The 57,671-nt window shown below is 38.7% G+C and carries 61 protein-coding genes (1 of these 61 running past the window's edge); 42 read left to right on the top strand and 19 right to left on the bottom strand.

The genetic code is table 11. The annotated features are described in order from the left end of the window. The 3 genes from H6F47_RS00295 to acnB all read right to left on the bottom strand — a co-directional run. A protein-coding gene (locus H6F47_RS00295; protein ID WP_190346695.1) for an MAE_28990/MAE_18760 family HEPN-like nuclease crosses the window boundary here: on the bottom strand, window positions 1-381 show its 5' portion. The gene continues 351 nt to the left of window position 1, outside the view; 381 of the gene's 732 nt are visible here — the first part of the coding sequence; its start codon is at window positions 379-381; its stop codon lies off the left edge, out of view. Continuing rightward, window positions 378-1,475, bottom strand: coding sequence for a DUF262 domain-containing protein (locus H6F47_RS00290; protein ID WP_190647229.1), 1,098 nt, complete (start codon window positions 1,473-1,475; stop codon window positions 378-380). Before H6F47_RS00290 ends, H6F47_RS00295 begins: the two co-directional genes overlap by 4 nt. 177 nt (window positions 1,476-1,652) lie before the next feature. After that, window positions 1,653-4,217, bottom strand: coding sequence for a bifunctional aconitate hydratase 2/2-methylisocitrate dehydratase (acnB, locus tag H6F47_RS00285; RefSeq protein ID WP_190647227.1), 2,565 nt, complete (start codon window positions 4,215-4,217; stop codon window positions 1,653-1,655). Between the two features lie 232 nt (window positions 4,218-4,449). Here acnB and H6F47_RS00280 point away from each other — a divergent pair, with 232 nt between their 5' ends. From H6F47_RS00280 to H6F47_RS00270, 3 genes are all read left to right on the top strand, one after another. Then, window positions 4,450-5,760: an ATP-binding protein gene (locus H6F47_RS00280; protein WP_190647225.1), complete on the top strand. Its 1,311-nt coding sequence runs from the start codon at window positions 4,450-4,452 to the stop codon at window positions 5,758-5,760. A 2-nt stretch (window positions 5,761-5,762) separates the two neighbouring features. Further along, window positions 5,763-6,479, top strand: coding sequence for an RloB family protein (locus tag H6F47_RS00275; RefSeq protein WP_190647223.1), 717 nt, complete (start codon window positions 5,763-5,765; stop codon window positions 6,477-6,479). 117 nt (window positions 6,480-6,596) lie between these two features. Further along, entirely contained in the window at window positions 6,597-6,830 is a 234-nt protein-coding gene (locus tag H6F47_RS00270) for a hypothetical protein (protein WP_190647221.1), read from the top strand. A gap of 178 nt (window positions 6,831-7,008) precedes the next feature. Here the strand turns inward: H6F47_RS00270 and H6F47_RS00265 are convergent, their stop codons facing one another. Together H6F47_RS00265 and H6F47_RS00260 are read right to left on the bottom strand one after the other, a co-directional pair. Then, window positions 7,009-7,386 carry a hypothetical protein gene (locus H6F47_RS00265; protein WP_137666297.1) on the bottom strand — a complete coding sequence of 126 codons (378 nt, stop codon included), beginning with the start codon at window positions 7,384-7,386 and terminating at the stop codon, window positions 7,009-7,011. A 528-nt stretch (window positions 7,387-7,914) separates the two neighbouring features. Then, the gene (locus H6F47_RS00260) at window positions 7,915-8,988 is read right to left on the bottom strand and encodes an FAD-dependent oxidoreductase (RefSeq protein ID WP_190647219.1); all 1,074 of its coding nucleotides are present in this window, start codon (window positions 8,986-8,988) and stop codon (window positions 7,915-7,917) included. A gap of 87 nt (window positions 8,989-9,075) precedes the next feature. On the opposite strand from H6F47_RS00260, the gene H6F47_RS00255 reads away from it, so the two are divergent. From H6F47_RS00255 to H6F47_RS00200, 13 genes are all read left to right on the top strand, one after another. Then, window positions 9,076-9,918, top strand: coding sequence for a YaaW family protein (locus tag H6F47_RS00255; protein ID WP_137666295.1), 843 nt, complete (start codon window positions 9,076-9,078; stop codon window positions 9,916-9,918). After that, a complete protein-coding gene (locus H6F47_RS00250) occupies window positions 9,900-11,231 on the top strand; it encodes an O-antigen ligase family protein (protein WP_190647217.1) in 1,332 nt (443 codons plus the stop codon). Before H6F47_RS00255 ends, H6F47_RS00250 begins: the two co-directional genes overlap by 19 nt. A gap of 300 nt (window positions 11,232-11,531) precedes the next feature. Continuing rightward, entirely contained in the window at window positions 11,532-14,363 is a 2,832-nt protein-coding gene (locus tag H6F47_RS00245; protein ID WP_190647215.1) for a hypothetical protein, read from the top strand. Window positions 14,364-14,368: 5 nt separating this feature from the next. After that, window positions 14,369-16,315, top strand: a complete 1,947-nt coding sequence (locus tag H6F47_RS00240) for an RHS repeat protein (RefSeq protein WP_190647213.1) — start codon at window positions 14,369-14,371, stop codon at window positions 16,313-16,315. A 4-nt stretch (window positions 16,316-16,319) separates the two neighbouring features. After that, window positions 16,320-17,153, top strand: coding sequence for an RHS repeat-associated core domain-containing protein (locus H6F47_RS00235; protein ID WP_347239047.1), 834 nt, complete (start codon window positions 16,320-16,322; stop codon window positions 17,151-17,153). 169 nt (window positions 17,154-17,322) lie between these two features. Next, a complete protein-coding gene (locus H6F47_RS00230) occupies window positions 17,323-17,643 on the top strand; it encodes a DUF6572 domain-containing protein (protein WP_190647211.1) in 321 nt (106 codons plus the stop codon). A gap of 207 nt (window positions 17,644-17,850) precedes the next feature. Continuing rightward, a complete protein-coding gene (locus tag H6F47_RS00225; RefSeq protein ID WP_028091145.1) occupies window positions 17,851-18,054 on the top strand; it encodes a type II toxin-antitoxin system HicB family antitoxin in 204 nt (67 codons plus the stop codon). Beyond that, window positions 18,051-18,257, top strand: a complete 207-nt coding sequence (locus H6F47_RS00220; protein WP_039201887.1) for a type II toxin-antitoxin system HicA family toxin — start codon at window positions 18,051-18,053, stop codon at window positions 18,255-18,257. The genes H6F47_RS00225 and H6F47_RS00220 overlap by 4 nt, the downstream gene beginning before the upstream one ends. A gap of 48 nt (window positions 18,258-18,305) precedes the next feature. Further along, entirely contained in the window at window positions 18,306-18,527 is a 222-nt protein-coding gene (locus H6F47_RS00215) for a hypothetical protein (protein WP_190647208.1), read from the top strand. 76 nt (window positions 18,528-18,603) lie between these two features. Next, complete coding sequence (locus H6F47_RS00210) at window positions 18,604-18,831, top strand: DUF2281 domain-containing protein (protein WP_137666290.1); 228 nt, start codon at window positions 18,604-18,606, stop codon at window positions 18,829-18,831. Continuing rightward, complete coding sequence (locus H6F47_RS00205; protein ID WP_096571722.1) at window positions 18,828-19,223, top strand: type II toxin-antitoxin system VapC family toxin; 396 nt, start codon at window positions 18,828-18,830, stop codon at window positions 19,221-19,223. The genes H6F47_RS00210 and H6F47_RS00205 overlap by 4 nt, the downstream gene beginning before the upstream one ends. A 2-nt stretch (window positions 19,224-19,225) precedes the next feature. Then, complete coding sequence (locus tag H6F47_RS28325) at window positions 19,226-19,354, top strand: hypothetical protein (protein ID WP_277877116.1); 129 nt, start codon at window positions 19,226-19,228, stop codon at window positions 19,352-19,354. Beyond that, complete coding sequence (locus H6F47_RS00200; RefSeq protein ID WP_190647206.1) at window positions 19,318-19,476, top strand: hypothetical protein; 159 nt, start codon at window positions 19,318-19,320, stop codon at window positions 19,474-19,476. Before H6F47_RS28325 ends, H6F47_RS00200 begins: the two co-directional genes overlap by 37 nt. Here H6F47_RS00200 and H6F47_RS00195 read toward each other — a convergent pair. Beyond that, entirely contained in the window at window positions 19,473-19,748 is a 276-nt protein-coding gene (locus H6F47_RS00195) for a hypothetical protein (RefSeq protein ID WP_137666287.1), read from the bottom strand. The genes H6F47_RS00200 and H6F47_RS00195 overlap by 4 nt on opposite strands. A 56-nt stretch (window positions 19,749-19,804) precedes the next feature. Here H6F47_RS00195 and H6F47_RS00190 point away from each other — a divergent pair, with 56 nt between their 5' ends. The 7 genes from H6F47_RS00190 to H6F47_RS00160 all read left to right on the top strand — a co-directional run bounded on the left by H6F47_RS00190 (window position 19,805) and on the right by H6F47_RS00160 (window position 22,459). Further along, window positions 19,805-19,954 (top strand): hypothetical protein, encoded by a 150-nt coding sequence (locus H6F47_RS00190; protein ID WP_190647204.1) that lies wholly within the window; start codon window positions 19,805-19,807, stop codon window positions 19,952-19,954. Window positions 19,955-20,412: 458 nt separating this feature from the next. Continuing rightward, complete coding sequence (locus H6F47_RS00185) at window positions 20,413-20,631, top strand: hypothetical protein (RefSeq protein ID WP_096571719.1); 219 nt, start codon at window positions 20,413-20,415, stop codon at window positions 20,629-20,631. A gap of 4 nt (window positions 20,632-20,635) precedes the next feature. Then, on the top strand, window positions 20,636-21,034 hold the full coding sequence (locus H6F47_RS00180; protein ID WP_137906231.1) for a PIN domain-containing protein: 399 nt from the start codon (window positions 20,636-20,638) through the stop codon (window positions 21,032-21,034). A gap of 185 nt (window positions 21,035-21,219) precedes the next feature. Beyond that, the gene (locus H6F47_RS00175; RefSeq protein ID WP_096571717.1) at window positions 21,220-21,693 is read left to right on the top strand and encodes a type II toxin-antitoxin system VapC family toxin; all 474 of its coding nucleotides are present in this window, start codon (window positions 21,220-21,222) and stop codon (window positions 21,691-21,693) included. Beyond that, window positions 21,693-21,848, top strand: coding sequence for a hypothetical protein (locus H6F47_RS00170; RefSeq protein ID WP_190647202.1), 156 nt, complete (start codon window positions 21,693-21,695; stop codon window positions 21,846-21,848). Before H6F47_RS00175 ends, H6F47_RS00170 begins: the two co-directional genes overlap by 1 nt. Window positions 21,849-22,056: 208 nt before the next feature. After that, entirely contained in the window at window positions 22,057-22,263 is a 207-nt protein-coding gene (locus H6F47_RS00165) for a prevent-host-death protein (RefSeq protein WP_096571716.1), read from the top strand. Continuing rightward, a complete protein-coding gene (locus tag H6F47_RS00160; protein WP_096571715.1) occupies window positions 22,244-22,459 on the top strand; it encodes a Txe/YoeB family addiction module toxin in 216 nt (71 codons plus the stop codon). Before H6F47_RS00165 ends, H6F47_RS00160 begins: the two co-directional genes overlap by 20 nt. Window positions 22,460-22,591: 132 nt before the next feature. Here H6F47_RS00160 and aroB read toward each other — a convergent pair whose 3' ends face one another. Beyond that, window positions 22,592-23,689 carry a 3-dehydroquinate synthase gene (aroB, locus tag H6F47_RS00155; protein ID WP_190647201.1) on the bottom strand — a complete coding sequence of 366 codons (1,098 nt, stop codon included), beginning with the start codon at window positions 23,687-23,689 and terminating at the stop codon, window positions 22,592-22,594. A 175-nt stretch (window positions 23,690-23,864) separates the two neighbouring features. Between aroB and petL the strand changes: the two genes are divergently transcribed. Beyond that, complete coding sequence (petL, locus tag H6F47_RS00150; RefSeq protein WP_096571713.1) at window positions 23,865-23,957, top strand: cytochrome b6-f complex subunit PetL; 93 nt, start codon at window positions 23,865-23,867, stop codon at window positions 23,955-23,957. 90 nt (window positions 23,958-24,047) lie between these two features. Here petL and bioB read toward each other — a convergent pair whose 3' ends face one another. Further along, window positions 24,048-25,058 carry a biotin synthase BioB gene (gene bioB, locus H6F47_RS00145; protein WP_190647198.1) on the bottom strand — a complete coding sequence of 337 codons (1,011 nt, stop codon included), beginning with the start codon at window positions 25,056-25,058 and terminating at the stop codon, window positions 24,048-24,050. Window positions 25,059-25,134: 76 nt separating this feature from the next. Here bioB and H6F47_RS00140 point away from each other — a divergent pair, with 76 nt between their 5' ends. Together H6F47_RS00140 and H6F47_RS00135 are read left to right on the top strand one after the other, a co-directional pair. Next, window positions 25,135-25,704: a GNAT family N-acetyltransferase gene (locus tag H6F47_RS00140; RefSeq protein WP_190647196.1), complete on the top strand. Its 570-nt coding sequence runs from the start codon at window positions 25,135-25,137 to the stop codon at window positions 25,702-25,704. A 175-nt stretch (window positions 25,705-25,879) separates the two neighbouring features. Then, window positions 25,880-27,328 carry a YdiU family protein gene (locus H6F47_RS00135; RefSeq protein ID WP_190647194.1) on the top strand — a complete coding sequence of 483 codons (1,449 nt, stop codon included), beginning with the start codon at window positions 25,880-25,882 and terminating at the stop codon, window positions 27,326-27,328. Window positions 27,329-27,372: 44 nt separating this feature from the next. Here the strand turns inward: H6F47_RS00135 and H6F47_RS00130 are convergent, their stop codons facing one another. The 3 genes from H6F47_RS00130 to H6F47_RS00120 all read right to left on the bottom strand — a co-directional run bounded on the left by H6F47_RS00130 (window position 27,373) and on the right by H6F47_RS00120 (window position 29,083). Beyond that, window positions 27,373-28,428, bottom strand: a complete 1,056-nt coding sequence (locus H6F47_RS00130) for a glycerate kinase (protein ID WP_190346716.1) — start codon at window positions 28,426-28,428, stop codon at window positions 27,373-27,375. A 185-nt stretch (window positions 28,429-28,613) separates the two neighbouring features. Beyond that, window positions 28,614-28,946 carry a DUF565 domain-containing protein gene (locus tag H6F47_RS00125; protein WP_096571708.1) on the bottom strand — a complete coding sequence of 111 codons (333 nt, stop codon included), beginning with the start codon at window positions 28,944-28,946 and terminating at the stop codon, window positions 28,614-28,616. Then, window positions 28,850-29,083: a hypothetical protein gene (locus H6F47_RS00120; protein ID WP_347239051.1), complete on the bottom strand. Its 234-nt coding sequence runs from the start codon at window positions 29,081-29,083 to the stop codon at window positions 28,850-28,852. The genes H6F47_RS00125 and H6F47_RS00120 overlap by 97 nt, the downstream gene beginning before the upstream one ends. Window positions 29,084-29,139: 56 nt before the next feature. Between H6F47_RS00120 and H6F47_RS00115 the strand changes: the two genes are divergently transcribed. After that, window positions 29,140-29,754 carry a hypothetical protein gene (locus H6F47_RS00115; protein ID WP_096571706.1) on the top strand — a complete coding sequence of 205 codons (615 nt, stop codon included), beginning with the start codon at window positions 29,140-29,142 and terminating at the stop codon, window positions 29,752-29,754. 232 nt (window positions 29,755-29,986) lie between these two features. Then, window positions 29,987-31,804: a glycosyltransferase family 39 protein gene (locus tag H6F47_RS00110; protein ID WP_190647190.1), complete on the top strand. Its 1,818-nt coding sequence runs from the start codon at window positions 29,987-29,989 to the stop codon at window positions 31,802-31,804. Window positions 31,805-31,859: 55 nt separating this feature from the next. Here the strand turns inward: H6F47_RS00110 and H6F47_RS00105 are convergent, their stop codons facing one another. Then, the gene (locus H6F47_RS00105; RefSeq protein WP_190647284.1) at window positions 31,860-35,144 is read right to left on the bottom strand and encodes an ATP-binding protein; all 3,285 of its coding nucleotides are present in this window, start codon (window positions 35,142-35,144) and stop codon (window positions 31,860-31,862) included. Between the two features lie 644 nt (window positions 35,145-35,788). Between H6F47_RS00105 and H6F47_RS00100 the strand changes: the two genes are divergently transcribed. The 7 genes from H6F47_RS00100 to H6F47_RS00070 all read left to right on the top strand — a co-directional run bounded on the left by H6F47_RS00100 (window position 35,789) and on the right by H6F47_RS00070 (window position 43,347). After that, window positions 35,789-36,385: a KaiA family protein gene (locus H6F47_RS00100; protein ID WP_096571704.1), complete on the top strand. Its 597-nt coding sequence runs from the start codon at window positions 35,789-35,791 to the stop codon at window positions 36,383-36,385. A 173-nt stretch (window positions 36,386-36,558) separates the two neighbouring features. Then, window positions 36,559-36,873, top strand: coding sequence for a circadian clock protein KaiB (kaiB, locus tag H6F47_RS00095; RefSeq protein ID WP_137666274.1), 315 nt, complete (start codon window positions 36,559-36,561; stop codon window positions 36,871-36,873). Between the two features lie 137 nt (window positions 36,874-37,010). Continuing rightward, a complete protein-coding gene (kaiC, locus tag H6F47_RS00090; RefSeq protein WP_187038728.1) occupies window positions 37,011-38,555 on the top strand; it encodes a circadian clock protein KaiC in 1,545 nt (514 codons plus the stop codon). 127 nt (window positions 38,556-38,682) lie between these two features. Continuing rightward, the gene (locus tag H6F47_RS00085) at window positions 38,683-40,593 is read left to right on the top strand and encodes a TolC family protein (protein ID WP_190647188.1); all 1,911 of its coding nucleotides are present in this window, start codon (window positions 38,683-38,685) and stop codon (window positions 40,591-40,593) included. Window positions 40,594-41,476: 883 nt separating this feature from the next. After that, window positions 41,477-41,854 (top strand): hypothetical protein, encoded by a 378-nt coding sequence (locus H6F47_RS00080; protein WP_137666272.1) that lies wholly within the window; start codon window positions 41,477-41,479, stop codon window positions 41,852-41,854. A 95-nt stretch (window positions 41,855-41,949) separates the two neighbouring features. Then, window positions 41,950-42,450, top strand: coding sequence for a hypothetical protein (locus H6F47_RS00075; protein WP_096571699.1), 501 nt, complete (start codon window positions 41,950-41,952; stop codon window positions 42,448-42,450). A gap of 117 nt (window positions 42,451-42,567) precedes the next feature. After that, window positions 42,568-43,347 (top strand): photosystem II S4 domain protein, encoded by a 780-nt coding sequence (locus H6F47_RS00070; protein WP_190346719.1) that lies wholly within the window; start codon window positions 42,568-42,570, stop codon window positions 43,345-43,347. A gap of 128 nt (window positions 43,348-43,475) precedes the next feature. Here the strand turns inward: H6F47_RS00070 and H6F47_RS00065 are convergent, their stop codons facing one another. Then, a complete protein-coding gene (locus H6F47_RS00065; RefSeq protein WP_190647186.1) occupies window positions 43,476-44,255 on the bottom strand; it encodes an SDR family oxidoreductase in 780 nt (259 codons plus the stop codon). Window positions 44,256-44,416: 161 nt separating this feature from the next. Here H6F47_RS00065 and H6F47_RS28320 point away from each other — a divergent pair, with 161 nt between their 5' ends. Beyond that, window positions 44,417-44,539 (top strand): hypothetical protein, encoded by a 123-nt coding sequence (locus tag H6F47_RS28320; RefSeq protein WP_277876963.1) that lies wholly within the window; start codon window positions 44,417-44,419, stop codon window positions 44,537-44,539. 166 nt (window positions 44,540-44,705) lie between these two features. After that, on the top strand, window positions 44,706-47,204 hold the full coding sequence (gene ptsP, locus H6F47_RS00060; protein ID WP_190647184.1) for a phosphoenolpyruvate--protein phosphotransferase: 2,499 nt from the start codon (window positions 44,706-44,708) through the stop codon (window positions 47,202-47,204). A 131-nt stretch (window positions 47,205-47,335) separates the two neighbouring features. Here ptsP and H6F47_RS00055 read toward each other — a convergent pair whose 3' ends face one another. Continuing rightward, on the bottom strand, window positions 47,336-47,962 hold the full coding sequence (locus H6F47_RS00055) for a CPP1-like family protein (RefSeq protein WP_190346721.1): 627 nt from the start codon (window positions 47,960-47,962) through the stop codon (window positions 47,336-47,338). A gap of 562 nt (window positions 47,963-48,524) precedes the next feature. On the opposite strand from H6F47_RS00055, the gene H6F47_RS00050 reads away from it, so the two are divergent. Continuing rightward, complete coding sequence (locus H6F47_RS00050) at window positions 48,525-49,232, top strand: response regulator transcription factor (protein ID WP_137668342.1); 708 nt, start codon at window positions 48,525-48,527, stop codon at window positions 49,230-49,232. A gap of 145 nt (window positions 49,233-49,377) precedes the next feature. Here the strand turns inward: H6F47_RS00050 and H6F47_RS00045 are convergent, their stop codons facing one another. Together H6F47_RS00045 and hisIE are read right to left on the bottom strand one after the other, a co-directional pair. Then, entirely contained in the window at window positions 49,378-49,587 is a 210-nt protein-coding gene (locus tag H6F47_RS00045; RefSeq protein WP_096571693.1) for a DUF2811 domain-containing protein, read from the bottom strand. A gap of 691 nt (window positions 49,588-50,278) precedes the next feature. Further along, window positions 50,279-50,929 carry a bifunctional phosphoribosyl-AMP cyclohydrolase/phosphoribosyl-ATP diphosphatase HisIE gene (gene hisIE / locus H6F47_RS00040; RefSeq protein WP_096571692.1) on the bottom strand — a complete coding sequence of 217 codons (651 nt, stop codon included), beginning with the start codon at window positions 50,927-50,929 and terminating at the stop codon, window positions 50,279-50,281. Between the two features lie 204 nt (window positions 50,930-51,133). On the opposite strand from hisIE, the gene hemL reads away from it, so the two are divergent. Together hemL and H6F47_RS00030 are read left to right on the top strand one after the other, a co-directional pair. Then, window positions 51,134-52,432, top strand: coding sequence for a glutamate-1-semialdehyde 2,1-aminomutase (gene hemL, locus H6F47_RS00035; protein WP_096571691.1), 1,299 nt, complete (start codon window positions 51,134-51,136; stop codon window positions 52,430-52,432). Window positions 52,433-53,210: 778 nt separating this feature from the next. Continuing rightward, window positions 53,211-54,131 carry a M23 family metallopeptidase gene (locus tag H6F47_RS00030; protein ID WP_137668343.1) on the top strand — a complete coding sequence of 307 codons (921 nt, stop codon included), beginning with the start codon at window positions 53,211-53,213 and terminating at the stop codon, window positions 54,129-54,131. Between the two features lie 359 nt (window positions 54,132-54,490). Here the strand turns inward: H6F47_RS00030 and H6F47_RS00025 are convergent, their stop codons facing one another. Then, complete coding sequence (locus H6F47_RS00025; protein ID WP_137668344.1) at window positions 54,491-55,285, bottom strand: L,D-transpeptidase family protein; 795 nt, start codon at window positions 55,283-55,285, stop codon at window positions 54,491-54,493. Window positions 55,286-55,834: 549 nt separating this feature from the next. On the opposite strand from H6F47_RS00025, the gene H6F47_RS00020 reads away from it, so the two are divergent. Continuing rightward, window positions 55,835-56,491 carry a sigma-70 family RNA polymerase sigma factor gene (locus H6F47_RS00020; protein WP_096571688.1) on the top strand — a complete coding sequence of 219 codons (657 nt, stop codon included), beginning with the start codon at window positions 55,835-55,837 and terminating at the stop codon, window positions 56,489-56,491. Window positions 56,492-56,652: 161 nt separating this feature from the next. After that, window positions 56,653-57,288, top strand: a complete 636-nt coding sequence (locus H6F47_RS00015) for a transcriptional regulator (protein WP_137668345.1) — start codon at window positions 56,653-56,655, stop codon at window positions 57,286-57,288. 60 nt (window positions 57,289-57,348) lie between these two features. Here H6F47_RS00015 and H6F47_RS00010 read toward each other — a convergent pair whose 3' ends face one another. Together H6F47_RS00010 and H6F47_RS00005 are read right to left on the bottom strand one after the other, a co-directional pair. Further along, window positions 57,349-57,504, bottom strand: coding sequence for a hypothetical protein (locus tag H6F47_RS00010; protein ID WP_162501914.1), 156 nt, complete (start codon window positions 57,502-57,504; stop codon window positions 57,349-57,351). Further along, window positions 57,498-57,656 carry a zinc ribbon domain-containing protein gene (locus tag H6F47_RS00005; protein ID WP_347239050.1) on the bottom strand — a complete coding sequence of 53 codons (159 nt, stop codon included), beginning with the start codon at window positions 57,654-57,656 and terminating at the stop codon, window positions 57,498-57,500. The genes H6F47_RS00010 and H6F47_RS00005 overlap by 7 nt, the downstream gene beginning before the upstream one ends. Window positions 57,657-57,671: the final 15 nt, after the last annotated feature.

The following is a 57,671-nucleotide window of genomic DNA, read 5'->3' as shown; positions in this document are numbered from 1 at the left end:
TGATACAATATCAACCGAAATATTTCTAAGATTTATCAAAAGAGAATCTGTTGATTGAATATCTTTATCCCTGACATGATTAATAACAATCTTTTTAATTTCTTCTCTCACGTCATCGAAAGAAACTCTTTGAGTTTTTAATTCATCAAAAATTGTTTCAATTGCATTACGCATTGTAGCTTCTACTAGGTTGTAGAGTAACAAATATCCTGTCGCTTTAAGAGTCTTTTCTAAATCATCATCTATTGGTTTTGTTTTGATATTGTTAGAATTACCCATACTTAATTGAATTGAACCTTGATCTAGGTTTTTTAAGAAGTAAAAATATTTACTAACTTCTTTGGCGCGTTCATCAAAATTTTGAAATAATGTACTTTTCATGAATTACCTAAAAGCTGATCACGAACATATTCAATACGACGAATGACTTTATTTTGAGAACTACTAGCATCAGATTTAGTTAATTTTTTAAAATCATCAGAATCTAAAAAAGCAGTAGATTTTGGCACTAAATTGGGATTTTCTCTTAACGCCAAAGCAATACCTACTGTAATAGATTCAAACTTAATTCTAGTTGTAGGTTCATAGCAGTCCTTAGTTTTTCGATAAATATGTAAAGAATTGGAGCAATATTTTTCTATAAATTCTAACATCACATAAAATTCATTTCTCATATCATTTATTTTTTGTAAATCAGATTTATTTTCCTGCTTTAAATATTCATCCAAAAATTCATGAACTTTGTTATCAAACTTGCCATAATTTTGATAATTATTTAAAAAGGCAAAAAAACGTAATACATATTCTTGTGGATCTCTTTTGTTAATTTCAGTGTCAGTAAAGGAACATAAATCTCTAAACAGTTGATTTTTTGAAAGTTCTTCAATTAAATCAAGACACTTTCCTGGTTGACCTCCTCTACGTTTCTCCATTGCGTTTAATTCAAGACTTCCAGTATTAATTCTCTCGAAAAGATCCCTTCTAATCTCTTCATCTGCTTCTTCTGTTAATTGAATCATTCTAATAGTAGTTCTGTTAAAACGTCGTTGGCGTGGTAGTGGTAAATCTTGAAAAGTAAACCCATTCAGATGTTGTAATTTTTTAAGATTCTGTAATTGTAGTTGGTTTTTAATAAACTTAGATAAAGTACGAATACGTTGCGTACCATCTATAATTTCTAAACGGGCTAAATCCTCTGATCCTGATATATCCGCAACAAAAATATAAGGTATTGGTAAGCCTAACATTAGAGATTCTATAAATTTTGATTGTTTATCTTCATCCCAAGACATTTCTCTTTGATAATCTGGAATAAAAATTTCATTTTCACCTTCCTCTTCTCCATCTAAATATTTTTGAACAATTATCTCAATGGGGTATTCTAAAGTGTTGTAGTCAACACGCTTTGTTTTTTCACGGATTTCTTGTTCCGCATTTTCTTTGCGTTGATCTGTAATTTCTATTTGAGTTACCATATTTGACAATTTATTTTTGTTAATGTTTACAATTAGAGTTTTTTGATTGAGTGAATTAATTACATTTTACCACTGAAATAGGTGAATTTAGCTAGAGTAAAAAATCTTAATAATTGATGATTGAATATCAACGTCTTAAAATCAAGGTGAGTCCATCAAGACCCACCCTAACCTAAATTACACCAAAGCCGCCTGTTCCTCCTTACTAATTACCCTACCCTCATCCTCAAAACCAACAATTTGATCAAAATTCAAATAACGATACAAATTATCCGCAAAAGGATGGATTTTCTCACCCACAATATCCAAATATTCCTGCACATTAGGAATACGCCCCAACAACGCACAAACTGCCGCTAATTCTGCCGATCCTAAATACACTTGTGCGCCATTTCCCATGCGATTATTGAAGTTACGAGTAGAGGTAGAAAACACAGTAGTATTATCTTCCACTCTCGCCTGATTTCCCATACACAAACTGCATCCAGGAATCTCAGTTCTCGCTTTTGCACCTACGAAAACATCATACACACCTTCTACCTTTAATTGGTGTTCATCCATTCTTGTAGGAGGTGCGATCCATAACCTTGCTTTTACCTCTCCTGCACCTTCTAAAACCTTGGCAGTTGCCCGATAATGACCGATATTTGTCATACAAGAACCAACAAAAACTTCTTGTACTGGATCATTAGCAACTTCCGATAATAACTTAACATTATCAGGGTCATTGGGAGCAGCAACAATTGGTTCTTTGATTTCATTCAAATCAATTTCAATTATTTCTGCATATTCCGCATCTCCATCGGCTGATAATAACACAGGGTTGGCTAACCATGCTTCCATTTTTGCTACTCTTCTCATGATGGTTCGCGCATCAGAATAACCCCGTGCTACCATATTTTTTAACAGGGCAATATTTGACCGCAAATATTCGGCAATGGTTTCTTCACTCAATTTAATTGTACATCCAGCACAAGAACGTTCTGCAGAAGCATCTGTTAATTCAAATGCTTGTTCTACTTTTAAATTGGGTAAACCTTCAATTTCCATGATCCGTCCAGAAAAAACATTTTTCTTGTTCTTTTTCTCGACGGTTAATAATCCTTTTTGGATGGCAACATAAGGAATAGCGTTAACAATATCTCTCAAAGTTATTCCTGGTTGCAATTCTCCTTTGAATCTTACCAAAACTGATTCTGGCATATCTAAAGGCATTACACCCAATGCACCTGCAAACGCAACTAACCCAGAACCCGCAGGAAAGGATATACCCAAAGGAAAGCGCGTGTGAGAATCTCCTCCTGTTCCCACTGTATCCGGTAATAACATCCGGTTTAACCAGGAGTGAATGATACCATCACCAGGACGCAAAGCTACACCACCACGAGAGGAGATGAAGTCTGGTAATTCTTGATGGGTTTTAATATCCACTGGTTTGGGATATGCTGCGGTATGGCAGAAACTCTGCATTACTAAGTCTGCACTGAAACCTAAACAAGCAAGTTCTTTTAACTCGTCTCTTGTCATCGGTCCTGTAGTGTCCTGAGAACCGACTGTAGTCATAATTGGTTCGCAAGATGTCCCCGGACGTACACCGGGTAAACCACAAGCCTTCCCGACCATTTTTTGCGCCAATGAGAAGCCTTTTCCGGTGTCTGCTGGTTGTTGGGGACGAATAAATAATTTGCTGGGTTCTAAACCTAATGCTTGACGGGTTTTGTCGGTGAGGGTACGTCCAATTAATAGGGGAATGCGTCCACCAGCGCGAACTTCGTCTAAAATGGTGTCAGGTTTGAGGGTGAAGGTGGCAATCACTTCTCCTGCTTTGGTAATTTGTCCTTTGTAGGGGTAAATTGTGATTACGTCACCGGTTTCCATTTTGGTAACATCGCATTGTATGGGTAATGCACCTGCATCTTCGGCTGTGTTAAAAAAGATAGGTGCGATCGCCCCACCTAAAATATAACCTCCTGCCCGTTTGTTGGGAACAAAGGGAATATCATTACCTAAATGCCATAATACAGAATTGATTGCAGACTTACGAGATGAACCGGTACCGACTACATCACCGACGTAAGCAACAGGATGTCCTTTTTTCTTCAAGTCTGCAATGGTTTCTAAACTTCCCGGTTGACGGGTTTCTAACATTGCTAAAGCGTGAAGGGGAATATCAGGACGGGTGGTAGCGTGGGTTGCGGGTGATAAGTCATCGGTGTTAGTTTCTCCAGGAACTTTGAAAACCGTAACGGTGATAGCTTCGGGGAGTGTGGGACGAGAAGTAAACCATTCTGCTGCTGCCCAAGAGTCTACCACTTTTTTGGCGTATTTGTTGGTTTTTGCTAGTTCTAATACATCATGAAACGCATCATAAACCAATAAAATTTTACTTAATGCTGTGGCGGCGCTTTCTGCTACAGAGGAACTGAGTAAATCAATTAATGATTGTACGTTATAACCGCCTACCATTGTACCTAGTAATTCTACTGCTTCTAGGGGAGAAACTAGGGGACTGGTAATTTCTCCTTTTGCAATAGCTGTGAGAAAACCTGCTTTAACGTAAGCTGCTTGATCTACTCCGGGGGGTATGCGATCGCGTAATAAATGTAGTAATAACTCTTCTTGTCCTTGGGGGGGATTTTTGAGTAATTCACATAATTCTGATGCTTGTTTTGCATCTAATGGTAAGGGGGGAATACCTAATTGGGCGCGTTCTTGGGTATGTTGTTGATATTCTGCTAACATGATTTAGCTTTTCTCCTGCAATGTCTTGTTTTCTTTATTTTATTGTAAAGGAATTGTTACAGGAGTTACGAATGGACGAAATTTGTTATCTAAAGATAAAAAAATAAAAAATAAATTATAATTTCATAATAATATTGGTATATGGAGTTGTTACTCTGTCCAAAATATGTTTTAATTACAACTGGTTACTAAAGTAGACAAACTAATATAAGCAAAGGAGGAAATTCAATTCATGCTCATAGAATTTCAAGTAGGCAATTTTCTATCTTTTAAAGAAATAGTTACTTTTAGTATGGTTGCTTCTGAAATAAATAGTCAAGAGGAAGAATTAAATGATAATCATGTATTTTCAGTCAATGAAGAAGTAAAATTACTGAAAACAACAGCTATTTATGGTGCAAATGCTAGTGGAAAAAGTAATTTAGCTAAAGCATTTGGATTTATGAGAAACTTTGTGATTAATTCTTCTAAAGAAATGCAATTCACAGATAATATTCCGGTTGAACCTTTCAGACTTAGTACAGAAACAGAAAATAAGCCCTCATTTTTTCAAGCAACTTTTTATCTAAATAAAAGAATTTATAAGTATGGTTTTAAAGTGTCTCAAGATAAAGTAGTTAAAGAATGGCTATTTTTTCAATCTAACATTAAAGAATATCAACTATTTCAAAGAGATGGTAACAAATTTAAAATAAATAAGAAATCTTTTCAAGAAGGATTAAATTTAGAAGAAAAGACTAAGCATAACTCTCTTTTTGTTTCTGTCGTAGCACAATTCAATGGTAAAATTTCTGCTGAAATAATCAAATGGTTTGCTAGTTGTCAAGTTATATCTGGTTCAGGAATACACGATGATTTTTATAAAAAAGTTACTTTAAAATTATTTGAATCTCCTTTAATCAAAAAAGATAGTATTAAATTAATTAAAAATTTAGATTTATCAATTCAGGATATTAATATTACTAAAGAAAAACTATCTTCAGAAAATTTACCATCATCCATACCAGATGAATTGAAAAGTATGATTATCCGATCATATTCGGATGAATTATCTAGCATCCAAACATCTCACGAAAAATATAATGAAAATGGTGAAAGAATTGGATTTGAAAAATTTGATTTAGAAAAAAATGAATCTGAGGGAACGAAAAAACTATTTTATTTTTCGGCTTTACTTTTAACCGCTTTAAGATATAGTCAAGTTTTAATTATAGATGAATTGGATGCAAAATTACATCCTATCATTACCCATAAAATTATTGAGTTGTTTAATTCCAAAAAATATAATCCAAAATCAGCACAGCTTATTTTTATGACTCATGATACTAATTTGCTTAATCCTAATCTATTTGGTAGTAGATTATTAAGACGAGATCAAATCTGGTTTACAGAAAAAAATCAACAAGGAGCAACTGATTTATATTCTTTAGCTGAATATGATGATATTGCAGAAGATGATCCATTGGAAGCAGATTATATTCGCGGAAGATATGGAGCAATTCCCTTTATTGGTAATTTTAAAAATTTATTATCTAATGATTAAAAATGGCAAGACAAAATTCAAAAAACAATACAATGTACTCCCCAAGGAAAGTAAGTGGTAGATCAAAAGAAAAAACATTTTTGATTGTTTGTGAAGGGGAAGAGACTGAACCGAATTATTTTCAAGGTTTTCAGGAAATAGCACACACTAAGAGAATCGCATTTATTAAAATTAAAGAGGGGGTTGGAGTAGGAATAACAGTAGTTAAAACAGCTAAACAATTAAAAGAACAAGGTAATTATGCAGATGATGAGGTTTGGTGTGTATTTGATAGAGACTTAAAAAAGGAAAACAATAACCAGCAAAATTTTAATGAAGCAATTAAATCAGCAATAGAAAATAAATTAAATTTAGCTATTTCTAATGATGCTTTTGAACTATGGTTTTTATTGCATTATGAATATTATCAAAGTGAAACTCATCGAAGTAATTATAAAAATATGCTAGGTGCAAGAACAAGATTGGGTGAAAAATATGAAAAAAATTCTGAAACTATGTATGAAAAACTCAAAGATAAACAGTCTAATGCTATTAGGTTTGCTAAAAAGCTTTGGTTAAGTCATTGTAATGCACAGGGAGTAAATGATCCTAATAATTTAACTATAGAAGAAAGAATAATAATACACAATATTAATCCATCAACAACAGTTTATCAATTGGTAGAAAAACTTAATGATGTCATTTTCCCAAAACCACCAAAAGAACCTAATTCTGACTGATTCAGACAATTTAATCCTCAAAAATAAATCCATCCTGAAAATCCTAAAATCCTAGACATCCTGATTCTGACAATATGCTATAATTAGTCAATAAATAGATATCAAGGAACATCAAAAATGACCACAAACATCCACTTTCAAGCAAAAGTAAATCACGGTAAAATCGAAATTCCCCTGGAATATCAAGAAGAAATAAACAGCGCGGAAATAGTCGAAATTGTGATTTTACAACCTATCCCCAAAAAGAAACAATTCCCAGCAACAGGAATAATTAATAACTTAACTGCAAACCCCATCAAAATTGCTAATTTTCAACCACTGACTAGAGAAGAAGCAAATGAACGGTGGTAAAATGACAAAATACTTTATTGATTCCAATATTTGGCTTGATCGTTTTATCTTAAATAGTAGTGATTCCAACGCCATAAAAAAAGACTTTTTCAGTAAACCCTATTGAGTGAGATCCCAGACTTCTGGAAAAAGCCAGGGATCTGATGATAGTCGAAAGTTGTCTAGGAATTAACAGAAATCAACCAAACCAGTTAGAAGGTTGAAAACCTGGTTGAATTGTTTCACAAAGGTGTTGACTAATAAACTCTGCTTTTGCTTGCATGATTGAAAAAATCCCTTGGTGAATCAAGTTTTGTAGATGTAATTTTTGTTCTAAAGGATTACGGGATAACTTGTGATTGAAAAAACTCTCTTTGGGATTTTCAGCTAATAATATTTGAGTCTCAGAAACTCGACTATCAACACCAGGAAGACGATCAATTACAAAAGAAATTAGCTCTTGACGTAAATCAGGAACTGCAAAAACCTGTTGATAAGGTTGGTAGGGGTATGTATGCAAAACACTTTCAATTTCACTAATAACAGATTGCTGTGTTAACTTAACTACGGTTTTCATTTGTTCTTATCTCCTTTTCCATGCAAATAAATGATTGGTGCAACAAAACATTTATCTCAATAGCAATTTGGTAATGATAAGCAGTGATCACCCTTTCCCACACCATACCCGACACCCCCAATTCAAGATTTAATCTTGGCAAGATATCAGATGATTCAAAGTTGATGATATTTAGTTGTAATTTATACCTATTTAAAGATGTTATTTTCAAATAGGAATCCAGCTACTGCTTAATTACCGATGTTAGAGCTATACAAATATAATTATTTCATATTTACGCTATTTTGGTGAAAAACTACACAAAACGCAGCATAAACTATTAGGGATCAATTTTATTTACCTTTATTTACAAAAAATTTTGTTAATTATGCTTAACCTGAAAGTAAAGTTAAACTCACAATAAGATTTACATTACCTCTGATATTATTTCTATATGAAGCTGCTCCTAATTATGCCCCCGTCTGTGGGCTTATTTTGTCTTTCCCCAGAATTATATTCTGAGGGAAAAATTAAAGTGTAATTTACATATTAAAAAAATCTTAAAAAGTCCACATCTTCCATCAATAGATGTTGCAGTTGCTGATCAATTTCAGCAGCAGCAGCTAATCCCGAAACCATTGCTCCTTCTACCAAATTTCCGCCACACCAATCACCACAACAAACTAAAGGTAAAGGAGTATTGGCAGATAAACAAGGTATATCTAAAGGAGTACGAGGAAAAGCATAACGCCAACGATGTACTTGCATCCATTGAGGATTTTCTAACCAGGGAAGTGCTAAATTTTCTGCTGCTTTTTGCAACATATCATTACCAACAGGTTGTAAATCTTGGGTTTCTAGATGTTGTTGAGCGAACTTGGCGCTACTTTGTAACACAAAATGCGGTGGTTGTGATTGGGGACGCTTGCTACTATCGAATCCAATCCATGCTAAATCAGCATGATCATTAAAAGTTAAAGCTTTCCAATGGGGTAAGGGTTGAGAGTTGGGGGAAAATCCCGCCATGACACTAATACAAGGGTAAAACTCAACAGAATGCAAACTATCGAAAAAATCAGCACCCAATAAACTTTTACCCAAAGGCGCTAATAAATCTCCAGCTTGGGGTGCAGGAATAGCAACTATTAAAGCCTTGGCGTTTAATTGTTTATTATTGTCTAAAGTAAGACACCAAGCATTTTCTTTGGTAAGATTAATCTTGATCACACGCTGATTAAATAAAATCTCTAAACCAGGAGTGAGAAATTTAGCAATACTGTTCATTCCCTCTGGTGCAACATAACGCGGACTACAGTTTGCTGGTTGAGATATACCTTCAGTGATGGAAAATTCATAAACTATATCTGTCCAAACTTTCAGAACTTGCCGATTTTGCAATAAATCCACAAATTTACTGAATAATTCACCCTTTGGCTTGAGATAACAAGCACCATGATCCGCCCAAGTTCCCTGTAAACGCCGAGTAGCAACCCTTCCCCCCACACCACGAGATTTTTCCACCACTAAAACCCCATAACCAGCTTGACGTAACCGCTGGGCGCAAACTAAACCAGATATACCCGCACCAATAACCGCAATATCAGTAAGATGAGAATTTGACATATTTCACAATTCAACCTTGACAATAACTATTAAAAGCTAATAGTAGAATAGGGTACAGACTAGCAGCATGGAAGGGAGGATGGGAAATTGGATGAACTAAGGGCGGTACTAGAGTTAGCCACCGAAGAAGAACTACAAGACTTAACAGCTATTCTGTTTAGTCGCAAATTTAATCCCCTAGATTATGTTCACACACCCGAACCCATCGTAGTGCAAAGCCAAGATCGTCAAGCTTGGTTAGATGCAATAGAAAACCGCTTTCGCTTTTTAGCGGCTGATGGGATCACGGTATTACGGGGGCGCACTGATCAAGTAACTTACCGACAAGCATTAATTCAAGTATGTAAATATTTGAAAATTCCTTATTATGACGATTTAGCAACCATTGATTTAGAAGCAGAGGTATTTTTGCATCTTTTAGGAAAGGTGTGGAAAAAATTGCCAAAACAAGAACAACAAAAAATTGCCACTAAAATACAACGTCAGTTATTATCATCAGAGGAGCAAAAACCATTACCTCTGTCATTACAAAAAGATCCTTTAGGATTAATTTTCAAAGGTGGTAGTGCTTTAGCTGTAACTTCCGTGATTCAGCCTTATGTACTTCAACAAATTGCCCGTCAATTTGCCATTCATTTAGCTACCTATCAAGTAGCCAAAGAAGCCGCAATTACAGGTACACAAGTAGCCAGCAAACAGTTTCAAAGCTATGTCACAGCACAAATGGCGCGAAGGGGAATGACTGTAAGTGCAGCCCGATATAGTGCAGTTCGCACAGTATTTGCTGTTGTCGGACCAATGATGTGGGCTTGGTTTTTTGCTGATTTAGGTTGGAGAGCGATCGCTACTAACTATGGTCGCATTATTCCTACTATTTTCACCCTCGCGCAAATTCGTCTCACCCGTGCAGAATGTTGGGAGTTAGCTTGAACAAGGCTTTTTATCATCCTGATTCTAGTTTGCAACCTGCGTGGAACAGTCTTCAATTTGGGTTGCTTGTTTTCCCTATCAATCCATTTTTGGGGGCTGTAACTATTTGTTTGGCATCATTAATAACTTGGGCGAAAAAATACCGCACCATTAGCCAAAAACCCCTACACAAAGGATTTGCAATTTTAAGTTTATTGTTGTTGATAACTACCGGGTTTGCCTCTCATAAATTAGAGGCTTTCCTGGGTTTATTCAACTTATTACCTTATTTTTTTGTATTTGCCGGCTTAACTTCCCTAGTTCAAACACCTGCTCAATTATGGCGAATAGCTTGGATTATGATCATAGGTTCTTTACCTGTGGTAATTATCGGTTTTGGACAATTATTTTTAGGTTGGAGTTTTAAAATACAATTTCTTTGGGTGTTAATAGATTTGACAATTGCCCCTGGAGGAGATCCACCCGGACGTATGGCTTCTGTGTTCATGCACGCCAATACTTTAGCCGCTTATTTGGTGACAATTTTTATTTTGGGTTTGGGTTTATGGCTAGACAATTATCAAAAACTCCAACAAAAAATCCCACAGAAAATCACAACTAATTACCATCCCATTATTTTCTTAACAATAACAGTAATTGCTAATTTCTTAGCTTTGATTTTAACCAACTCTAGAAATGCTTGGGGAATAGCGATTATTACCTGTTTAGCTTATGCTTTATATCAAGGTTGGCGGTTAGTTGTCGCTGGTTTTTTGAGTATTGCCACTAGCATATTGTTAGCAGCTTTTGCACCAGAAGCGATCGCTCAATTTTTCCGTCGTTTCGTTCCTTATTTTATCTGGGCGCGGTTAAATGATCAAATGTTCCCTGATCGACCAGTAGCATTAATGCGAAAAACCCAATGGGAATTTGCTTGGAATTTAACACAACAACATCCCTTTACAGGTTGGGGTTTACGCAGTTTTAGCGGACTTTATAAAACCAAAATGCAAATTGATCCTGGTCATCCCCATAACTTATTTTTAATGTTATCAGCAGAAACCGGTTTAATTACCACTTTGTTATTTTGTGGGTTACTAATTTGGATTTTAATTACTTCTAGTCAAATTCTATGGAAATCAGAATCTTTAGAACCAGAAAACAGAATCATCTTTTTTAGTTATTTATTAGCCTTTATCGGATGGATAATATTTAATACCGTAGATGTCACAACATTTGATTTACGGTTAAGTACATTATTTTGGGTATTTTTAGCTGCCCTATGCGGTGTATGTTATCAGTATAAGTCACGTCATCATACCAATTCTATGTGAGGTTGCGCTATATTTCCGTAGGGGCAATTCATGAATTGCCCCTACCATGTATAATTTGTTGTAATTTGAAAACAATCGTTACAATACTTAATTTAATCGTGTAAATATTTACAATTATAGGACTTACGCATTGACAGGATCAACCAAATATGAGGTATGGGTTTCGGGCATTTTAACGTGATTTTTTAATTATTTTTGGGCGATAGCGAAGCGCTGCTGCAAGCAGTTCGCTATTGATCGGAAGTTAATCGCCAAAAGCCTGAAACGACGGATTTTCGTTCATGCACTAAGTTAACTGTCATGCCAGGACAGCAGTTAAAACTCGAATCTAAAGAGATTTTTGGGAAAAATGCCAATTTTGCTCTTGAAAGTGAGCAAAACCTACCTACAGGCAATTTAGACAGCGATGGAACATTAATTTTTAAACCTTCCCCCTCACAAATTGGCAGTTATGATTTTACCTTAGTCGCTAGAGATGGTGGGGAAGTGACAACTAAGAAATTTAATTTATCCGTTGTTGCTGATACAGAAACAACAACGAGAATTAGCGGTGTAATTCAAAATACTGATCAAAAAGCCTTAGCGGGAGTTAAAGTTAAAATTGGTGATATATCTACTACGACTAATGCTGATGGCTCATTTATTTTAACAGTACCTCCACAAGGTAAAGCATTAATAATTGAACCTGGCCAACAAGTCAATAATGTTGTTTATCCATCTATTGCCGAACCATTGCATTTATTATTGGGACATGATGTTTATGCAAATGTGAAAAATGTTATTGACCGTCCCATTTATTTACCACCAATTGATATTAGTAATGCCCAAACAATTGACCCAACAATTACTCAAACTGTTACCAGTGCAGCTATACCGGGTTCAGCAGTAGTAGTTGCTGCTAATACTTTATTCGATCAACAAAATCAACCCTATACAGGACAATTAAGTATTACCACAGTTCCCACAGAACTTACTCCGGCCGCATTACCAGAAAATCTGCGTCCTGATTTGGTGGTGACAATTCAACCAGGGGAAATGACATTTAATACTCCTGCACCTTTGAGTTTACCAAATCTCGCTGGATATGCACCTGGTACAGAAATGGATTTATGGTCTATTAATCCTGTAACTGGAGATTTTGATGATGTGGGTACAGGTCGAGTTAGTGACGATGGAACTGTAATTAATACCATTAGTGGTGGTATTCGTAATAGTAGTTGGCATTTCTTCGCACCACCCGCACCAACTCCTAATGATCCTGATGCTGATGACCGCAACCCAGATGATGGTTGTGATGAATGTAAAGCTACAGCACCGGGAAATTCAGAAGTAGAATTACACTCAGGGGCGGTGATAGAAACCCATGATTTAGTACCTTATCAATCTTTAGGAATTAGTCGAGGTATCAGTTTACGTTATGATTCAGAACGAGCAGATGCTAGACCAATTTTGCATTTTGGTTATAACAATGTGCCGAATGATTCTAATTTGAGATTGATGGCTGAGTTAACAATTAAACGGGGTGATTTTAAGTTAGAAGTACCGGGTTTTGCTGGAGGTAAATTTGGATTAGATGGCGGGGAAAATTTCTGGTCAATTCCTAATGGTGGTGGGAAGATTGATGCTGCACTACAGGCAGATTTGAGAACTTTAGATTCAGGTCGTTATGATTATGATTTAACCACTGGATTAATGCGATTAAATAATAATCAGTTGAATGGTTCTACTTCTACCAGTAAGGGTAAATTCCTACATATTAATACTGTAAATAGTGCTTTTGGTAGTGGTTGGGGATTAGCTGGTTTACAGGAAATAGTTGTTAATGCTGATCAGTCGGTAATTATTATTGATGGTAATGGTAGTGAGTTATTGTTTGAAAAGAAAGCAGATAATAGCTATAAATCACCAGTAGGCGATTTTTCCACCTTAGAACGTTTAAATGATGGTACTTTCCGCAGGACATTGAAGGATCAGACAGTTTATACGTTCAATGGGGAAAATCTGTTAACGAAAATGCGCGATCACGTTGGTAATGAAACTCAGTATATCTATGAAAATCGCCGGTTAATGAAAATGGTTGATCCGGTAGGTTTAGAAACTACTTTTACCTACAGCAATAATAGAATTATAGAAATAAAAGATCCGGCTGGTCGTAGCACTAAATTAACCTACGATACTAATGGTAATTTAATCAAAATTACAGATCCCGATGGGACAAGTCGTACTTGGGAATATGACCCTAATCATCTGATGATTTCTGAGGTTGATAAGCGAGGAAATAAAGAACAGACATTCTATGATTTTGCAGGAAGAGCAGATCGAGCTATTCGTAAAGATGGTTCAGAATTAGATTTTGATCCTGTACAAGTGCAAGGTTTATATGCACCAGATAAAACTATTGATCCTGTAAATGCACCTTTTGCTGTTCAGTTGGGAAATGCTGCTTCTACCTATACAGATGCTAATGGTAAGAAAATAGTCAATAATCTTGATAAAGCCGGGCAAATAGTATCATCTTCTGATGAAGTTGGTTTATTACCTGCTGTGGAACGGAATGAAGATAATCTGGTTACTCAACAAACTGATGCAAGAGGTAACATTACTTCATTTACTTATGATGATAATGGCAATGTTTTGAGTATTCAAGATTCTCTGTCTTTTAACACACCTAATGCGGGCGGTAATGTGTTGATCGTTAATGGAGCAAGTGGTAGTTCTGAACCACAAACAACATCTGATAGTACAAATAACATCAAGACACTATTACAAGAAGCGGGTTTTCAAACGACCGTTGTTGATAGTTTGCCCACTGATTTAACTGGATTTTCAGAAATTTGGGATATTCGGTTTACCAATAGTCAACCGATTACGACGACTGAATCAGCCCAATATTTGTCTTTCTTAAAGTCAGGAGGAGAATTATTTGCGATCGGCGAAAATTCTAATTTCTCAAATCGTAATAATTCCTTACTCAGTTTTATCAATCAAGCTGGTGGTGGACTCCTAAACTTTACTGTTCCTAATTCAACTCAGCAAATTAGTGGCATTTTTACAACCCCGAATACTATTCCTGATGGCAATGTTACCTATGCCAATCCAGGTGGAGTAGCTGGTTCAGGCAATGGACAATAGCAAACTTGGGATCTAATTTTTCTAGCAGTGGCGATATTGTATTTGATCATGTTCGCAGCTTATTCTGGGCTACTTCCAATTCAGGAGGAACTGACACTCTATTCTCGATTACACTGAGCGGTACTGCAACCAAACTTGGTAATACAGGCTTTGGAGGGGTATACGGGTTATTCCTAGATGAAGCAGGTAATCTGTTAGGCTTTACATCGGACGGAAAACAAATTGCTATAAACAAAGATACTGGCGTTGGAACTTTGCAGAAAACGGTAAGTAATTTGAGTAGTTCGATTTTGGGTTCAGCGCAAAACATAACTGGTAATTTAACTACTTTTGCTTATGATGCAAGGAATCGCAAGACGGGTCAAACTGATGCGTTAGGTAAGACAACACAATATCAGTATGATCCAGCGAACAATCTTATTTCCCAAACTGACCGGAATGGGAATCAAACCAAATATCAATATGATGATTTAAACCGTCGTATCCAAACTCAAGATGCTTTAAGTCGGATCTCCAGCACTAGCTACAATGGCGTTGGTAATATCACTTCCACTACTGATGAATTAGGAAGAATTACCAAGTACACCTACGACAATCGGAATCGCTCAAAAACAATTATTGATCCGCTCAATGGTACAACCACCTTCGGCTACGATTTGGTTGGCAATATTAAAACCATTACAGATGAGCTAAATCGCACTACTAGCTACAATTATGATGCCCTAAATCGTCAAATCAGCACCGCCGATCCTTTAGGTCAAACTACTCGCACTGTTTATGATGCCGTTGATAATGTCATATCGGTGACAGATGCCCTTAACCAAACCACCAGTTACAATTATGATGCTCTCAACCGTCGTACTAAAGTAACGGATGCTAAGGGTCAGGTAACAACCACTGTTTATGATGCGGTTGGCAATATTCTCTCTATTACTGACCCAGTTGGTAATAAAACTAGCTATACCTACGATGCAAATGACAGATTAAGCAGCGATACCAATGCTTTAGGTAAAACCGCTTCTTATCAGTACGATTTTGCAGGTAATGAGACAGCAGCCATAGATCGCAATGGTCGCGTTCGCAAATTCACTTATGATCAACTCAACCGGCAAATTGGTGAACAATGGCTAGATGCTAATAACATCTCTATTCGCAATATTAACTACACTTATGATGCTGTTGGGAATTTAATCACTGCCAGTGATCCTAGCTCCAAATATAGCTATGCCTATGATGTGGTTAATCGCTTAATTTCTGTTGATAATAAAGATACGGCTGGTGTTCCCAATGTCTTACTCAATTACACTTATGATGCGGCTGATAACTTACTAAAAGTTACAGACACCATCAATAATCAATTGAAAGGAACTACTAGCTATACCTATGATGCTCTGAACCGAGCAACAAGCCTCACTCAGTCTGGTAATGGGGTGGCGAATAAACGGGTTGATATGACCTATGACGCTGCTAGTCAGTTGACTGGTTTAAATCGCTTCACGGATTTAGCAGGGTTAAATGCGGTAGCAAATACTGGTTATATCTATGATGCTAATGGACGACTGACTAATTTAACCCACAAGCAAGGTAATAACAATTTAGCTGCTTATAGCTATGTTTATGATGCAGTAAATCGCATTACTCAGACAACTTCTGTTGATGGTACTAGCACTTTTAGTTATGATGCAACTAATCAGCTAACCAGTACCGACCACAGCTATCAAACTGATGAGGCTTATAGCTACGATGCTAATGGTAATCGCACGAATACGGGATATACCACTGGCACAAATAATCAACTGTTGTCTGATGGCACTTATAACTATGAATATGATGGTGAAGGTAATCGCACTAAGCGGACAGAAATTGCTACTGGTCAGGTGACAGAGTATGTCTGGGATTACCGAAATCGTCTGACAAAGGTAAGGTTTTGGCAAGATTACCAGTCAGACTAATCCAGTGTTTACAACAATCTTTGCTTATACTGGACGCGAGTTTGATGGTGAGACGGGGCAATACTACTATCGCGCTAGATATTATGATCAAAATGTAGGTAGATTTATTGGTGAAGATCCGATTGGGTTTAGTGCTGGGGATGCTAACCTTTATCGGTATGTTGGTAATAGCCCGACTAATGCTAATGATCCATCAGGTTTAATCATAGATACTGCAGCAGACACCATATTTATTGGCTATGACATCTATAAGATTGTTAAAGACAATATCTTCGGTAACTGCGACAATCTTGGAGAAAACTTACTTGCTTTAGGGGCTGATGTTGCTGGAGCGTTCATACCCTTTGCAACTGGAGGGGGTGCTGGTGTTAGAGCAGCTAAGGCAGCCGAGCGTGCGCTTGAAGCAGCCAGAGCTACTGAGCGTGCGGCTGAAGCTGCTAGAGCATCTGATCGTCTGGGTGATGCAGCTAGAGAAGTTCCCCAAATCACTGTCAACAAAAAACAAGGTGATTTAGGTGAACAGTTTATACGAGATAAACTAAATAATCACCCAAAATGGGAGGTTGTGGGAGAGCAAATTCGTATAAATACCCCAGAAAATGCAAGTCATCGAAATGTTGATATTGTGATTCGCAATAAAGAAACTGGAGAGTTAAGAAATCTTGAAGTTAAAACAGGAGGAGCAACTAGAGATGCACGTCAAGTTGCTAAGGATCAAGAAATAGCTAGGGGACAAGGTACTACATTCTCAGGAAAACGCGCTAATGATGCTGGATTTGCTAATGGTACACCTACAGGACCTATACCCACTTATGTTGTAAGACCCAGAGTTCAGTAACTCCTAAGAGGCACATTTTAAAATCCTTACTTAGTAAAAATTTCAGAAACTGAAAAAAAATGTGCTTCTTTTGTTTGTTGTAAAATAGCTTTTATTTTTTTGTTGAAGGCTCATATCTTTAGCAAAAAAATATATATAATCAGGATGATAATCAAATAAGGTATTAAATATGTCTGTAGAGAATCCAGAAATAATAGATGCAGTAATTTATAATTCTGAAGAACAAAAAATAGGTCTAGTCATTATCGTATCAAAGCATTGGAATGAATATGATGATATTCTAGATTTGCTAAATAATAAAATTAATATGTATGTTTATTTTGTACAAAGTAAGCAGTTAGAAGAAACATACCCAGAATACAATCCTAATACTGTATTTTTTCAAATAGAATCTATAGAGAAGCCACCTCTTTATTTCATTGAAGGAATAGAGGACTTTAATAAACAACTTAAACAATATAACCTTTATATAGAAATTGGTAGTAATTAGGAATATTGTTTGGGATGTTGGGAGGTGCGATCGCTTTTAGGGATGTGAGAGGGCGATCACTTTTTAGGGATGTAAGGGGCGATCGCTTTTTGGGGTGTGGGAGTGCGTTCGTCCCAGTGCTGACTTGTCAGCTCGCTCTCAATGGAGAAATTTTTGGAATTAATCTGTTAAAATTGGTTCAGGTAAACAACTCCAAATGTAAAATCAATGAAAATTAAAGCTATTATTTATCCTGCCCAAGAAGGGGGTTACTGGGCTGAAGTACCTGCACTTCCTGGTTGTATAACAGAAGGGGATACAATGGAAGAATTAATTAATAATCTTCAAGATGCTATACAAGGTTGGCTAGAAGTAGCAAATGAAATTCAAAAACCAGATCCAATCTCACAAGTGATTGAAATTGCAGTATGAAATCAATTTCTGGGAAAAAATTATGTAAAATTGTTGAGAACAAAGGTTGGATTCTCAAAAAAATTACAGGCAGTCACCATATTTATGAAAAACCTGATGAAAGTAAAATTATTTCTATTCCTGTACATAGAAATCAAGATTTAAAACTTGGGACTTTAAAATCAATCATGAAGATAGCTGAATTGGTAGAAGATGATTTGTAATTAATGTTTGTTGTGTAGGCTATAACATACGTTAGTCTTAGAGGGCATTTGAAAACTTTACCGAAGGCGATCGCTGTTTTGGGATGTGGAAGGCGATCACTTTTGGGGATATGGGAGGGCGATCGCTTTTGGGGTGTGGGAGAGCGATCGCTTTTGGGATATGGGGGTGCGATCGCTTTTTGGGATGTGGAAGGGCGATCGCTTTTTGGGGTGTGGGAGGGCGATCGCTTTTTGGGATGTGGGAGGGCGATCGCTGTTTTGGGAATGTGAGGGGCGATCGCGAAGCACGACCTAAAAATCATTTGCTAAAATAGAAGTAACTTAAAGTTACAGGAAAAACAAATAAATGATCACTTTAGAAATGGCGATCGCTAAAATTAAACAATTACCTCTTGAACAGCGCAATGAAGTAATTAAATTTATCGAGTTCTTAGAATTTAAAGCAGGAAACATTGATCTTGCTTCCCAAGAAACAAAAACTACAAAAAATTACCCACTGAGAGGAAAACCTATTACCATTGCTAATGATTTTGATGAACCTTTGCCGGAACTTTGGGAAGCATTAGCAGAATGATTTTACTAGATACCCATATTTGGCTATGGTTACTTCACGATCCTAGTCAATTATCACAAGCAGCACAAGCAGCTATTGAAAGTGAAGAATCTCAAAATGGCTTATTAGTTTCCGCTATTTCTGTTTGGGAAGTAGCAGTTAAATCTAGTGTCGGTAAATTAGTTTTGCCTTTACCCATTGATGAATGGTATCAGTTAGCGCAAACTCATTCAGGTATAATCATAGAACCTTTATCACCCATAGATGCAATTGCCAGTACACAGTTACCAGACAATTTTCACAAAGATCCAGCAGACAGAATTTTAGTTGCTATTGCTAGACGTTATGAAATTCCCCTTGTTACCTGTGATGCCAAAATTTTAAATTATCCCCATGTAAAAACGATTTGGTAAATATGCGATCGCTTTTTGAGATGTGGGAGGGCGATCGCTTTTTGGGATGTAGAGGGGCGATCGCTTTTGTGGATGTGAGGAGTGCGATCGCTGTTTGGGATGTAGAGGGGCGATCGCTTTTGTGGATGTGAGGAGTGCGATCGCTGTTTGGGATGTGGAGGAAGTACGATCGCTTTTGGGATGTGAAGGGGTGATCGCTTTTGGGATGTGGGGGGGCGATCGCTTTTTGGGGATGTGGAGAATCGAGAACTAATCATCTCTATTTCCACGAGTTAAATAACGGACTTCCTCCAATAAAATATTAAATCGCTGATCGCTTTCAGCTTGTCTTTGTTTGATCAATTCCATTTCACGCTGATTTTGAGCAGCTACTTGTAGCAATGCTTGAGCCGTTACTCTCAACCCATCTATGCTATCTTTAACTTCAGTTATACTTTCCCTAACTTCAGTTATACTTTCTCGCAACTCAGTCACACTGGAAGCCAAATCATCAAGCATTTCATCATTCCACCGTTGTACAGTCATAGTATGTTCTTAATATTGCAATTAAACTAATATTCTAATTATACCAAAGATATCGCTTGTTTGGGAATGTGAGAGGGCGATCGCTGTTTGAGGATGTGGGAGTGCGATCGCTGTTTGGGGATGTGGGATGCGATCGCTTTTGGGGAAGTGAGAAGTGCGATCGCTTTTTGAGAATGTGGAGGAGTGCGATCGCTTTTGGGATGTGAGAGGGTGTTTGAAACTCACATTCCGCATAAGCGGAGAATAAAAAAATAATTATCTCCAAAAACATTGTTTGGTAAGGGTTTTCAGGATTTTAGTTCAAAGGAACTATAAAATGTTTATTAGGAATTTATCTCATTTATTGAGAATATTTTTGGAGTAAAGTTTGTACAACCCTGAATCTTTCGTGATAATTATTCAGAATTGGATTTTATCTGCGGAATGTGGGTTGAAAAGTTTTGGATCGTGATTTTAGGCACTTCATGATCCCCCCTAACCCCCCTTAAAAAGGGGGGAACTAGAGTCAAAGTCCCCCTTTTCAAGGGGAATTTAGGGGGATCTAGAAATAGTTGATACACCATCAGCGACTTTTAAAACATCCTCTGATGCTTTCAGGAATGGTAAAGGAAATAAACTGAGGTATAATAGAACTAACAAGCAAATAAAGACTAGGAAAATAGATATGATTACAGTAGAATTTCAAACCACTATTGAAAATGGGATGATCAAAATTCCCGAACAGTACCAACAACAGTTAAAACAACCCAATATAGTTAAAGTCACTCTTCAACAAGACACTTCTGAACAGTCTGGAAATTACCTCCAATATTTATTAGAACATCCGTTAAATATAGAAAAATTAACTCCAATGAAACGAGAAGAAATTTACGAAAACGAATAAAAAAATGACATTTTTAGATTCAAATATCTGGATATATGCACTTAATCAGAGTCAAGATATCCGAAAACATCAAATTGCTAACCATCTAGCCACACAAACAGGACTTTATTTAAGTACCCAGGTAATCAATGAAGTTTGTGTAAACTTAATCAAAAAAGGAAATTTTTCTGAAAATCAAATTCAAAATCTTATTCAAGGTTTTTATCAAATTCATCATATCATTGAACTTGATTTGAATATATTGTTAACAGCATCCACATTAAGAACAAAATATTTATTCTCATTTTGGGATAGTTTAATTATCGCCAGCGCACTATCAGTTAATGTGAATCAACTCTATTCAGAGGATATGCAACACGGTTTTACAGTGGAAGGATTACAAATTATTAATCCTTTTCTCTAAGCGATCGCTTTTTTTGGGATGTGAGAGGGCGATAGCGAAGCGCTGCTGCAAGCAGTTCGCTGTTTGGGGATGTGGAGAGGTGCGATCGCTTGTGGGGAGAGGAGGTGAGAGAGCGATAGCGATAGCATGCCTACAGCTATTTCTGTGTTAAACTCAGAATTTTCTAACGTCAACTCAACATAATAATGAAATCAAAAATTTACATTGAAACAAGTATTCCCAGCTTTTACCATGAAATTCGGACTGAACCGGATATGATAGCGCGTAAAGAATGGACTCGTTTTTGGTGGAATAACGTCAGACAAAAATATGAACTGGTTACAAGTATTGCAGTTTTAGATGAACTGAACAAAGGCAATTTTCCTAATAAAGAAGAAGTCATTCAACTTCTAAATGATATCCAGTTGATAGATATAGAGCCAGAAATTGCTGAAATTGTCCAAACCTATATTCAAAATCAGGTTATGCCTAATGATCCTTTAGGCGATGCTCTCCATCTTGCCATAGCATCCTATCATAAATGTGATTTCCTGTTAACATGGAATTGTCGCCACTTAGCTAACGCTAACAAGTTTGGACATATTAGACGAGTAAATGTTATGCTAGGTTTGTATGTCCCTGCACTCGTGACACCTTTAGAATTAATGGAAGATAACTAATGATTACTATTGATGATTCTGTACTGCAAAAAATTCGAGAAATTCGTCATCAAATTTCTGAAAATAATCAGCATAATCCGCATAAATTAATTAAGTATTATCTAGAATTACAGCAAGAATACAAAACCAAAAAATCTAAATTAAGCGTTCAATAATTTTATGCTTGTTTAGTGCGTAAGCGTTGCGCTCCGCAGGAATCGCTTTTGGAATGTGGAAGTGCGATAGCGAAGCGCTGCTGCAAGCAGTTCGCTTTTTTTGGATGTGAGAGAGCGATACCTACGGTAAGCTACCGCTAACACCAATAGCTCATCAAAACTTTTGCAATTATAATTGTTAACAACCCAGTAAGTTATATTCGCAGCTATGAATAACGCATTACAATATATTTGTGATTCAGAAGGGCAAACAGTTTCCGTAGTTGTACCCATTGCCCTTTGGCAAGAAATAATGGCTGAGAGAGAAACCGCTTATCTATTAAGCAGTTCAGCCATGAAAGCAAGATTACTTGCAGCTAGAAAACGTCAAGAAGGAATTTCTTTGGAAGCAGCCTGTGAAAAACTTGGAATTTGATATGGATGCTTTTGAGGACTTAGCTTGGTGGATCGAAACTGATCGTAAAAAAGCATTAAAAATCATTAAACTAATTCGTGAAGTACAACGTAATCCATTTGAAAGCACAGGACAACCTGAAGCCCTAAAACACGATCTATCTGGCTGCTGGTCAAGGCGAATAGATCAAGAACATCGTCCAATACTATTCGGTTAACGAAATTTTATACTTAAACAACCTATTGTATAAAAACAACAAATTGTTGAAGATGTTGGGTTTCGTTCCTCAACCCAACCTTGTATCTTAGAGGAGGTTGCATCTTGCCCGCTAAACTGATGTGGAAATGCTTTAACCTGCCATTTCCTCTAATACCTGCCGGATAGTATCCGTTGGTACTTCGTCTGTCACTATAACTGCACCTATTTGGGTAGGTAACACAAACTGCACTTTCCCAGATTTGACTTTTTTATCTAATTGCAAAGCATCAATAATCGCTGCAATATCTAAACCTGCTGGTAATTTTGTCGGTAAACCTGCTTTTTTAATCAGTGCATTTTGACGTTCTGTGTCGGCTTTTTGCCAAAGTCCCAATTTTACAGCAATTTCCCCTGCTGCTATCATGCCAATACCCACAGCTTCACCATGTTTCAACAAGCGATAATTGGTTAAACTTTCCACCGCATGGCCGATAGTATGACCATAATTCAAAATTGCCCGCAGTCCAGATTCTTTTTCATCTTGACTGACAACATCTGCCTTCGCTTGACAAGAATGAGTTAATATGTAATTTATCAGGTCGGATTTTACATAGCGGAGTTGGTCAAGGTGCTTACTCGCTTCCAATTGAGTAAACAATTCAGCGTCCCAAATTACGCCGTACTTGATCACTTCCGCCATTCCCGCCCTAAATTCGGCTGCTGGTAAGGTTTTCAGGACTTCAGGATCTATTAATACTAAACTGGGTTGGTGAAATGCACCGATCAAGTTTTTACCTTGAGGATGGTTAACGCCGGTTTTACCACCTACAGATGAATCTACCATTGCTAATAAGCTGGTAGGAACTTGGACAACATTAATTCCTCTTAACCAAGTAGCAGCAGCAAACCCAGTCATATCACCAACCACACCACCACCTAAAGCGACCATCGTTGAGGAACGTTCTAACCGATGTTCTAAGGCCACATCATAGATTTTTTGGATGGAGTTTAAAGTTTTGTAGCGTTCTCCAGGGGGGAGGTTGTAGTGAACCACATCAAAACCAGCATTTTTTAAAGAGGCGATCGCCCTTTCCCCATAATGTTTAAATATCATCGGGTTAGAAACCAACAGTACCTTTTTACCCAGTTTTAAACCCGTCATCTGTTCACCCAGTTGATCTAAACTCCCTGGTGCAACAGTGATTTCATAAGAATTTTCTGGTATATCAACTTTAATTACAGAACTCATTTAACAACCCTGATATCATCACAATTTCGCGTATTTTATCGCAGTTTGGGTACTGGTGACTGGTGAATGGTGACTGGTGAATGGGTAGTAGTTGATAATTATGAATTATGAATTACGAATTACGAATTATTAATGATTCAATATATTTAGTGAACTAATTTCTGGAGTAATACAAATGGCTATCGTTGAATACATTGCATTTTTAGTCGTGTTTATGGGTATCGCAGTTGGTTTATTATTTGGTCTACGTTCCGCCAAGATCATCTAATTCCTAATTATTCACCCTAAAACCCTTTCTAGAGGCGGGTTTTCCCGCCCTTGATAAACAAACTCAAACCCTAACAGGTTTTCTACTCTGTCACCTGTAACCTGTCACCTGACCAGCAGGTGTTTTCCCCTGCTTCTCAAACGGTGGCCGCATTTCTAAACCCAATAAATTCAACATTTGCCGATCTGCATCATAATCAGGACAGGGAGTAGTCACCGTCAACATCTTATTATCATCACTGGAAAAAATCGAATTAGCACCCGCCATAAAACATAAAGCTTGTTCAACTTGGGAAAGTTTCGCCCTCCCCGCACTTAAACGCACATCAGAAGTGGGCATAATAATTCTAGCAGTGGCAATCATCCGCACCACTTCCCAAATCGGAACTGCCGGCTGATTTGCCAACGGTGTACCCTCAACCTGTGAGAGAATATTAATAGGTACTGATTCGGGATGGGGTTGTAAATTAGAAAGGGTGTATAACATTCCTACCCGGTCCTCAATGCTTTCACCTAAACCGAGAATACCACCAGAACACACGGTTACATTAGTCGTGCGGACGTTTTCAATGGTGTTTAGGCGATCGCCATAAGTCCGAGTAGTAATCACAGTGCTATAATATTCCTCAGACGTATCTAAATTGTGATTATAAGCATATAATCCCGCATCTTCCAAACTTTGAGCTTGGTTTGCAGTTAACATCCCCAAAGTACAGCAAACCTCTAAACCCATCGAGGTGACATCTTTTACCATCTCCAGGACTTGCTCAAATTGGGAATTATCCCGCACTTCCCGCCAAGCAGCACCCATACACACCCGACTTACACCGGTTTCCTTTGCTTTTTTAGCAATATTTAGCACAGTTTCTTTTTCTAACAGTGCTTCCGGTTTTACCTCGGTTTTATAGCGTGACGACTGAGCGCAATAACCACAATCTTCCGGGCAACCACCAGTTTTAATAGATATCAACTTACAAACCTGTATTTGTTTAGGATTATGAAATTGCCGATGTACAGTAGCAGCTTGATAAACAAGCTCTAGAAATGGTGTATTATAAATAGCCAAAATCTCATCTTTTTGCCAATTGTAGCGTATTCCCACCGTGACTATCCTTTTTTAGAATGTTACCAAAATAAACAAAATTACAGCAAAAACAGCAAAATAATAATTTTAGTATATGAAATCAGAACTGCCACTAATTAAAACTAACCGCTTATTTTTAAAAGTAGCTACTTCCGAAGATATACCGCAAATCATCAAATATTTTACTATAAATAAAGACCATCTTACTCCATTTTCACCTACTTGGGCTGATGGTTTTTTCACAGCAGAATATTGGCAATATCAAATTGAGCAATATCATCTAGAAATTATTCACGGTTGCGGTTTAAGATTCTTTATACATTATCAAAACAACCCCAAAGAAATAATCGGCGTTCTCAACTTCAGTAATTTTATACGCGGAGCAGCTAGTTTTTGTAATGTTGGATATAGTTTAGCAGAAGCAGTACAAGGTCATGGTTACATGACAGAAGCATTAAAAGCGGGAAATAAATATATATTTAATGAACTAAATTTTCACCGGATCATGGCCAATTATATGCCCCATAATCGCCGTAGTGGTAATGTATTAAAAAGAGCAGGTTTTGTAATTGAAGGATATGCTAGAGACTATTTATTAATTAATGGTCAATGGGAAGATCATATACTTACCAGTTTAACTAATTATAACTGGAAACCGTATTAACAGGAGTCAGGAGTCAGGAGTCAGGAGTCAGGAGTCAGGAGTCAGGAGTCAGGAGTCAGGAGTCAGGAGTCAGGATAAAGAATTGATTTTTTAACCCTATTCCCTATTCCCTATTCCCTATTCCCTATTCCCTATAATGTAAGATAAAGAGAACACCAATTAAAAACTACTAAAAATGACACTTGCTGAAACTCCAAATCCCACCACTTCAAGTAATCCTTTACTATCACTTAAATATGAAAGTGCCTTAGAATCATTAGGTAATGATTACTATGATGAAGTCGCAGCCGATGAATTTCCTCAACACATTTTGCGCTGGCGTAATAATGCAATTTTACCACGCTTAGGACTTGAAGCAACAACAGTAAAAGACGAAGATTTTATTCACGCATTTGGTAAATTTCAAAGCAGAAAACCATTTTTAGCATTGCGTTATCACGGTTATCAATTTGGTGAATATAATCCCCATTTAGGCGATGGTAGAGGGTTTCTTTACGGACAAGTTAGGGGAATAGATGGGGAATTATATGATTTTGGGACAAAAGGTTCAGGAAGAACACCTTACTCCCGTGGTGGTGATGGAATGCTCACTCTGAAAGGAGGAGTTAGAGAAGTTTTAGCCGCAGAAGCATTACATCGTTTAGGTGTGAAAACTTCCCGTTGTTTAAGTATGATTGAAACCGGGTTAAGTTTATGGCGTGGTGATGAACCTTCTCCCACTCGTTCCTCAGTCATGATTAGAATGAGTAAATCTCATATTCGGTTTGGAACTTTTGAAAGATTGCATTATTTGAAACGTCCTGATTTAACTCAGAAATTGTTAGATCATGTGATTGATGAATATTACCCAAACTTGAAAAATGAAGATGATAAATATGCTTTATTTTATGCTGAATTAGTCAAAAGAGTAGCCGAGTTAGTAGCGCAATGGATGGCAGCAGGTTTTTGTCATGCAGTTTTAAATACTGATAATATGTCAATTACCGGTGAAAGTTTTGATTATGGACCTTATGCTTTTATTCCTTCCTATGATCTATACTTTACTGCTGCTTATTTTGATTATTATCGCCGCTATTGTTACGGACAGCAACCAAGTATTTGTCATCTGAATTTAGAACTATTGCAAGAACCGTTAAAAGCAATCATTGATCTTGCTGATTTGCATCATGGTTTAGGTAAATTTGCCGAATACTATCATCTGGAATATCGAAATTTAATGTTGAAAAAGTTAGGTTTTGAAGATAGTAACTTAGCGGAAGGTGATGATTTATTAGATTTGACAGTTACTTTTTTGAAAGATAGTCAAATTAATTATCATCAATTTTTCGCAGATATGGCGCAGACTTTTTCAATTAAATGGCGTGATGAACCAGCTTTAGTAATGAATGGTTGTGAGATTGTACCATCTGTAGGTTCATCAAATATTTTTGATAATTGGTGTCTGCTTTATCATAAAATCCTGAATAATTTTGACCCTGAGCAAATGCAGACAATTTCCCAAACTTTAGCTAAATATAATCCCCAAGCAAATTTATTAAGACCAGTGATTGAGTCTATTTGGCAACCAATTGTGGAGTCAGACAACTGGCAACCTTTTTATGATTTAGTCAAAGGATTTCAATAGAACGTTTGATTGAGATTCTGATGGTTAAACAGGTGTAATTTCAGTTAACATTTGTCAGAGTGATAACTAGAGATTGCACCAAAAGAGTGATCAGTATTCACTTGAATGACTAAATCAACTTTCGAGGATCTTAATAATGGCTTGATCAATAATTCTGGATGTAATGAACGCCAAAAGTAATTGACAAATTCCTCGATTTGTGGATCATTCATGCCGGATTTACCAGCAGCGATCATTTTTCTTTCAGCTTGTTTACGCCATTCTAAAGAACAACGATAATCGCTGGGATCAAGTGCTATCAAGCTATCTAAGCGTTGCCATAGTGGTAAATAAGCTTGCAGTTGGTGATTCATGTCACGAGCAAAAGCCCGATCATCATCTGTGATAATGGGGGGTGGTGTGGTAGTAAAAGCTTGGGGATCAATGGGTAGTACACCCACAAACCAACCTTCAAACAGGACTATATCAATGTTGGTAACTATTTCTGGGGTAGAGCGATCGCCAGCACCAGAGTAAGCAGATTTATCGAAGCGGGGAACTGTCACAGGACTGTTGCCTTGACGAATTTGATCGAGTACACTTAAACCTAAGTCGATATCGTGAGTTCCTGGTGGACCACGCCAAATCAAACGGGGATCTTGCTGCGTTAAAGTCAAGCGATCGCTGTATGTTTTGTATAAGTCATCCAAAGATAAACTTAAAGTAGAGTATCTCAACTCCTGGAGAATCAAACTGAGAATCCGGGACATTGTGGTTTTACCAGTACCTTGTCCACCTAAAATCCCCTGAATGAAAGGTCTGCCTAACTTTTGTCGCTGGGATGCAATTTTCATTCCCAACGGTAGCCATAAATCCCACAATACCTGTAACATAGCCTGAATGGGAATTTGCAGGTTATTTTCACAAAATTGGCTAAAAGCAGGGAAAACCGATTTCAGTAGCTGCGATCGCTCTTGAATAACTTGAGTTACATTGTCGGGGGTAATATTAAAAACCTTTGTCCTCACAGGATCAGCCAGTGTTGCTGCTTGTGCTAACACTTGCCAATCAGCATCTATTTCACCTGTGAGCAAAAATTCATTTAGCCACTCACTGAGCATAACTAGCACCCATTACCAAAATAACTTGATCAATTGATAATTGACAATTGATAATTGTTTCATTCAACGCTGAAAAAATGCCCTTTTCAGGGAAAAAAGCCAAAAATTCTGCTTTTTCAAGACTCTGACTCGAACCGGAGAGGTAATTGTCAATTTTTCATTGTTAATTGTCCATCATTGAAATCTTACGAACCCAGCTTAAAGGCTTCTAAGAATAGACTGTAGATGAAACCAACTTTCAGAAAGTTCAGAGTTTCCACCCACAGAGCTTGTCTAGCCAAAAAGCGGCGACTGTAAAAAATCCTGCTGGTGATCTCCGTTAGTAAAACCAAAAAAGCAGCGGCCACCATATCCAACTCGGCCTTTTGTCCAGCGGTCGTAGATACTGCCGATCCCATAAAAAAACCAAATAACCAACTGATTAAAAGTAGGGATAAGCGCCGCCAAGGATTAACAAACCATTGCTCCACACTCCTAGCAATGGTACTGAATAGGTTGTTAAGACGAGTATTTTGCATATTGGGGACTGGGGAATGGGGACTGGAGACTGGGGACTGGGGACTGGGGACTGGGGACTGGGGACTGGGGACTGGGGACTGGGGACTGGGTAATAGGTAGTAGGTAATAGGTAATTAATTATATTTTTCCCAATCACCAATCACCAATCACCAATCACAACTGAAAAAAATCTTATCTCTAAAAAGTATGATTATGAAATTTTCTATGTATCGCAATTTGGCAGTGATAACTTTTGCATTAGGATTACTAGGACTTGTAGCCGGATGCTTAGGACTGAGTGTATCCTTTGAGCCTGAGCAGCCAGACATTTTATCAACACTGACAGATCAAACCGCTACATTAGAAAAACAGACAAACTCACCAAGTGCGTCAAAGCAAGTTCTATCTGCTAGTACAACTAATGTCGCCAGTGCAACCAGCAAGCAAACAGAAAAACCCACTACAGAAAATTCACCTGCCCAAACTGATCAAACTACAAACTTTGGCAGTTTGCGAATGAGTAATAAAACAAATCAGCCTGTGCGTTTGGTCCTCTTAGGGCAACATTCAACAGTTAAAAATACCTCAGCCAATAAAAATAAATATAATGTTCCGGCACATTGGGATTTTGATCCCCAAGAAGGTAGTGAAAAAGGTTTAATTTTATCTCTGCCAGAGGGTAATTTAAAACTAGATCAAGGAGATATTTTAGTGGCCTTTGCCCAAGATGGCTCTCGACGCTATTGGGGTCCTTATGTTGTTGGGAAAACTCCCTCACCAAAATGGAATCCCCAAACCGAAGAATGGGAATTAATATTAATTCCTTAATGGGTACCCTGTCACCTATTCCCTATTCCCTCATCTAAATTTATCCCGGAACAAACAGGTAAAACCACTTTAGAGGTTGTTTCAAAAGTTTTTTATTGTCGCAAATACGGTAGGTTTACCCACACCCCACACTCTAGCTGTGACCTGAGAACAAAATATAACTAATAAACGACTTTTGAATTATTGTGTTTATGGGAAAGACACAATTTACCGTGTCTGTAAATATGGATTTATGAGGATAAAATTGAGCGATCGCCCTCCTATTGACCAATGGTTTAAAAACATAGAACAGCGTCCAGCCCCTGCTGTGACTATTGCTATCCTCTGGTTGCTGTTGATTAACTTCATAGCTTTTGTTTGGAATTTGGGTAGTATCGGCTTAGTTGACGAAACAGAGCCACTTTTCGCCGAAGCTTCCCGGCAAATGCTAGTTACAGGAGATTGGATCACACCCTTTTTTAATGGTGAAACTCGGTTTGACAAACCAGCGTTAATTTATTGGTGTCAAGCGATCGCCTACTCTATTATGGGCGTAAACGAATGGGCAGCACGTATACCCTCAGCACTAGCCGCAACTGCTGTCACAGCTTTATCGTTCTACATTGTGCAGTGGCATTTTGCCAAAAAAGATCAACTAGAACAAACAGCAAACCCCACCCGTCGTTACCTAACAGCCGCCCTAGCATCAGCTATCATGGCACTCAACCCAGAAATGATAGTTTGGGGAAGAATCGGTGTATCTGATATGTTACTCACCGGTTGTATAGCCTCCGCCTTACTATGTTTCTTTTTGGGATACGCTCAAAATTCCACCCCTTCCCGCTTCCCTAATAAATGGTATTTAGCTAGTTATGTGTTGATGGGTGGAGCAATTTTAACCAAAGGTCCAGTCGGCATAGTTTTACCAAGTTTCATCATGATCGCCTTTGCCGTATACTTAGGCAAATTCTGGCAACTATGGCGAGAAATGCGCCCAATTTTCGGACTATTCCTAGTCTTCCTCGTATCTGCTCCCTGGTACATCTTAGTGGCTTGGCGCAATGGCTGGAATTTTATTAATGCCTTTTTTGGCTATCACAACATAGAACGCTTTACAGAAGTAGTTAACGGTCACTCAGCGCCTTGGTATTTTTACTTTTTAGTCGTGTTATTGGGGTTTGCACCATATTCAGTTTTTATCCCTGCATCTATAGCTAGACTAAAATTTTGGCGGCGTTCCCACTTTCTCAACCAAGAACGTTCTCAACACTTAGGTTTATTTGTCTGTTTTTGGTTTTTAGGTGTATTTGGGTTTTTCACCATCGCTGTCACCAAACTTCCCAGTTATGTATTACCTTTAATGCCAGCAGCAGCTATTCTGGTAGCTTTATTTTGGAGTGATCTATTTTCCCACACCCAAACACAAAAATCTTTCCGCATCAGCAGTTGGGTAAACGTTGCCTTTGTATCTACAATAGCAGTCGCCTTATTTAACCTCTTCAAATTAGTAGGCACAGATCCCGCAGCACCGGAACTTTACCAGCAAATTCAAAATTCAGGTTTAACAAATTGGGGGGGTATAATTTGGCTGGTTACTGCGATTATTATCGCCGCTTTCATATTAATTCGTAGTTTCCGTCCCATCATCGCTATTAATATTGTGGGATTTGTAGCATTTTTGGCAATTGTTTTAATGCCAGCATTATTTATGATGGATGCACAAAGACAAGCACCTTTAAGACAATTATCTGTACTTGCAGTTGAAGAAAAACAACCTAATGAAGAATTAGTCATGGTAGGTTTCAAAAAACCAACAGTAACTTTCTACTCACAAAAAAAAGTCACTTACCTTTCTGCTGCACAAGAAGCTTTAGATTATATTCACACTCAAGCAGCCAAAAAAACTAATCCACCATCATTACTACTTTTAGCCGAACATAAAAAGTTGATGGAAATGGACTTACCACCAGATAATTACAAAGATATTGCCACTAAAGGAGCTTATAATTTGATTCGCATACCCTTCCAACGTATTAAACAAGATAAAAAGGAAAAAATGAAAATTTCGTAATTTGTAAACAAGGGAATAGGTTGACAATTGTCAATTATCAATTGTCAATTATCAACTACCCCTTTCCTAATGCTTGATTAATTTGATTTAATAAGTCTGCCATTGAAATCGAATGAGGCAGTCTCTGAATAGCGATACTTTCGGGTATTTCTCCCAACAAATAATCATTATTTTGATTATTTTGGGTTTGATCAATGGCTGTATTTACCTGATTTAATTTTTTATCAATTACCAAAATTGGAGGTAAATTAAAAGATAAATCTGATAAATCTGACAAAGCTTTTAACGCTTCTTGTGCTTCTTTATCAGCAGCAGATTCTCCCAAACCAATTAATAGTAAATCAACACTTTGATGGCGAATTTGTTGCAAAACTTCAGTCCAAGAGTTACCCATAGCAGCTTTAAAACCAGCAGTTTGTAAATACTGAATTAAAGCTTGAAACCACTCATATCCCCTTTCATTATTCTGTGCAGAATAACCCATTTCCTGATCATTTGTGAGTGTTTGGTTAATATCTTGTACAGCAGATTTCTTTTGTAACCTATAACCCTTAGCTGACTTGCGTTTTACCTGTGGCAAATCACCCAACTTAGCCACATCTACGACTAAAATATTAGGAGGACAACCAATATTAGAAGCAATTTCCAACACTGATAATAAAGGATCTGGTTTGCCGTGACCATGCTCATTTTCCCTACCCAATGGCGTTAAGCAAGGAAATACACCCAATCCTGGTATTTGGGAAGCTGCCAAGGTTGTGGCTACATCACAAGTCACCAAAGGCAATTTTGCTAACCTTTGGTACTTCATCAAGTGTTGCAGATAATGTTGGGCATTAGAACTGTCAACATCCAACAAAATCACATCAAACTGCCACACCCGCGCTAAAATTTCTGCCTGATCTAAATCATCTACTTCAATGACTCGATGTTCACGCAGGGAGGGTTGGGGATTAACAGACTCTAATTCTGGATTCACCAACCGCAGAATCCGCAACGGAGTTTTTTCCGGTACAATATCGGTATTTGTTAAACCTACCTGCTGAACTTCTGGTGTAGCACACAATCTTTCTAGAATGGGTACTAAAGCTTGATGTTCCACTGGCAAACTCAAGAAAGCATCAGCCCTGTTAGCGTAAGCGTGTTCTTTTTCTGCCCCCGTAGCGGTGATAATCACAGGAATATGGTGAGTTGCACTATCAGATTTTAGTAAAGTCAGTACATCCCAACCGGAAAGCAGGGGTAGTAAGGGATTCAAAAAGATCGTTTTTGGTTGCAAGCGCCGCGCTTTTTCTAATGCTTCTGTCCCTGAACGCGCAATCACCACCCGATAACCTAAACCTTTCAGATTTTGGGTCAGGTCTTCAATATATCGCGCTACTGCCTCAACTACTAATATTAACCTTTGAGAAGAAATAGGTTGATGTACTTCTAAATTTCCCCCCTCTGATTCAGAAAAACTGGTTTTGGGAGGAGAAGGAGGTAATAACAATGTAAACTGGCTACCTTTACCTTCACGAGACAAAAAGCTCACATCTCCACCATGTAATCGAGCTAAAGCCCTTGTTAATACTAACCCTAAACCAGTGCCTTCAAATTGGCGAGTTAGGGGATTTTCTAACTGTTGGAATTTTTGAAAGATTAAATGTTGTTGATGTTCAGGAATACCAATACCTGTATCCCACACTGTAAAAGCAATCCATCCTTCCCAGCGATTTACCCGCAACCCCAGTTTCCCAGTGGTTTCAGTGAATTTAAAGGCGTTGGAAAGTAAGTGTACCAGCATTTGCCGCAAGCGTAATTCATCTGCTACCATCTCCTTTAAACCAGGTTCAATGGTCAGGCTGAATTGGTGATCATCTGAAAAATCGGTGCTTTTGCTCGGTTGGCTGTGAAGTGTTCTGGCTTCTGATAAAGCGCGATCGCACACTTCCCGAATCTGTACCAGCGATGGAGTCAGTTCCATCTGTCCCGTTTCCATCCGCGTCAAATCTAAAATGTCATTCACCACACTCATCAAATGACGGCCACTTTGATGAATCAAACCCGCATAACGTGCTTGTCTTTCGTTCAGTTCTCCTAATTGTTGATCTGCCAGTAATCTTGACAAGCCTAAAACTGCTGTCAACGGCGTTTTTAATTCATGGCTAATACAAGCTAGAAACTCATCCTTTAACCGATTAAGTTGAATTAAATCAGCATTTTTAGCTGCCAATTCTTTAAAAAGCTGTTGTTGTTCGGTCACATCCGTAGCTAAAACCAACCACAAATTATCAGTGAAATTTGCTGAATTATTAGTTGAGTTGACAACTTCTGCATCACCACCCCCAACTTTTAATTCAGGACTATCCAAGAGGATTTTAGCAAACTGCCAAATTCGCTCTTGACCATTTTGCACCTGAACAACACAAGTACAAGTACCTTGTTTAGCATCCAAATAGCAATGACTGGATGTAGCATTTGCTTTTCCTTGCTGCTCCTGTATCATTGCTAAAACCGATGTGGAGTGAGGCGCTTGACTGCTTGTAGGCAAGTTATGACTTCTGGCTTCTGGCATCAGCGTCACAGCATCTTCAGTTGCACCCTTGCTAATAGGTGCATCAGAATAAGCCTTGAATGTTTGTCGATGGATATATTCTGGGTCTTCACGCCTGACAGGAGATAGGATAGTTTCTACTTGTAGCCTAATTCCTTCTGGATCTTTCAAAACTCCCAATTGTTGCCACCAAGCAGGATTTTGTGTTAAAACTTCACCAGTGCTTGTTTGCAACATTAAAGGCCAAGGCAGTCTTTCCAATAACTGCACTAAAGCGTTATATCTCGGTGATTGATGTTGATTCTGCTTATAAGAGCGATTTTTTCTTCTAGTATTATTTTCCGTCGTCCCAGCAACTTTAGAGGCAATTGTAACTTTATTTTTAGCTAAAAAGCTGAGTAGGCGTAGGTTATCTAGCAGACCTAAAAATTTACCATCTGCATCAATCAACGCCCAATCTAAATTTTTATTTTTTTGGTTTTGTTGGTGACGTAAAAACAAACTTAATTTATCCAGTGGTTCAGAAGCTGGTATGGTTTTGATGGGCGAAATCAGACTAGGACTCAAAGTGGAAATTGATTGCTGTAGATTTAAAAACGTTTCACCACTGGCTGCTGTTAATAATTTTGGGATTAAACGGGCAGAATACAATAATCCTATGGGACTTTGTTGTTGATTTACCACTACCAAGCGATCGCACTGTTCTTTCTCCAAAATCTCCAGCACCACTGCCAGAGTGCTTGTTTGGGAGCAACTGGGTACGGTTGCTAGAAAGTCATAAAGCGGGTACTGTAGCATTAACATAAAGCTTAGGGGATCTTTCTTCCTGTAATTGCCTCTGGCATCAACATCTGCCAAAGTGCTGATATTTTTCAGGCCTGAAGCCATATCCTCCTAAAAGACGCATAAAATCTTTCCTAGAGATACTGTAAATCTATTCCAGCGATTCACTCACTTTGATCGGCAATTTCCCAATTTCATCATTCCCAGAGCAGTTATACTTGAATGTACCACTCTTGTGAATGAGTAAACAACCAGCATCTTACTGGTATGGAAACTCCTGATGGATAGTTACAGCTAAAACAATTATCGCTCCAAAGATTATTTTAGAACCTTGAGGAATTATAATGATTTAAAATGAAACCATACTTTAAATTTGTTTATGCATCTTATCAAGGAGTACAATGGAAAAATCTATATGCCGATAGATAGACATTTATAGATCATCAGATTAGCTACCACACATTCTCTGTTGAACGCTTCACCGATTACCTACTAAGTTATATCACTGACGGACAAAACCAGTTAGGAATTGGTAATTTCTCAATAATTTTTGACAAAAGGCGTTCTTTACCCTGATTTTACTGAAAAGTTTTTATCAAACTGAATCAGCACTGAAGCGACACTCTCAGCGTTCATCATATATAAACAATATATATAAACAATAAATGTTATTACCTATATTATTGATTTGTCCAGCAATTCTTAAGAAATATTTATATAATGCTGATGCGGCAAATACCCAAGCTGGTTTAATCGGGCAGTGCAGGAATTTGATTGATGAGATTTTTTCTCAATTTTTTGGGTTGCCGCTGACTGCTACCACTCCTATCAACGGACAGTTTTTACACAATAGGATGCAGTTAAATAACAATCTATCAGGGAAGCATCTTAATAAGAATAATCATGTATTGGCGTGTAATGAACAGAAAAGCCAGCAATGGTTTCAAGAAATGAGTCCATCGGAAAAGCAGGAACTATTAGCGAACCTCAAATCTGATTACCGGAAAATTCTCATCAATTATTTTATCACAGACAAAACTCTCAAAACTGCAATTGATAAATTCATCAACACCTTATTTTATGCTAATATTCCTGTGCCACAAATTATAGAAATTCATGTAGAACTGATTGACGAATTTTCCAAACAGCTAAAATTAGAAGGCAGGAGCGATGAAACATTACTAGATTACAGGCTGACCTTGATAGATATTCTGGCACATTTGTGTGAAGTATATAGATGTTCTATGTCTAAAATGAACTGAGATAAATTCATGCTATCTTAGATTTTGACTCATGAGTTAAAGAATCAAAAATTGACAGGATTGATTTTTAAATTGTTTAAGATTAATCCTATTGCAACAGGCATCTGTTATTAGTTTCAACAAATGCATCAGCCTATTTTGTATTCCTATTCTGATATCTAAACTGTGCATTTATGAATAAAGTCCAAAAAACCTATGTTCTCAAGCTGTATGTCGCAGGGAACACACCCAACTCCGTGCGAGCATTAAACACACTCAAAAACATATTAGAACAGGAGTTTCAAGGAGTTTATGCCCTAAAAGTAATTGATGTTCTCAAAAACCCACAATTGGCTGAAGAAGACAAAATTTTAGCCACACCGACATTATCAAAGATTTTGCCCCCTCCCGTTCGCAAAATAATAGGTGATCTTTCAGACAGAGAAAGAGTTTTAATCGGTTTAGACTTACTTTATGAAGAATTAAATGAAGAAGACTGGGAACAGTAACATATAGCAGTCAGCATTCAGCAGTCAGTATTCAGCTTTTTAAAACTCTTGACCCTAGTAAAGAACATTTTTTCATAAAAACTCTGTACAGAATTTAGGAATTTAAAAAATCGGGTTAAAGACCTATATAATCAACAATGAGTGACCAAGAGCAACAAGAACAACAAAAACCAGCAAGTGGTGGTGTAGAGAAAATTCGCACCATGATTGAGGGCTTTGACGATATTAGTCATGGCGGTTTACCAGTGGGCAGAACAACCTTAGTCAGCGGTACATCTGGTACTGGGAAAACCTTATTATCCCTGCAATTTCTTTATAATGGTATCACCTACTTTGATGAACCAGGAGTATTTGTTACCTTTGAAGAATCACCCAGCGACATTATTAAAAATGCCCATATTTTTGGCTGGAACTTACAAAAACTAATTGAAGAAGGCAAACTGTTTATTCTCGACGCTTCCCCCGATCCCGAAGGGCAAGATATTGTGGGTAACTTTGACCTTTCCGCCTTAATTGAGCGATTACAATATGCGATTCGTAAATACAAAGCCCATCGTGTTTCCATTGACTCCATTACCGCAGTCTTCCAACAATATGAAGCAGTGGGAGTAGTGCGGCGCGAGATATTCCGCCTCGTAGCGCGTCTTAAACAATTATACGTCACCACAATCATTACCACAGAACGGGGAGAAGAATATGGACCTGTAGCTTCCTTTGGGGTAGAAGAATTTGTGTCTGACAACGTAGTAATTGTTCGCAACGTTTTAGAAGGAGAACGCCGCCGCCGCACCATAGAAATTCTCAAATTGCGCGGTACAACCCACATGAAAGGTGAATATCCATTCACAATTACTAATGCTGGAGTTAACATCTTCCCCTTGGGAGCAATGCGTTTAACACAAAGGTCTTCAAATGTCCGTGTATCTTCAGGAGTTAGCACCCTAGATGAAATGTGTGGTGGTGGTTTCTTCAAAGATTCGATTATTTTAGCCACAGGAGCTACAGGTACTGGTAAAACTCTCTTAGTCAGCAAATTTATTCAAGATGGTTGTGTCAGCGGTGAACGAGCAATATTATTTGCTTATGAAGAATCCCGCGCTCAACTGTCTCGAAATGCTTATTCTTGGGGAATTGACTTTGAGGAATTAGAACACCAAGGTTTATTAAAAATAATTTGTACCTATCCTGAATCAACAGGTTTAGAAGATCACTTACAAATTATTAAATCAGAAATTGCCGATTTTAAACCAGCCCGCATTGCTATTGACTCCCTTTCCGCATTAGCTAGAGGCGTAAGTAATAATGCTTTTCGCCAATTTGTAATTGGGGTAACAGGTTATGCCAAACAAGAAGAAATTACAGGCTTCTTTACCAATACCAGTGACCAATTTATGGGATCACATTCCATTACAGATTCTCATATTTCCACCATCACTGACACAATTATTATGTTGCAGTACGTAGAAATTCATGGAGAAATGTCACGGGCAATCAACGTCTTTAAAATGCGGGGTTCGTGGCACGATAAAGGGATTAGGGAGTACAATATTACGGCTGATGGACCTAATATTAAAGATTCCTTCCGTAATTACGAGAGAATTGTCAGTGGAGCGCCTAGCCGCGTTAGCATAGACGAAAAGGCGGAACTTTCTCGCATTGTTAAACGTTTTGAAGACAAATAAACTGCTAAATCCCGAAAGAAGCTAAATTCGGTATATAGTATATTATTTGCTTCATTTAGCATCATGTTATATTCTGTGAGAAGACAAGTTTTCTGCCGCTAAATGGTTTTTCTTGTGAGGGGATGCGGTGAAAAGACAGCAATTATTATTTCATAGTTTCTTACCTGGTGTAACAGCAGCAGTATTAACAACTCAATCAGCTTGGGCTGGAACAGTCAAAGTTGATGAGGTAAAGCTGGTGTCTTCTCCTAGTGTGTTGGCTGCAACCGATGTGAAAACCTCAGTTGTGGAAATCAATAGGCAACTGCCCATTACTGCGGTTGATAATTCTCCAGCCTTTTTACCTAATCTTGATTTTAGTCAACTCAGTTTTCCAGCTACGGTGAATCAGAGTGTGACAGAAATTACTGCTGCTAATAATACCAATGTGCCAGCAGTAAAAAGCCTGAAAACTGTTTTACCAGTTTCAGTCACTGCGACAAAAGTATCACAGTTAACAGCACTAAATAAGTGTTTACAGGCAGAGCCGAACAGTCGGGCAGCTTTGCTCCTGTCCTCAAGTAGTTGTTTACAAAAAAATGTAGATAAGGATAGTCAAAAGGTAGCCCAGGTAAATGTTCCTACTGAATCAGGAACTCCAAATACACAGCTACCTGCTCAGAATACACAAAATGTAACACCTACTCCTACAAGTTCTACGGAGACAACACTGGAAAACCTGAGTCCCAGTTCTAATCCCCTGCTCTTTCCTACGAATCCAGAGGAAGTAAAACTTCAGGAAACTCAGCCGATTACTTTAGAACAGGCTCTGGAACTGGCTAAGCGAAATAACAACGAACTACAGGTAGCTGTTTTGCAGTTGGAAAATAGTAAGGGAGCTTTAAGGGAAGCTCAAGCTGCCTTATTGCCCACTGTCAGTTTGAGTGGTAATGTCACTAATAGCCGTAGCACTGCCAGTACACTGTCAGCTAAACAATCACAAAGGTTAGATCCTGAAGCACCTGATGCTGAATCTAATACCGCCTTCGATAGTCAAGCCCAACTGAGATATGACCTTTATACCTCTGGGAGCAGAAACGCTGCGATAAAGCAGGCTGAGGAACAGGTGCGTTTTCAGGAATTGGATGTAGAAAGGCAATCTGAAGAAATACGCTTGAGCGTCGCCACAGATTACTATAGTTTGCAACAAGCAGATGAAAATGTGCGGATTTCTCGATCAGCAGTCGAAAACTCTCAGGCTAGTTTGCGAGATGCTTTGGCTTTAGAACGGGCTGGAGTGGGTACAAGATTCGATGTATTGCGATCGCAGGTGAATTTAGCCAATGCTCAACAAGAGTTAACTAATGCTCTGTCTCAGCAAATCATTGCTCGGCGACGGTTAGCGGTGCGGTTAAATCTGTCCCAGTCCGCAAATATTAGTGCCGCTGATCCTGTACAATTAGCTGGTCTGTGGGAAAGAAGCTTAGAAGATAGCATTGTCTTGGCTTATCAAAACCGTCCCGAACTACAACAGCAGTTGGCACAGCGCAATATTAGTGAACAGCGCAGGAAACAAGCTCTAGCATCTTTGGGACCACAAATTAGTTTAGTTGCCAGCTATGACTTGCTAGATTTTTTTAATGATGATGTCAATGTCAGTGACGGCTATTCTGTGGGAGTCCGAGCCACTTTGAATTTATATGATGGTGGCGCGGCAAGAGCAAGAGCAGCCCAGGCAAAAACTGATATAGCAATTCAGGAAACTCGATTTGCTCAACAACGCAACGAAATCCGCTTTCAAGTAGAACAAGCTTATTCTACCCAGCTTGCTAACTTGGAAAACGTACAAACTGCGAACGCTGCTCTTGAGCAAGCCAAAGAATCCCTCAGATTAGCGCGTTTACGTTTTCAAGCTGGTGTAGGGACTCAAACCGATGTCATTAACGCAGAAAATGAACTCACCAGATCCGAAGGTAATCGCATTCGCGCCATTTTGGATTACAATCGTGCTTTGACAGAGTTACAACGCTTCGTCACCTCCAGAGCTTTTAATAAGTAAACAAATATAGCAGGAGTCAGGAATAAAACCCTTTTGTAGTAAGAGTTTTGTGATTAATTGATGTCCTAACTGCTCTGTCTACGGCTATAAAAACTGTTTACAAGCCCCAAAAAGCCTCATTGCCAGTTATTAGACTGTAAAATGAGGCTTTTTAGTGAAAAACGCTATATTTGTTACAGGTGATTGGTGATTGGGGACTGGTGATTGGGAATAAATATGTTTCTTTCTTCTGCTATAGGACTTACGCACTGTACAAATTCACCATGATGTGCATGAACGAAAATCCGTCGTTTCAGGCTTTTGGCGATTAACTTCCGATCAATAGCGAACTGCTTGCAGCAGCGCTTCGCTATCGCCCAAAAATAATTAAAAAATCACGTTAAAATGCCCGAAACCCATACCCCATATTTGGTTGATCCTGTCAATGCGTAAGTCCTATGCTATATAAAACCTAGACAAAGCTAGACTTTACTTTCTACTTCAACGGGAGCATGGGAGCGGTTATCCCTCAGTAGACTTGCACGCCTTAGCCAGACGCGATATTTCTCAAGTTAAGATTTACAAGAAAGACTACCGCTATCATTGCTTGGTTTTCGCGTTGGCAATAGTCTTAATTCAATACTTGATATCGTAGGATTATATATCAAGTGGGCGATTTTCTTAACTCACTTATGTCAATGCTTGTCAACATAAGTATAGTTTTGTCTATAAAATAGTCAGATTAGGACTAGCTCTATCCTGACTCCTGACTCCTCTACGGGCGTTCGCGAAGCGTGCTGGAAGCATCAGCATTCGGGCGACCAATTATCAATTTTATGAAAAGCCTATTTTCCGAATGCTTCGCCCCTACGACTCCTGACTCCTGACTCCTTGATCTCCTTTTATGACTAAAATCACATCACAAGAAATAGCCCAATTTCGCTCTCAATTAGCAGATGATATTCAAGCAATGGAAGCATTAGACTTGATAGAAGACTGCGAGGGAGACTTAGAAGATGCAGCCATGACCCTGGCTATTAAAGCGGGACAAGAACCTGGTAGAACAAATTCCGAATGGTTAGACGCTTTAGCAAAAAAATGGCGTGCTGTTATCTGCGAACAAGAATATAGAGATAATTTATTAAATGGTTCAATTTCTGGGATGATGTCAAACCTGAGAAGTATTCCAGAGTTTCCCAAAATTTTGGCAACACCAGTTTTGATATATGTCCTCAAGCAAGGTGTAAATAATTTCTGTGAACCTTTAGATTCTTTAAAATAATATTTGGTGCTGAATCTGTCGTTGAACCAGTGCTGATATTCTGTTAATTAAAGATAATTAAAGAAACCCTGTTTTATATAACTGTTTTTAGACCAATGAATTACCTTGTAGCCGTATTACCAGACCGTATCCAAGCTGAATCTGCTTACTTAGGCTTAGAAAAAGAAGGCATAAATAGCACTATCCTGGGTAGAGGATACAAAACCGCTGATGAGTTTGGTTTAATAGACCCCAAAGAAGAAGCGAAAAAACAAGTACGATTGATGGCATTCTGGTTAATACCATTCGGCTTTTTTGCTGGTTTTACCTTCAGTCTCATCACTGGTTTAAACACCTTTGCTTGGGCTGGTGAAATCGGTAATCATGTTATCGGTGGGTTGCTTGGTGCTGGTAGCGGTGCTATGGGTAGCGTCTTTGTTGGTGGTGGTGTGGGTTTGGTTTTTGGTAGTGGTGATGCTTTACCCTACCGTAACCGTTTGGATGCTGGTAAATATTTAATTGTGGTTCAAGGTTCAGAAACTCTGACTCGCCAAGCAAACCGCATTTTACGGCAGTATGACCCCGAAAATATCCAAGGTTATGCAGAAAATGGGTAATAGGTAATTGGTAATAGGTAATTGGTAATGGGTAATTCATAATTCGTAATTTTTCCCAATCACCAGTCACCAGTCACCAGTTAGTTACCAATCACCAATCACCAATCACCAATCACCATGTTACCAAGAGAAGAACTTTTAAAAGGTATTGAAAACCGCGATAGTATCGCCCGTGTAATTGACCAAGCAGAGCAATCTATAAAGACCTGGGAAGTAGTCTTAACTGATTTTTTGTCTCCGCCAGAGTTAGCAGAAATTCAACGGGTTTTTAGCCGATTGACAGAGGTGCATTTAGTTGCCTGGGGTGGATATCCTCAAGCTGAACGTCAAAGAGTGGCGATCGCCCGTTCTGAACTGCCTTTAGATTCATCTCAAGTTGCTATCACCGCTTTAGAAATTGCTGGTAATTTTTTGTTTGATACTGCTACCCATCGTGATTTTTTAGGAGCAATGTTGGGTACAGGAATTGTCAGGGAAAAAACCGGAGATATTATTATTTTGGGGGAAAGAGGAGCGCAAGCAATTGTAGTTCCTGAACTGGTAGAATTTCTGGAAATGAATTTAAAACAGGTGCGTTCTGTTCCTGTGAAAACTCAACCTATTGATATTAACGAACTAAAAATTAGAGAACCGAAAAAGAAAGAATTAACCACAGTAGAAGCTTCATTAAGATTAGATGCGATCGCCTCTGCTGGTTTTGGGATGTCTCGTAATAAAATGGTTGATTTAATTGACTCTGGTGATGTGCGGGTAAATTGGAAAGAAATTACTCAAGCGAGTTCGCAAGTCAAAACCGGAGATTTAATAGCAATTCGCGGTAAAGGACGTTTAGAAGTTGGTGAAATTGCCGTGACTAAAAAAGAACGTTACCGCGTGCAATTAACAAGATATATGTAGGTGATTGGTGATTGGTGATTGGTGATTGGTGATTGGGTAATCATTTTATGTTTCCCTATCAACTATCAACTATCAACTATCAACTATCAACTATCAACTATCAACTATCAACTATCAACTATCAACTATTACCCATGTTTAAACTGTTTAGCTATTGCACTTACCAAAGATTCTCTTGGTAAAAAGCGGTGCATATTGACAATGATTTTATTTGCTAAACCACCGCTAACTACATTTAAATCACCTTTTTCTAAACCTTGTAAAGCATCTTTAACAACTTCTTCAGGAGTAGCTAGTTTATTATTTGCACTGGCTAAAGTTTCAGGAAACTGAGCTTCAATGAAAAAATCTGTTTCTGTAGGACCTGGACAAACTACTAAAATCTTCACTCCATAATCTTTATTTTCAGCCCACAAAGCTTCACTAAAACTCATAACAAATGCCTTAGTTGCCCCATAAACAGAAATATAAGGCATTGGTTGAAAGCCAGCAATTGAGGATACATTAATAATGCTACCAGAACGACGTTGACGCATTAAAGGTAGAAATTTGTGAGTTAAATCTACCAATGCCATAATATTTAATTGAATCATTTTTAATTGTCGTTCTCCATCTCGTTCAGCAAAATCTCCATAATCACCAAAACCCGCATTATTGATTAACAAATCAATTGTTATTTCTTGGCTTTTAATAAAATCAAAAACCTCATTAGTAGCATTATTTTCTGTCAAATCTTTGGGTATAACTTCGACTTTTATTTGATGTTGTTGTTCTAATTTTTCCGCTATTTGGTTTAGTTTTTCCTCTGAACGGGAAACGAGAACCAGATTGGTTTTGCGTGCTGCTAATTCTTCTGCAAAAGCTTTGCCAATTCCACCTGACGCACCGGTAATTAAAGTTGTTGACATTTTAGATGACATTTTAGATATGATTTGATTGATTCTTTCACCTTTTCCTATAGTAGCAACCCTACCTAGCGGTTGTGTGGAGATGGGAAAATTTTTGGGGAATCATTGTATTATTTCTAGTCACAAACGGGAATACTAGATGTACAAAGATTTGGTAAGTTATGAGTGTAAATAATTTTCAGTTAAGAAATGCGATCGCTCACGGTTTCAAAACTACTTCACTAACTATAAAATCTGTACTTGAACTTATTGAAGTTACAGTTGTTAAACTCACTAAATGCTGATAGCGCAGCATAAACAATAACATTAATTCTTTATCCTGACTCCTTTTCTTGGTTCTTGTTACAAAATATTAATCTTCTCCTCTCAAACCTAAATAGAACCTAAATAAATACAGTCTTTTCATTTTCACAATTCATAATAGGATGGGTAACTGGCTAAGGTATTACAGTGGTTGGTATTGTTATTGTTTCGCACAGTAAACAATTGGCTCTGGGAGTACAGGAACTAGCTGCACAGATGGTTCAAGGCAAAATTCCCCTCGCTGTAGCAGCAGGTGTTGATGATCCAGAACACCCACTAGGTACAGATGCGATCAAGGTTTATGAAGCGATCGCCTCTGTATTCTCAGATGATGGTGTTCTCGTGCTGATGGATTTGGGTAGTGCTTTAATGAGTGCGGAAATGGCTCTGGAGTTTCTACCCCCAGAACAACGAGAAAAAATCTATTTATGTGCAGCCCCATTAGTAGAAGGCGCTATTTCTGCTGTTGTTGCTGCTGCTGCTGGGAAAAACATCCAGCAAGTGATCACGGAAGCACAAGGGGCATTAATAGCAAAAGCAACTCAGTTAAATTTAGTCACCAGTCCATTATCAGACTTCAGTACACAAACTGGTAATACAGCAGCAATTCCTACCCAGGAAATTCGCCTCAAAATTACTAACCGCTTAGGTTTACACGCTCGTCCTGCTGCTCAGTTTGTAGCCACGGCATCCCGGTTTAAATCCCAAATTAAAGTACAAAATTTAACCAGAAATACAGAAGCGGTCAGAGGTGACAGTATTAACCAAGTTGCTACTTTGGGAGTACGTCAAGGACATGAATTGCTGATAACTGCTACTGGTACGGATGCCCAAGAGGCGCTAAGAGCTTTACAAGGATTGATTATTAACAACTTTGGTGAAGATGATAGCATTATCGCAATACCAGCCCCCCGTGAGGAAGTTACATCACCAACGGAAGGAGAACTCATAGGAATTGCTGCTTCTTCTGGAATAGCGATCGCCCCATTAATTCATTATCAATCTGTCACCATCCCAATTACAGAATATCACATAGAAAATGTAGAAATCGAGTGGCATAGATTACAATCTGCTATCCAAATAGCTAAACAGGAAATTGCTTCTTTACTTTCCCATACATCAATACAAATTGGTGATGCGGAAGCGGCTATTTTTGATGCCCATCTGTTATTTTTAGCAGATCCAGTCATGCTAGAAGCCGCACGTCAGCATATTGTTGAAAAACGCCTTAATGCAGAAGTATCTTGGCAAGCTGTAGTTGATGAAGTAGCAAATTCTTACCGTAAACTAGAAGATGCTTATTTACAAGAACGAGTAGATGATGTAGTTGATGTCGGGCGTAGGGTGTTAAGAATTTTACTTGGTAGTCTGCCCACTGACTTGCACATCACAGAACCATCAATTATTGTCGGTACAGATTTAAGTCCTTCAGATACCGCTAAACTCGATCCAGCTAAAGTAATGGGCATTTGTATGACTTCTGGGAGTGCAACTTCCCATAGTGCTATTATTGCCCGCACATTAGGCATTCCAGCGGTTGTGGGTGTAGCTCCTCAAGTGTTAACCTTAGAAAGTGGCACTTTGATGGCAATTGATGGCGAAAGCGGTAAAGTTTGGGTAGCACCACCAGCAGAAACATTAACAGCCCTAGAAGCCAAACGTCAAACATGGCAAACCGCCCAAGCCGAAGCGAAAGCTAAAGCACATCAGCCAGCAATTACCCGTGATGGTCGGAGAATACAAATTTTTGCTAATATTGGTAGTATTGCCGATGCCAAAACCGCTGTCAGTCATGGTGCAGAAGGTGTGGGTTTACTGCGTACAGAGTTCTTGTATCTGGAAAAGACAAAAGCACCCACAGAAGAGGAACAATTAGAAGTTTATCAGGCTATAGCTCAGGTTTTAGACCAGCGTCCCTTAATTATTCGTACCCTGGATGTAGGTGGAGATAAACCACTTCCTTATCTGAGTTCCTTGAGTGAAGAAACCAACCCCTTCTTAGGTGTGCGGGGAATACGTTTCTGTTTAGAAAATCCTCAATTCTTGAAAACTCAATTAAGGGCAATTTTACGCGCCAGTTACGGTAATAATATCAAAATTATGTGGCCAATGATTGCCATTTTAACAGAATTACGAGCAGCTAAAGCAATTTTAACCGAAGTGCAGGCAGAACTGCGAGCAGAGGGAATAGCTTTTGATGAAAAAATGGCAGTGGGAATGATGATAGAGACACCCGCAGCAGTAGCTATTGCTGATCAGTTAGCTCAGGAAGTGGACTTTTTTAGTATAGGTACAAATGATTTAAGTCAGTATGTGATGGCAGGCGATCGCACTAATCCCAAAGTAGCAACTTTAGCCGATGCTTTGCAACCTGCGGTATTACGTATGATTCAGCAAACAGTACAAGCTGCCCATGCTGCTAATATTTGGGTGGGGTTATGTGGAGAAGTGGCCGCAGAAACCTTAGTAGCACCCATTTTATTAGGTTTGGGATTAGATGAATTAAGTGTCAATCCCCAAGCTATAGCATCATTAAAACAAGCTATTTCCCATTTAACCATCTCAGAAGCCCAAGCGATCGCATCTGTAGCATTAACACAAGATTCAGCCACCAGTGTTAGAGAATTAGTTTATCCTATAGGGTAAAATATATAGCAGGAGTCAGGAGATCAAAGGGTCAGGAGTTGAGAATTAATTTATTTTTTCTTGCCTCTTGCCTCTTGCCTCTTGCCTCTTGCCTCTTGCCTCTTGCCTCTTGCCTCTTGCCTCTTGCCTTATCAACGCAGAAAGCTGCTAATTAACCACATCAAAATAAACGTCAGAACCGTAGAAAACTGATTTGCTGTAATATTGATTAAAGCTAGTTGCTGTAATACAGGTACTGCAATCAATCCCCCAGCTATTAAGCCAATAATAAGACTTGCCAGGGTAAACAAAACTGCTCGACCAAATTTATTTTCCTTGCGGTTGAGAAAATAAATACTGACTCCAACCCCAACCACCAATCCCAGTTGCAAAACCTGATCGCTGGCAGTAGGAACAAATAAACTAATAGCACTTAAACCCAGGAACCAAGCTCCTGGTGCGAGTACATCTGATAGACTCGGTTGATCCAATATTCGTTGCAGCCATGCAGGTGACTGATCACGAGTAGCCGGACTTTCTTTTTGTGGAGATGGAACTCGCATTTCTGGAAAGCGGATACGCTCTGGTACTTTAATTTTACCTTCTTGGCGCATTCGTAAGCGATCCATTAGAATCGCATCATAAGCTGCTTCAATTAATTCCCGACCCTTGCTATCACCACCATGTTGCTCCAACAGGCGATTGCGAGCGTCCTGAATTTCATCAAAACTAGCATCTTCTGATACCCCAAGTTTTTGGTAGGGATTTTGATCGCTCATGGCAGTGTGTTACTTCAGCCCTAGTCAGCAGCAGTCTTTTGTTGAAGAAAAAACAACCTTAAGTTCTATGATAATCGAAACAGTGCTTTCGGCCGATTCTTATCCTCATAATCAGGATATTAGCACAGCTGAGTTTATTCGACTCAAGAATTTAAACCATAGTTACTTTAACATATTGCCATCACAGACATCCATCAAAGGTTTTCAACCTATTTTCTGATAACCATATTGATTAATGGTATAAAATCGCATATTGATTTGAAATTAAACCGTTTTAAATTGCTGTTTCACTAAGCTAAGTACACACTATGCAAACTGAAACAGAAAGCTACAAATAGGGTCAAGAAAACCATACGGTAGATATAGTACATATTCTGAAATGCAGACCTGATACTCGTAAAATTAGTGTCTACATCTTTCATAATTGTAATTACAGTTTATTGGAACAATCAGGATACTCTTATCTACTCCTTGTAGATTTTTCAGTACAGCCAAAGAGGAAAATGCGTTTTTACGTAATATCTCTGTTAATCATAATGAATTTTTGTGCAAAGTAATGGTCATGGCTCCTGCCAAGATTCTTGTAGTTGATGACGACCCCGCCGTTCGGAATTTAATTCAACGCTTTTTGATCAAACAGAATTATCAAGTAGAAGCTGCCGAAGATGGTAAGACTGCCCTCAACTTATTTGAGCAATTTAACCCAGACTTGGTAATTCTAGATGTAAACCTACCAGATACGATTGGTTTTAACCTGTGCCAAGAGATGCAAAGCCGAAATGGCGTTTTTGTCCTTATACTCACCAGTCGCACAGATGAAACTGACAAAATTCACGGTTTTTCCAAAGGTGCTGATGACTATCTCACCAAACCCTTTGGACTGGGAGAGCTAGAGGTCAGAGTAGCAGCAATTTTGAGGCGACAGCGGGTTGTTACCACCGCAGAACAAAAACGCCTCATTTTTGACAAACTCATAATTGACCCGGTGCGGAGAGAAGTAACACTTAATGACGAACCAGTACCCTTGACCGCTTTGGAGTTTGATTTGTTGCATTTTTTAGCCAGTCATCCAGGTCGAGTTTGGCGGCGATCAGAACTTATACAAGAGGTTTGGGATTATGAATATGTAGGAGATCAGCGAGTTGTCGATGTTCACATCGGTCAAATTCGCAAGAAAATTGAAATTGATGCTAGTCAACCAGCATTAATTCAGACCGTACGTGGTGTAGGTTACAAATTTGAATCTACTACCAATCCACAAAACGAATAACTCTAAGGGTATTGCGTGTAGGGTGTCTGCTGTATTACATCACCCTATCACCCTATCACCAACCTCTCACAGTGCTAATACTTAGGGTTTGCTGAAAAAGTCTTTTCTTAGAGACAGGGAACAGGGAATAGTTTCAAGAGTTGGATCAAAGAAATTTTTGTTCTTGATGAAACAAAGTTTCTAAATAAATACGAGCAGCATAGCGATCGCTCTCTCCATTTTGCAGCAAAAACAACGATAACGCCGCAGTTAATACTCGGTTTTGATCCCACTCAGGATGGGTTTCTAAATAGTTTTTGAGGGATTCGTGGAGTGCTTCGGGAATCACTGTAAAGATACTAACTGTTGTGTTCATAAGATTTCCCTTCTATACGGTCTATCAAGAAATTTTGCTTGCATTTATCCGAATTTTGGATTTTGGATCGACCCACAAATAAATCAGGGGCATACCATCAAGGAATTATTGGTCAAGTATTGTCACCAGCCATAAAATCCCCACTCATACCTGAGTTCACTGTGCAAAATTGATGCTCATGTCGGAACGGAATAAAAAAGCAAGCCGAATCATTGTGCGCTCAGAGGGGGTGGGTTTGTCAATGCTGCGAAATGTTAAAAATCGGTAGTTAAAAAATAAATACTCACGAAATAATCAGGGCTAGAGCTATATTTTTGTTACTTAATTTAATAAAAACTCAGTTGGTGATGTAGTTCAGTCATCAAAGCATAAAATCCCCAGTAAGCCAGCAAGGCTTTGTTAGTTCGTCAAGCATCTGTGGAAAACTGGCAAACTTCCTGTGGAAATTCTGTGGAACTAAAGAGGATAATAGCCGCAAATAATAAGAATTACAAAAATATCAAGGTTTAGTAACAATTTAGCTCAGTGTGACTTCGATTTGAGAGCCTTTCTTGCAGAACTAGCAACTTACGTTAATAAATGGGTCATTGGTAATTGGTAATTGGTAATTGGTAATTGGTAAAAACTCTTACCCAGTCCCCAGTCACCAGCGATGCACTGAGCTTGTCGAAGTGTCCCCAGTCACCAGTCCCTATTTCCGGCGTTCTTGTAATTTCCGATAAACAGCTTTTAAATCAACTTGATGATGTGCTAGAGCCACCAGGGTATGATAAAACAAATCTGCAACTTCTCCGGCGATCGCCTCAGCATCATCATCTTTGCAAGCCATGACAACCTCGGCGCTTTCCTCACCAATCTTTTTCAAAATCTTATTATCACCACCAGCCAATAATTTGCAGGTATAGGAATTTTCATGAGGATGATCACGGCGATCGCAAATTACCTGAAAAAGCTGAGATAACATATCTGCTGGAGGTGGTTGAACCTTGCCATCAACCTGATGAAAACAACTGCGTTCCCCAGTGTGACAAGCAATATCTCCCAACTGCTCAACACCAATCAGTAAAGCATCACTATCACAATCATAACGAATACTTTGCACCTTCTGAATATGTCCAGAAGTAGCGCCCTTATGCCAAAACTCCTGACGGGAACGACTCCAAAACCAAGTTTCTCCAGTTTCCAAAGTCTTTTGCAGAGACTCCTGATTCATCCAGGCCATCATCAATACAGTACCATCTAGATAATCTTGGATAATCGCAGGTACTAAACCTTTGTCATCGTAACGAATTTTTTCCACAGGGATGGCAGATTGGAGCGTTAGCAGTTCAGGAGAAGACATACAAAAACTAGAGTAAGTTAACAATTATTAATCAATTGCAGATGCTAACAGGAGTTTAGCAGAAAGTGGTGATTGGTGATTGATGATTGGTCATTGATGATTGGGAAAAATATTACCCATTACCCATTACCCATTACCCATTACCCATTTAGTCCTATCCTAATTAAAGAAGCTCAATTTAATTACCACCTATAGGAGATAACCTTGGTAAACACCACAATTAAAACTACAAAATCACAAGAAATCTTTGCTGCTGCTCAAAACCTCATGCCAGGAGGCGTTAGTTCTCCCGTGCGTGCTTTTAAATCTGTTGGTGGACAACCCATAGTATTTGATCGTGTTAACGGAGCATATATTTGGGATGTAGACGGCAACAAATATATAGACTACGTTGGTACTTGGGGTCCTGCTATTTGTGGCCATGCCCATCCAGAAGTAATCAGCGCATTACACGCAGCTTTAGAAAAAGGCACTAGCTTTGGCGCTCCCTCCGTGCTAGAAAATGTCTTAGCAGAAATGGTAATAGATGCAGTTCCTAGCATCGAAATTGTGAGATTTGTCAACTCTGGAACTGAAGCCTGTATGGCCGTCCTCCGGTTGATGCGAGCTTTCACCAACCGCGAAAAAATCATTAAATTTGAAGGTTGCTATCACGGCCACGCTGATATGTTCCTGGTTAAAGCCGGTTCTGGTGTAGCTACACTCGGTTTACCCGACTCCCCAGGAGTACCTAAATCTGCAACTAGCAGTACCTTAACTGCGCCTTACAACGATTTAGAAGCCGTTAAAGCCTTATTTGAAGAAAACCGTGATCAAATAGCTGGTGTAATTCTTGAACCTGTTGTTGGTAATGCAGGTTTTATTCCTCCCGATGCTGGTTTCTTGGAAGGTTTACGGGAACTTACCCACGAACATGGAGCTTTATTAGTATTTGACGAAGTGATGACAGGCTTCCGTATTGCTTACGGTGGCGCTCAAGAGAAGTTTGGCATCACTCCCGATTTAACCACAATGGGTAAAGTCATCGGTGGTGGTTTACCAGTAGGCGCTTATGGTGGTCGTCGGGATATCATGTCAATGATTGCCCCCGCCGGTCCTGTATATCAAGCTGGTACTCTTTCTGGAAATCCCTTAGCGATGACTGCGGGAATTAAAACACTAGAATTATTACAAAAACCAGGGACTTATGAACAGCTAGAGCGCATCACCAAAAAACTAGCTGATGGTTTGCTCAAAGTTGCTCAAGAAACAGGACATGCTGCTTGTGGTAGTCATATCAGCGCCATGTTTGGCTTATTTTTCACCAGTGGTCCAGTTCACAACTACGAAGATGCGAAAAAGTCTGATACAACCAAGTTTGGAAGATTCCATCGTGGGATGTTAGAGCGTGGTATTTACTTAGCACCATCTCAGTTTGAAGCTGGGTTTACTTCTTTAGCCCACACAGATGAAGATATTGAGCAAACGTTAGCCGCTGCAAAGGACGTGCTTTCTAGTCTCTAATTTCTGGGGACTGGGGATTGGTGATTGGTGATTGGGGACTGGGTAAAAACTAAATTCTTACTTTTGCCTTGTACCTATTCCCTGTTCCCTATTCCCTATTTTTTAACAACCACATCCTTTATGTCGACAACCTTTGACAGTTTGATGCAGATGCAAAAAAGCTAACTAAGTAGTCGTGCAGAATAAATTTTATATTTGGGATAGGGAACAGGGAACTCTTAACAGTGAACAGATAAGGAATACAGAGATTTTTGTTTGTTCCAAAAATGTTAAATTAATTCTGCCCAGGTACTTAATAGACCTCTCCGAAAAAGATGTAGGGACAATTCATGAATTGTCCCTAACAAGGGTTTGCTTATATCCGACTTTCCGCACTTCAAAATGTACTACGTTAATACTTCAATAAATTTTACAAAAAATGTTGATATTATTCAGTATTTAAACGTATGAATTATAGCCTTTCGTCGATCGCTATTCAACCACCATTAACCCCAATTTTCTTAATTTTCATGTATTACAAAGCGAAGTGCGGAATGTGGGTTAGAACTACGAAGTAGAACCCCATAGATTTAGTTGTCAAGGTACAGATTGCCGTTAGGCAGTTAGGTTTTTATACAGGTTAATTACCGTTCCTGTTGAAAACAAGATATCATGACTGCCCCACGCATGGGCAATCCGTTCGCCTACATCCACTGTTCCTTAGTACGATAAAGTATCATAGCAAGGCGTTGATACTTTATCGGGCGTGGTTTTGGCTCACTCAATTTCTTTATAACCTATGACTACCAAAGCTCAAGTTATTAATTTTCAGGATAAGTTACAGCGTGTTGGTGTCAGCAGTGTCACTAAGATGTTAATGGGAATTCTTGCGGCTGTTCCCATAGCACTAAGCTTGCCAGCAGAGGCTTTAGAAGTACAGATTTTACCGGAAAAAGTGCAATTGGGAGATACAATTTCCGTATTAATTGAACCAGAAAGTGGAGAACAGCCTGGTATTCCTACGGTAACAGTTGGAGAACAAACCTATCCAGCCTTTGAAATTGCCCCCAATAAATACCGTGCTTTTATTCCTACCACTCCATTAGAAGAACCAGGAGTAAGACAAGTTACTGTGTCAGGAGAGGGACAGCGACAAAGAAATTTGGCTGTGTACGTAGGCGATCGCAAATTTCCCATCCAACGTATTAATTTACCCCCAGGAAAAGCCGGAGTTAAAGCAACAGAATATGAACTAGAACGAGTTAAAGAGTTTAAAGCCCTACAAACACCTGACAAATATTGGGACGGTGTTTTCCTGAGACCAAATCAAGGACGGATGACCACAACCTATGGTGTAAGGCGCTACTATAATGGTAACTTTGCCAATGATTACTACCATCGAGGACTAGACTACGCTGGTGCAGCAGGTTCAGATGTAGTTGCCCCAGCAGCAGGAAGAGTGGCTTTAGTAGGCACAGTATCCCAAGGTTTCATAGTTCATGGTAATGTAGTTGGCATTGACCACGGTCAAGGAGTAACCAGCATTTTCATGCACCTCAGTCGGATTAATGTTAAAGAAGGTGATATGGTCAAAGCTGGTCAACTAATTGGTGCAGTAGGTTCTACAGGTGCTTCTACAGGACCTCATCTACACTGGGGTTTATATGTCAATGGAAAATCTATTGATCCTTCATCTTGGAAAACAAAGATAATTGATTAGTAATTAAGAATTACTAATTCATAATTCATAATTAGGGTTTGCTGAAAAAGTCCCTTCGTTGAGGCAGGGAATAGGGAATAGGGAATAGGGAATAGTTTGAGCTATCTGTTATCCCCAGATTTTCTAATTTATCAGACCCAAAGTGCACAGTTTTTAAGGTATACCCTTCAAAAATCTTGCACTTTCTTTCCTCCTGATCAGCCTCAAACCTTTGATTTACGAGTATTTTGGGTTTATTCAGCAAGCCCTATTTAGGATTTTGGATTTTGGATTTTGGATTGTTTCTGTCAACTCCAATCTAAAATCTAAAATCTAAAATTATTCTGACTCCTGTCTCCTGCCTCCTGACCACTGCTATTTTAGTCGCGCACTAATACTGGTGTGCCTAAATCTACTTGCTCATATAACATTCGCACATCAGGGTTACGCATTCTCAAGCAACCATGAGACACGGCTGCACCTATTAAATCAGTATCAGGTGTACCATGAAAGCCAATTTCGTTTCTGCCATCTGACCAAAAACCAATCCATCTGTCTCCTAAAGGACTATCAGTACCAGCTTCATATATTTTCCCTGTAATTGGATGTTTCCAAATGGGATGATGCTCCTTATGTATGACTTGAAAACTACCTGTGGGCGTTTCCCAACCTTTTTTACCGATAGCAATGGGGTAACTAGCTATAACTTGGTCATAGCGGTAAACATAAACCCGGTGATCGCTTAAATCAACCACCACTTCTGTCTGAGTAGATTGAGAACCTTGAACAGACGTGGACTCATCCACACCGCGAAAGAAAAAGCCCTTTGGTTTGCTGTTTGTCTTCTGCTTCTCGATCTGTTCTGGAAACACCAACTTTGTATTTTTTGGTGTATCCGCAGCACTAGCTACATATTTTTTCCCAGCAGTAGAATTTGATGGAGAAGAGGGAAAAGACGCGCCGAAAGCGGTTTCCCCAATGCTAATACCTGGAGAAATATTTTTACTAGAGTCAGTCGGGGAAGTAGAATTTTTCCTTAATGTAGTGGATACCGACGGATTTAACTGGGCTGTTGTTCTCATACTGTGCCAATGGACAGCCAGAGATAAAATTGCTGTGCCAAAACAGAGGAACATTACCATCCGCGCTACAGATTCATTTCTTGCCATTGCCATTGCTTATTGTGTATCCCTGACATATCTGGCTCATTAAAATTAATTATGGACTGCCAACAGCAGCCAATTAGCAAAGAATTTATCAATAATTATCAGTTATCTCATTACCCTGACAATATCTTTATAATTTAGAAGTTTTAGGAGTCAGGAGTCGTAGGGGCGAAGTAGGGGCGAAACATTCGGAAAATAACCTGTGATAAAAATTGATAGTTTATCGCCCGAATGCTGATGCTTCCAGCACGCTTCGCGAACGCCCGTACAGGAGTCAGGAGTCAGGAAGAAGAGGGTAAATATTTCTTCCCAGTCACCATTCACCATTCACCAGTCACCAGTCCCAATTGTCAAGGGGTAGTAGTCAGTTGTTTAAGTGAATACATCCTACTGATTTTTTTCCCTATACTCAAGACTCGGCATTGTAGACTCAACACTTTTTTTATAATTCCTGATTTATATTTCTGTGTTGATCTCATAAATCCGTCACTTAACCCAGGAACATCTCTCTAATTATCTAGTCTAATAGGAGGGGATGATTTACAGCCAGTACGATCTATGAGTCAATCGATTACTGTATCCTGGTCAACTGTTGATGCCAATTATTCACAAGCATCGGTGCAAGTTGACAAACTCTCAAACCACGATCTTATTTTACGCTGTCAAGCAGGACTGCGCCCAGATAAAGCTGCCTTTGCAGAACTCTTACGGCGCTATCAGACTCAGGTCGATAAGGTTTTATACCATCTGGCTCCTGATTGGTCTGACAGAGCCGACTTGGCTCAGGAAGTGTGGATTCGAGTCTATCGCAATATTAACCGCTTACAAGATCCTGCTAAATTTCGGGGTTGGTTAAGCCGTATTGCCACTAACTTGTTTTACGACGAGTTGCGTAAACGCAAACGGGTTGTTAGCCCCCTGTCATTGGATGCTCCCCGCTCGGTAGACGACGGCGAGATGGATTGGGAAATTGCTGGTGATACACCAGGACCAGAGGAAGAACTCACTACTAGAGAATTTTATGAACAACTGCGAGATGCGATCGCTGATTTACCAGAGGTGTTCCGTACTACAATTGTCCTGAGAGAAATCGAAGGATTACCCTATGAAGAAATTGCCGAAATTACTGGCGTTTCTCTAGGAACTGTAAAATCGAGAATAGCTAGGGCTAGATCCAGATTGCAAACCCAGTTGCAAAGTTATCTAGATGGTTAAGTAAATTTACAACATCTTTCCTTAATTCAATGGTAGAATTTTAAAAGAACAAGAACTGTGGTGAAATCTCAATTTTTTTCTACCATTTGGAAGTAAAATTGCTTAAATTCTCAAATTTATCCGCTGTGTTGACCCGTGTATGACTTGGTAAAAACGTTAAGATGAATACTGATTCTCAGTTTGATGACCGTTCCCCCTCCCAATTCCCTAGTGATGTAGCAAATGGAATGGCTAAATATACCAATGAATCAACGGGTACTAAGGATATGGAGAAACGTGATTGCCGACAACACAACGAAACTGACCGCTTTGAGTTATTAAGTGCTTACCTAGATGGCGAAATTACCGCTGGTGAACGTAAGCAAGTAGAACAATGGCTGTCCACAGATGAATCAGTTAAGTGTCTGTATGCACGACTTTTAAAACTGCGGCAGGGTGTAAAAACCATGCCCATACCAGCATCTGCACAGCCTCCAGAAGTGACATTCCAGCAAGTCTGGAAACGCTTGAGCTACCGTTACCAACTAGGTTGGATGTTTGGAGGGGCTGCTGTAGCGGCTTGTATCATCGGCTCAATCTCAGGCTTTATTCCCGGTAATACATCCAAATTACAACTGGCACAACAGAAAATACAGCCAATAACGGTAACAAGTCAGCCAGCAGTTTCTACCTCACCGTTAATGGTAGCCTTGAATAACCCAGTCATTGAAATTCCCAAAACAGCAGTAGCTTCTCCAAGAAAACCAGTTACAGAGTCAAAAACTCTCCAAAAAGATTCAGAGTTAAACATTAACTAATGAGTTGACAGATTACAGAACAGGCAACAGGTAACATATTACAGCTTCAAAGCTGTGAAGTTAACTATTCCAACAACCATCCAGTTGAGGAATACCACGGAGTTGGTAAACCTTTTCTATCGTCATCAAGTACACCCAAGCCCAACCTAAAGACAAGCGGTCTAAATCAAAAATTTCGATATATTCCGATACAAAAAAGCTAACTAATGCTAACAAAAGTTGGCTTTTTCTTCCTGTTTCACCCTAGCAGTGTCGGCACTATCTAGTCCACAGGCTAACACGATCAATCTGACCGCTTCTTGTTTTAAATTAATCGCAGCGTTTAAATCTCTGTCAATCTCAAAGCCACAACTATCACATTTAAACACTCTTTGAGATAATGA

Source organism: Sphaerospermopsis sp. FACHB-1094, assembly GCF_014696195.1.
GTDB classification, from domain to species: Bacteria; Cyanobacteriota; Cyanobacteriia; order Cyanobacteriales; family Nostocaceae; genus Sphaerospermopsis; species Sphaerospermopsis kisseleviana.
This window is presented reverse-complemented; position numbering and strand designations above follow the sequence as displayed.

What these genes read in the sequence shown, in the direction of transcription:
- H6F47_RS00290 (WP_190647229.1), bottom strand. Translation starts at nt 1,475, where the DNA reads ATGGTAACTCAAATAGAAATTACAGATCAACGCAAAGAAAATGCGGAA.
- acnB (WP_190647227.1), bottom strand. Translation starts at nt 4,217, where the DNA reads ATGTTAGCAGAATATCAACAACATACCCAAGAACGCGCCCAATTAGGT.
- H6F47_RS00280 (WP_190647225.1), top strand. Translation starts at nt 4,450, where the DNA reads ATGCTCATAGAATTTCAAGTAGGCAATTTTCTATCTTTTAAAGAAATA.
- H6F47_RS00275 (WP_190647223.1), top strand. Translation starts at nt 5,763, where the DNA reads ATGGCAAGACAAAATTCAAAAAACAATACAATGTACTCCCCAAGGAAA.
- H6F47_RS00270 (WP_190647221.1), top strand. Translation starts at nt 6,597, where the DNA reads ATGACCACAAACATCCACTTTCAAGCAAAAGTAAATCACGGTAAAATC.
- H6F47_RS00265 (WP_137666297.1), bottom strand. Translation starts at nt 7,386, where the DNA reads ATGAAAACCGTAGTTAAGTTAACACAGCAATCTGTTATTAGTGAAATT.
- H6F47_RS00260 (WP_190647219.1), bottom strand. Translation starts at nt 8,988, where the DNA reads ATGTCAAATTCTCATCTTACTGATATTGCGGTTATTGGTGCGGGTATA.
- H6F47_RS00250 (WP_190647217.1), top strand. Translation starts at nt 9,900, where the DNA reads ATGTTGGGAGTTAGCTTGAACAAGGCTTTTTATCATCCTGATTCTAGT.
- H6F47_RS00245 (WP_190647215.1), top strand. Translation starts at nt 11,532, where the DNA reads ATGCCAGGACAGCAGTTAAAACTCGAATCTAAAGAGATTTTTGGGAAA.
- H6F47_RS00230 (WP_190647211.1), top strand. Translation starts at nt 17,323, where the DNA reads ATGTCTGTAGAGAATCCAGAAATAATAGATGCAGTAATTTATAATTCT.
- H6F47_RS00225 (WP_028091145.1), top strand. Translation starts at nt 17,851, where the DNA reads ATGAAAATTAAAGCTATTATTTATCCTGCCCAAGAAGGGGGTTACTGG.
- H6F47_RS00220 (WP_039201887.1), top strand. Translation starts at nt 18,051, where the DNA reads ATGAAATCAATTTCTGGGAAAAAATTATGTAAAATTGTTGAGAACAAA.
- H6F47_RS00210 (WP_137666290.1), top strand. Translation starts at nt 18,604, where the DNA reads ATGATCACTTTAGAAATGGCGATCGCTAAAATTAAACAATTACCTCTT.
- H6F47_RS00205 (WP_096571722.1), top strand. Translation starts at nt 18,828, where the DNA reads ATGATTTTACTAGATACCCATATTTGGCTATGGTTACTTCACGATCCT.
- H6F47_RS28325 (WP_277877116.1), top strand. Translation starts at nt 19,226, where the DNA reads ATGCGATCGCTTTTTGAGATGTGGGAGGGCGATCGCTTTTTGGGATGT.
- H6F47_RS00195 (WP_137666287.1), bottom strand. Translation starts at nt 19,748, where the DNA reads ATGACTGTACAACGGTGGAATGATGAAATGCTTGATGATTTGGCTTCC.
- H6F47_RS00185 (WP_096571719.1), top strand. Translation starts at nt 20,413, where the DNA reads ATGATTACAGTAGAATTTCAAACCACTATTGAAAATGGGATGATCAAA.
- H6F47_RS00180 (WP_137906231.1), top strand. Translation starts at nt 20,636, where the DNA reads ATGACATTTTTAGATTCAAATATCTGGATATATGCACTTAATCAGAGT.
- H6F47_RS00175 (WP_096571717.1), top strand. Translation starts at nt 21,220, where the DNA reads ATGAAATCAAAAATTTACATTGAAACAAGTATTCCCAGCTTTTACCAT.
- H6F47_RS00170 (WP_190647202.1), top strand. Translation starts at nt 21,693, where the DNA reads ATGATTACTATTGATGATTCTGTACTGCAAAAAATTCGAGAAATTCGT.
- H6F47_RS00165 (WP_096571716.1), top strand. Translation starts at nt 22,057, where the DNA reads ATGAATAACGCATTACAATATATTTGTGATTCAGAAGGGCAAACAGTT.
- aroB (WP_190647201.1), bottom strand. Translation starts at nt 23,689, where the DNA reads ATGAGTTCTGTAATTAAAGTTGATATACCAGAAAATTCTTATGAAATC.
- petL (WP_096571713.1), top strand. Translation starts at nt 23,865, where the DNA reads ATGGCTATCGTTGAATACATTGCATTTTTAGTCGTGTTTATGGGTATC.
- H6F47_RS00140 (WP_190647196.1), top strand. Translation starts at nt 25,135, where the DNA reads ATGAAATCAGAACTGCCACTAATTAAAACTAACCGCTTATTTTTAAAA.
- H6F47_RS00135 (WP_190647194.1), top strand. Translation starts at nt 25,880, where the DNA reads ATGACACTTGCTGAAACTCCAAATCCCACCACTTCAAGTAATCCTTTA.
- H6F47_RS00130 (WP_190346716.1), bottom strand. Translation starts at nt 28,428, where the DNA reads ATGCTCAGTGAGTGGCTAAATGAATTTTTGCTCACAGGTGAAATAGAT.
- H6F47_RS00125 (WP_096571708.1), bottom strand. Translation starts at nt 28,946, where the DNA reads ATGCAAAATACTCGTCTTAACAACCTATTCAGTACCATTGCTAGGAGT.
- H6F47_RS00115 (WP_096571706.1), top strand. Translation starts at nt 29,140, where the DNA reads ATGAAATTTTCTATGTATCGCAATTTGGCAGTGATAACTTTTGCATTA.
- H6F47_RS00110 (WP_190647190.1), top strand. Translation starts at nt 29,987, where the DNA reads ATGAGGATAAAATTGAGCGATCGCCCTCCTATTGACCAATGGTTTAAA.
- H6F47_RS00105 (WP_190647284.1), bottom strand. Translation starts at nt 35,144, where the DNA reads ATGTTAATGCTACAGTACCCGCTTTATGACTTTCTAGCAACCGTACCC.
- H6F47_RS00100 (WP_096571704.1), top strand. Translation starts at nt 35,789, where the DNA reads ATGTTATTACCTATATTATTGATTTGTCCAGCAATTCTTAAGAAATAT.
- kaiB (WP_137666274.1), top strand. Translation starts at nt 36,559, where the DNA reads ATGAATAAAGTCCAAAAAACCTATGTTCTCAAGCTGTATGTCGCAGGG.
- kaiC (WP_187038728.1), top strand. Translation starts at nt 37,011, where the DNA reads ATGAGTGACCAAGAGCAACAAGAACAACAAAAACCAGCAAGTGGTGGT.
- H6F47_RS00080 (WP_137666272.1), top strand. Translation starts at nt 41,477, where the DNA reads ATGACTAAAATCACATCACAAGAAATAGCCCAATTTCGCTCTCAATTA.
- H6F47_RS00075 (WP_096571699.1), top strand. Translation starts at nt 41,950, where the DNA reads ATGAATTACCTTGTAGCCGTATTACCAGACCGTATCCAAGCTGAATCT.
- H6F47_RS00070 (WP_190346719.1), top strand. Translation starts at nt 42,568, where the DNA reads ATGTTACCAAGAGAAGAACTTTTAAAAGGTATTGAAAACCGCGATAGT.
- H6F47_RS00065 (WP_190647186.1), bottom strand. Translation starts at nt 44,255, where the DNA reads ATGTCAACAACTTTAATTACCGGTGCGTCAGGTGGAATTGGCAAAGCT.
- H6F47_RS28320 (WP_277876963.1), top strand. Translation starts at nt 44,417, where the DNA reads ATGAGTGTAAATAATTTTCAGTTAAGAAATGCGATCGCTCACGGTTTC.
- H6F47_RS00055 (WP_190346721.1), bottom strand. Translation starts at nt 47,962, where the DNA reads ATGAGCGATCAAAATCCCTACCAAAAACTTGGGGTATCAGAAGATGCT.
- H6F47_RS00050 (WP_137668342.1), top strand. Translation starts at nt 48,525, where the DNA reads ATGGCTCCTGCCAAGATTCTTGTAGTTGATGACGACCCCGCCGTTCGG.
- H6F47_RS00045 (WP_096571693.1), bottom strand. Translation starts at nt 49,587, where the DNA reads ATGAACACAACAGTTAGTATCTTTACAGTGATTCCCGAAGCACTCCAC.
- hisIE (WP_096571692.1), bottom strand. Translation starts at nt 50,929, where the DNA reads ATGTCTTCTCCTGAACTGCTAACGCTCCAATCTGCCATCCCTGTGGAA.
- H6F47_RS00030 (WP_137668343.1), top strand. Translation starts at nt 53,211, where the DNA reads ATGACTACCAAAGCTCAAGTTATTAATTTTCAGGATAAGTTACAGCGT.
- H6F47_RS00025 (WP_137668344.1), bottom strand. Translation starts at nt 55,285, where the DNA reads ATGGCAATGGCAAGAAATGAATCTGTAGCGCGGATGGTAATGTTCCTC.
- H6F47_RS00020 (WP_096571688.1), top strand. Translation starts at nt 55,835, where the DNA reads ATGAGTCAATCGATTACTGTATCCTGGTCAACTGTTGATGCCAATTAT.
- H6F47_RS00015 (WP_137668345.1), top strand. Translation starts at nt 56,653, where the DNA reads ATGAATACTGATTCTCAGTTTGATGACCGTTCCCCCTCCCAATTCCCT.